At 65.7% G+C, this 47,429-nt stretch carries 50 protein-coding genes and 1 tRNA gene (1 of these 51 only partly in view); 32 read left to right on the top strand and 19 right to left on the bottom strand.

The window, feature by feature from the left end:
- Window positions 1-444: 444 nt before the first annotated feature.
- On the bottom strand, window positions 445-1,092 hold the full coding sequence (locus ABZS43_RS27470; protein ID WP_355038853.1) for a helix-turn-helix transcriptional regulator: 648 nt from the start codon (window positions 1,090-1,092) through the stop codon (window positions 445-447).
- 236 nt (window positions 1,093-1,328) lie between these two features.
- Between ABZS43_RS27470 and ABZS43_RS27465 the strand changes: the two genes are divergently transcribed.
- From ABZS43_RS27465 to ABZS43_RS27440, 6 genes are all read left to right on the top strand, one after another.
- On the top strand, window positions 1,329-1,697 hold the full coding sequence (locus ABZS43_RS27465) for a hypothetical protein (RefSeq protein WP_355038852.1): 369 nt from the start codon (window positions 1,329-1,331) through the stop codon (window positions 1,695-1,697).
- Window positions 1,694-2,143: a hypothetical protein gene (locus ABZS43_RS27460; RefSeq protein WP_355038851.1), complete on the top strand. Its 450-nt coding sequence runs from the start codon at window positions 1,694-1,696 to the stop codon at window positions 2,141-2,143. The genes ABZS43_RS27465 and ABZS43_RS27460 overlap by 4 nt, the downstream gene beginning before the upstream one ends.
- A 183-nt stretch (window positions 2,144-2,326) precedes the next feature.
- Window positions 2,327-3,370, top strand: coding sequence for a helix-turn-helix domain-containing protein (locus tag ABZS43_RS27455; protein WP_355038850.1), 1,044 nt, complete (start codon window positions 2,327-2,329; stop codon window positions 3,368-3,370).
- A complete protein-coding gene (locus tag ABZS43_RS27450) occupies window positions 3,367-4,068 on the top strand; it encodes a hypothetical protein (RefSeq protein WP_355038849.1) in 702 nt (233 codons plus the stop codon). The genes ABZS43_RS27455 and ABZS43_RS27450 overlap by 4 nt, the downstream gene beginning before the upstream one ends.
- Complete coding sequence (locus tag ABZS43_RS27445; protein WP_355038848.1) at window positions 4,065-4,718, top strand: helix-turn-helix domain-containing protein; 654 nt, start codon at window positions 4,065-4,067, stop codon at window positions 4,716-4,718. The genes ABZS43_RS27450 and ABZS43_RS27445 overlap by 4 nt, the downstream gene beginning before the upstream one ends.
- Before the next feature lie 53 nt (window positions 4,719-4,771).
- On the top strand, window positions 4,772-5,932 hold the full coding sequence (locus ABZS43_RS27440) for a tyrosine-type recombinase/integrase (RefSeq protein WP_355038847.1): 1,161 nt from the start codon (window positions 4,772-4,774) through the stop codon (window positions 5,930-5,932).
- A gap of 44 nt (window positions 5,933-5,976) precedes the next feature.
- Here the strand turns inward: ABZS43_RS27440 and ABZS43_RS27435 are convergent.
- A tRNA-Cys gene (locus ABZS43_RS27435) sits at window positions 5,977-6,048 on the bottom strand.
- 126 nt (window positions 6,049-6,174) lie between these two features.
- Here ABZS43_RS27435 and ABZS43_RS27430 point away from each other — a divergent pair.
- Both ABZS43_RS27430 and ABZS43_RS27425 read left to right on the top strand, forming a co-directional pair.
- The gene (locus ABZS43_RS27430) at window positions 6,175-6,723 is read left to right on the top strand and encodes a MarR family transcriptional regulator (RefSeq protein WP_355038846.1); all 549 of its coding nucleotides are present in this window, start codon (window positions 6,175-6,177) and stop codon (window positions 6,721-6,723) included.
- A gap of 121 nt (window positions 6,724-6,844) precedes the next feature.
- Complete coding sequence (locus tag ABZS43_RS27425) at window positions 6,845-7,909, top strand: hypothetical protein (RefSeq protein WP_355038845.1); 1,065 nt, start codon at window positions 6,845-6,847, stop codon at window positions 7,907-7,909.
- A 136-nt stretch (window positions 7,910-8,045) separates the two neighbouring features.
- Here the strand turns inward: ABZS43_RS27425 and ABZS43_RS27420 are convergent, their stop codons facing one another.
- The 5 genes from ABZS43_RS27420 to ABZS43_RS27400 form a co-directional block, all read right to left on the bottom strand.
- Window positions 8,046-8,822 carry an enoyl-CoA hydratase gene (locus tag ABZS43_RS27420; RefSeq protein WP_355038844.1) on the bottom strand — a complete coding sequence of 259 codons (777 nt, stop codon included), beginning with the start codon at window positions 8,820-8,822 and terminating at the stop codon, window positions 8,046-8,048.
- 657 nt (window positions 8,823-9,479) lie between these two features.
- Window positions 9,480-10,244: an SMI1/KNR4 family protein gene (locus tag ABZS43_RS27415; protein ID WP_355038843.1), complete on the bottom strand. Its 765-nt coding sequence runs from the start codon at window positions 10,242-10,244 to the stop codon at window positions 9,480-9,482.
- A gap of 712 nt (window positions 10,245-10,956) precedes the next feature.
- On the bottom strand, window positions 10,957-11,541 hold the full coding sequence (locus tag ABZS43_RS27410) for a hypothetical protein (RefSeq protein WP_355038842.1): 585 nt from the start codon (window positions 11,539-11,541) through the stop codon (window positions 10,957-10,959).
- 532 nt (window positions 11,542-12,073) lie between these two features.
- The gene (gene pyrF, locus ABZS43_RS27405; protein WP_355038841.1) at window positions 12,074-12,769 is read right to left on the bottom strand and encodes an orotidine-5'-phosphate decarboxylase; all 696 of its coding nucleotides are present in this window, start codon (window positions 12,767-12,769) and stop codon (window positions 12,074-12,076) included.
- A gap of 8 nt (window positions 12,770-12,777) precedes the next feature.
- Window positions 12,778-13,539: a GntR family transcriptional regulator gene (locus ABZS43_RS27400; protein ID WP_355038840.1), complete on the bottom strand. Its 762-nt coding sequence runs from the start codon at window positions 13,537-13,539 to the stop codon at window positions 12,778-12,780.
- Between the two features lie 126 nt (window positions 13,540-13,665).
- Here ABZS43_RS27400 and ABZS43_RS27395 point away from each other — a divergent pair, with 126 nt between their 5' ends.
- From ABZS43_RS27395 to ABZS43_RS27325, 15 genes are read left to right on the top strand one after another with little or no spacing between them, the layout of a single operon-like run.
- Entirely contained in the window at window positions 13,666-14,100 is a 435-nt protein-coding gene (locus tag ABZS43_RS27395; RefSeq protein ID WP_355038839.1) for a hypothetical protein, read from the top strand.
- A 2-nt stretch (window positions 14,101-14,102) separates the two neighbouring features.
- Complete coding sequence (locus ABZS43_RS27390) at window positions 14,103-14,363, top strand: hypothetical protein (protein ID WP_355038838.1); 261 nt, start codon at window positions 14,103-14,105, stop codon at window positions 14,361-14,363.
- On the top strand, window positions 14,363-15,232 hold the full coding sequence (locus ABZS43_RS27385; protein WP_355038837.1) for a DUF2637 domain-containing protein: 870 nt from the start codon (window positions 14,363-14,365) through the stop codon (window positions 15,230-15,232). Before ABZS43_RS27390 ends, ABZS43_RS27385 begins: the two co-directional genes overlap by 1 nt.
- Window positions 15,232-15,495, top strand: a complete 264-nt coding sequence (locus tag ABZS43_RS27380) for a hypothetical protein (RefSeq protein WP_355038836.1) — start codon at window positions 15,232-15,234, stop codon at window positions 15,493-15,495. The genes ABZS43_RS27385 and ABZS43_RS27380 overlap by 1 nt, the downstream gene beginning before the upstream one ends.
- Before the next feature lies 1 nt (window position 15,496).
- Window positions 15,497-15,733: a hypothetical protein gene (locus ABZS43_RS27375; protein ID WP_355038835.1), complete on the top strand. Its 237-nt coding sequence runs from the start codon at window positions 15,497-15,499 to the stop codon at window positions 15,731-15,733.
- Window positions 15,733-16,170 (top strand): hypothetical protein, encoded by a 438-nt coding sequence (locus ABZS43_RS27370; RefSeq protein ID WP_355038834.1) that lies wholly within the window; start codon window positions 15,733-15,735, stop codon window positions 16,168-16,170. The genes ABZS43_RS27375 and ABZS43_RS27370 overlap by 1 nt, the downstream gene beginning before the upstream one ends.
- Window positions 16,170-17,558: an FtsK/SpoIIIE domain-containing protein gene (locus ABZS43_RS27365; RefSeq protein WP_355038833.1), complete on the top strand. Its 1,389-nt coding sequence runs from the start codon at window positions 16,170-16,172 to the stop codon at window positions 17,556-17,558. Before ABZS43_RS27370 ends, ABZS43_RS27365 begins: the two co-directional genes overlap by 1 nt.
- Window positions 17,559-17,569: 11 nt before the next feature.
- Complete coding sequence (locus tag ABZS43_RS27360) at window positions 17,570-17,818, top strand: hypothetical protein (protein WP_355038832.1); 249 nt, start codon at window positions 17,570-17,572, stop codon at window positions 17,816-17,818.
- A 3-nt stretch (window positions 17,819-17,821) separates the two neighbouring features.
- On the top strand, window positions 17,822-18,019 hold the full coding sequence (locus ABZS43_RS27355; protein ID WP_355038831.1) for a hypothetical protein: 198 nt from the start codon (window positions 17,822-17,824) through the stop codon (window positions 18,017-18,019).
- Window positions 18,016-18,333 carry a hypothetical protein gene (locus ABZS43_RS27350; RefSeq protein ID WP_355038830.1) on the top strand — a complete coding sequence of 106 codons (318 nt, stop codon included), beginning with the start codon at window positions 18,016-18,018 and terminating at the stop codon, window positions 18,331-18,333. The genes ABZS43_RS27355 and ABZS43_RS27350 overlap by 4 nt, the downstream gene beginning before the upstream one ends.
- Window positions 18,333-18,572 (top strand): hypothetical protein, encoded by a 240-nt coding sequence (locus ABZS43_RS27345; protein ID WP_355038829.1) that lies wholly within the window; start codon window positions 18,333-18,335, stop codon window positions 18,570-18,572. The genes ABZS43_RS27350 and ABZS43_RS27345 overlap by 1 nt, the downstream gene beginning before the upstream one ends.
- Window positions 18,569-19,228, top strand: a complete 660-nt coding sequence (locus ABZS43_RS27340) for a hypothetical protein (RefSeq protein WP_355038828.1) — start codon at window positions 18,569-18,571, stop codon at window positions 19,226-19,228. The genes ABZS43_RS27345 and ABZS43_RS27340 overlap by 4 nt, the downstream gene beginning before the upstream one ends.
- Window positions 19,225-20,955, top strand: coding sequence for a replication initiator (locus tag ABZS43_RS27335; protein WP_355038827.1), 1,731 nt, complete (start codon window positions 19,225-19,227; stop codon window positions 20,953-20,955). Before ABZS43_RS27340 ends, ABZS43_RS27335 begins: the two co-directional genes overlap by 4 nt.
- On the top strand, window positions 20,952-21,167 hold the full coding sequence (locus ABZS43_RS27330) for a helix-turn-helix domain-containing protein (protein ID WP_355038826.1): 216 nt from the start codon (window positions 20,952-20,954) through the stop codon (window positions 21,165-21,167). Before ABZS43_RS27335 ends, ABZS43_RS27330 begins: the two co-directional genes overlap by 4 nt.
- Complete coding sequence (locus ABZS43_RS27325) at window positions 21,168-22,478, top strand: hypothetical protein (RefSeq protein ID WP_355038825.1); 1,311 nt, start codon at window positions 21,168-21,170, stop codon at window positions 22,476-22,478.
- Here the strand turns inward: ABZS43_RS27325 and mmsB are convergent.
- From mmsB to ABZS43_RS27305, 4 genes are read right to left on the bottom strand one after another with little or no spacing between them, the layout of a single operon-like run.
- Entirely contained in the window at window positions 22,455-23,369 is a 915-nt protein-coding gene (gene mmsB, locus ABZS43_RS27320; RefSeq protein ID WP_355038824.1) for a 3-hydroxyisobutyrate dehydrogenase, read from the bottom strand. The genes ABZS43_RS27325 and mmsB overlap by 24 nt on opposite strands.
- Window positions 23,366-24,436, bottom strand: a complete 1,071-nt coding sequence (locus tag ABZS43_RS27315) for an enoyl-CoA hydratase/isomerase family protein (protein ID WP_355038859.1) — start codon at window positions 24,434-24,436, stop codon at window positions 23,366-23,368. The genes mmsB and ABZS43_RS27315 overlap by 4 nt, the downstream gene beginning before the upstream one ends.
- Window positions 24,433-25,572 carry an acyl-CoA dehydrogenase family protein gene (locus ABZS43_RS27310; RefSeq protein ID WP_355038823.1) on the bottom strand — a complete coding sequence of 380 codons (1,140 nt, stop codon included), beginning with the start codon at window positions 25,570-25,572 and terminating at the stop codon, window positions 24,433-24,435. Before ABZS43_RS27310 ends, ABZS43_RS27315 begins: the two co-directional genes overlap by 4 nt.
- Window positions 25,573-25,574: 2 nt before the next feature.
- Window positions 25,575-27,107 (bottom strand): CoA-acylating methylmalonate-semialdehyde dehydrogenase, encoded by a 1,533-nt coding sequence (locus ABZS43_RS27305; RefSeq protein WP_355038858.1) that lies wholly within the window; start codon window positions 27,105-27,107, stop codon window positions 25,575-25,577.
- A gap of 216 nt (window positions 27,108-27,323) precedes the next feature.
- On the opposite strand from ABZS43_RS27305, the gene icmF reads away from it, so the two are divergent.
- Entirely contained in the window at window positions 27,324-30,542 is a 3,219-nt protein-coding gene (icmF, locus tag ABZS43_RS27300; RefSeq protein WP_355038822.1) for a fused isobutyryl-CoA mutase/GTPase IcmF, read from the top strand.
- Between the two features lie 66 nt (window positions 30,543-30,608).
- Entirely contained in the window at window positions 30,609-31,016 is a 408-nt protein-coding gene (locus ABZS43_RS27295; RefSeq protein ID WP_355038821.1) for a DUF3224 domain-containing protein, read from the top strand.
- Here the strand turns inward: ABZS43_RS27295 and ABZS43_RS27290 are convergent.
- Window positions 31,001-31,789: a helical backbone metal receptor gene (locus ABZS43_RS27290; RefSeq protein WP_355038820.1), complete on the bottom strand. Its 789-nt coding sequence runs from the start codon at window positions 31,787-31,789 to the stop codon at window positions 31,001-31,003. The two genes, ABZS43_RS27295 and ABZS43_RS27290, sit on opposite strands and share 16 nt — an antisense overlap.
- 381 nt (window positions 31,790-32,170) lie before the next feature.
- Between ABZS43_RS27290 and ABZS43_RS27285 the strand changes: the two genes are divergently transcribed.
- Window positions 32,171-32,980, top strand: coding sequence for an LLM class flavin-dependent oxidoreductase (locus ABZS43_RS27285; protein ID WP_355038819.1), 810 nt, complete (start codon window positions 32,171-32,173; stop codon window positions 32,978-32,980).
- Between the two features lie 125 nt (window positions 32,981-33,105).
- Here ABZS43_RS27285 and ABZS43_RS27280 read toward each other — a convergent pair whose 3' ends face one another.
- The 3 genes from ABZS43_RS27280 to ABZS43_RS27270 form a co-directional block, all read right to left on the bottom strand.
- Window positions 33,106-35,274 carry an acyl-CoA dehydrogenase gene (locus tag ABZS43_RS27280; protein WP_355038818.1) on the bottom strand — a complete coding sequence of 723 codons (2,169 nt, stop codon included), beginning with the start codon at window positions 35,272-35,274 and terminating at the stop codon, window positions 33,106-33,108.
- A gap of 258 nt (window positions 35,275-35,532) precedes the next feature.
- On the bottom strand, window positions 35,533-36,300 hold the full coding sequence (locus ABZS43_RS27275) for an SWIM zinc finger family protein (RefSeq protein WP_355038817.1): 768 nt from the start codon (window positions 36,298-36,300) through the stop codon (window positions 35,533-35,535).
- The gene (locus ABZS43_RS27270; RefSeq protein ID WP_355038816.1) at window positions 36,297-39,143 is read right to left on the bottom strand and encodes a DEAD/DEAH box helicase; all 2,847 of its coding nucleotides are present in this window, start codon (window positions 39,141-39,143) and stop codon (window positions 36,297-36,299) included. Before ABZS43_RS27270 ends, ABZS43_RS27275 begins: the two co-directional genes overlap by 4 nt.
- On the opposite strand from ABZS43_RS27270, the gene ABZS43_RS27265 reads away from it, so the two are divergent.
- The 3 genes from ABZS43_RS27265 (at window position 39,135) to ABZS43_RS27255 (ending at window position 40,523) form a co-directional block, all read left to right on the top strand.
- The gene (locus tag ABZS43_RS27265; protein WP_355038815.1) at window positions 39,135-39,371 is read left to right on the top strand and encodes a hypothetical protein; all 237 of its coding nucleotides are present in this window, start codon (window positions 39,135-39,137) and stop codon (window positions 39,369-39,371) included. The two genes, ABZS43_RS27270 and ABZS43_RS27265, sit on opposite strands and share 9 nt — an antisense overlap.
- Window positions 39,368-39,730 (top strand): hypothetical protein, encoded by a 363-nt coding sequence (locus ABZS43_RS27260; protein WP_355038814.1) that lies wholly within the window; start codon window positions 39,368-39,370, stop codon window positions 39,728-39,730. Before ABZS43_RS27265 ends, ABZS43_RS27260 begins: the two co-directional genes overlap by 4 nt.
- Window positions 39,731-39,851: 121 nt before the next feature.
- Window positions 39,852-40,523, top strand: coding sequence for an HNH endonuclease family protein (locus ABZS43_RS27255; RefSeq protein WP_355038857.1), 672 nt, complete (start codon window positions 39,852-39,854; stop codon window positions 40,521-40,523).
- A 33-nt stretch (window positions 40,524-40,556) separates the two neighbouring features.
- Here the strand turns inward: ABZS43_RS27255 and ABZS43_RS27250 are convergent, their stop codons facing one another.
- Entirely contained in the window at window positions 40,557-41,390 is an 834-nt protein-coding gene (locus ABZS43_RS27250) for a sulfurtransferase (protein WP_355038813.1), read from the bottom strand.
- Between the two features lie 198 nt (window positions 41,391-41,588).
- On the opposite strand from ABZS43_RS27250, the gene ABZS43_RS27245 reads away from it, so the two are divergent.
- On the top strand, window positions 41,589-42,815 hold the full coding sequence (locus ABZS43_RS27245; protein WP_355038812.1) for a benzoate/H(+) symporter BenE family transporter: 1,227 nt from the start codon (window positions 41,589-41,591) through the stop codon (window positions 42,813-42,815).
- A 43-nt stretch (window positions 42,816-42,858) separates the two neighbouring features.
- Here ABZS43_RS27245 and ABZS43_RS27240 read toward each other — a convergent pair whose 3' ends face one another.
- From ABZS43_RS27240 to pdhA, 3 genes are read right to left on the bottom strand one after another with little or no spacing between them, the layout of a single operon-like run.
- A complete protein-coding gene (locus ABZS43_RS27240; RefSeq protein WP_355038811.1) occupies window positions 42,859-44,199 on the bottom strand; it encodes a dihydrolipoamide acetyltransferase family protein in 1,341 nt (446 codons plus the stop codon).
- A 30-nt stretch (window positions 44,200-44,229) separates the two neighbouring features.
- Window positions 44,230-45,207: an alpha-ketoacid dehydrogenase subunit beta gene (locus ABZS43_RS27235; protein ID WP_355038810.1), complete on the bottom strand. Its 978-nt coding sequence runs from the start codon at window positions 45,205-45,207 to the stop codon at window positions 44,230-44,232.
- The gene (gene pdhA, locus ABZS43_RS27230; protein WP_355038809.1) at window positions 45,204-46,316 is read right to left on the bottom strand and encodes a pyruvate dehydrogenase (acetyl-transferring) E1 component subunit alpha; all 1,113 of its coding nucleotides are present in this window, start codon (window positions 46,314-46,316) and stop codon (window positions 45,204-45,206) included. The genes ABZS43_RS27235 and pdhA overlap by 4 nt, the downstream gene beginning before the upstream one ends.
- Before the next feature lie 163 nt (window positions 46,317-46,479).
- On the opposite strand from pdhA, the gene ABZS43_RS27225 reads away from it, so the two are divergent.
- On the top strand, window positions 46,480-46,974 hold the full coding sequence (locus ABZS43_RS27225) for an Lrp/AsnC family transcriptional regulator (protein ID WP_355038808.1): 495 nt from the start codon (window positions 46,480-46,482) through the stop codon (window positions 46,972-46,974).
- A gap of 72 nt (window positions 46,975-47,046) precedes the next feature.
- Window positions 47,047-47,429, top strand: the 5' portion of a protein-coding gene (locus ABZS43_RS27220) for an SDR family oxidoreductase (RefSeq protein ID WP_355038807.1). It continues 418 nt past the right edge of the window; the window shows 383 of its 801 coding nt (coding positions 1-383); its start codon is at window positions 47,047-47,049; the stop codon falls past the right edge of the window.

The raw sequence follows: 47,429 nt of genomic DNA, 5'->3' as shown, positions 1-47,429 counted from the left end.
CGCTAATTCTCTAGAAACAGCGAAGCGCTAGAGAATTAGCGAGCGGACGGGGGCAGGCGCTGCGCCGAAGGCGCAGGTCAAAGCAAGAAGCGGAAAAGTGTCCCGAAGTTTTTCGGGGAATCTCATTTTCGGGACATCTTCGGGTCAACTTCGGGACATTCGCGGGTCAGATCTTCGCTTCAGCGGTGTGACTGAGTACCCAATCGCGGTAGTCGTCAGGGCATTCGAGGGGATAGGCGGTGACTGAATCGGCACAGATAGCCCGCGCTCGGATGGCCACCAAGTGTTGCGCCCGGGTGTGCAGACGAACTCGAGTTCTAACCCCGCTATCCGCACTACGACCTTGGTAGACCTCGCCAGTTGCGGCGAGCTTCGCGGCGACGAGTCTTCGAGTCAACCGGCCGAGAGCCTCGGGGGGCACACCTGCCGCATCGAGATAGACGGTTACGAGCTGGTGGCAGTAGTTGGCCATGTTTTGAGGTTCTCCTTTTGGTCTTTGACCGCCAACAGCTGCTGCTCTGCTACCGCCTGCGATCGCGCGAGCACTCCCCAACCGCGAACGACGATGCCGTCGTAGTCGAGACCGGCCCAGATGCCTATTGCGTGCTGCCCCTGGGGATGAAGTGCGAAGTAGTACGACCCAGCTGTCCGGACACCTTCGTCATTGGATTCGTACCATCCGAGCAGAGTGCCGGTATCTCGGTGGAGCCTGAGCTCCCCGACCCATGCATAGTCTCCTAGCTCAAGGGCGTTCTCCCCCTGGGCTCGTTCGCCGTCGAGAATGAGAAAGTCACCGTCTTGCGCGATATGGAGGGGATGAGTGTCGATTCGCTCTTCCCCGTCTTTCCAGGTTTGCCAGGAGGCCCACCACTCGCCGCCGAGACTCGGTCCCGTGCTTGCGCGACCCGCCAACTCCGTCAACGAGATGCCTAGTGCATCTGCAAGTTTCACGGCAACCGGCAGGGTCGGGGCCTGACTACCTTCTTCGTAGCGCCCGATCTGACGAGCAGTAACCCCAGCCAGCTCGGCCAATCGGCTCTGCGTCAGCCCCTTGCGGATGCGGTAGTGCTCGATCACGTCGTTGGCGGCCATAGGGCACCTTCCGTTGTGTTGGTAAACGTGGCTCCGACATCCACACTTCCAGCGGTTGACCTATTAGTCAACATAGGACTATAGTCCGATTCAGTCCCTAGTCGGATTCGGACTTATAAGTCTACTGCGGGACGCAAAAAACTCCCCGATGGCGGTAACCATCGGGGAGTCAGTGCTCAGGAACGGGCTGGAACCCGCCCTGGGCGATCACTTCAGGATTGAGAGGTCCCAGAAGCATGTCCAGTGTAGAACCTCCGGAGTTCGTGCCGGAAATGAACGACCACCGGTCGAGTGACCAGATCAGAGCCCGTGAAGCCCGCGTGCAAGCGGTCGCGGTGGCGGCCGAACGAGTGTTCGCGGCGGCCGAACGCCGCTACGTCGCAGGTGGACGCCGTTCGAGGGCGCAGGACGCGATCGATGCCAGCGAGCAAGCCTGGAAAGCAGCCCACCCCGAACACGGTGCCCGTGCCCGTGCCCGTGCCCGGCGTGACGCCGACGCGGTGCACCTCGCGGCGAGTCAGGATCTCGATGAACTCCAGGCGCGTCGTGATCGTGAGAGCGCGCAGGCTCGTCAGGCCCGTCGTGGTGTGGAGCGGTCGCGATGACCGAGACACCCAAGGACCGCACACTGCTGGATTCGCTGTTGCGTCAGCAGCATTCACGCAGTCACACCGAGTTCAAACGTGCCTATGACCGTGCCGCCGCACGGATCGAACCCGAACTCGTCGGCACCGCACCGACCCGCGTACCCGCCGACGTGCGGATCAAGCCCGCGGTGGACTCGCACCGGTCTCCGGAACCACCCGACACCGTCACACCGATCCGGTCGGTGACAGTCGGTCTCGACCGCCCGGCGCCCGCACAGCCCAACACGCACGCCGACATTCCGCCCGCGGCCGGTACAACGATCCACACCAACGCCCGCATGCGCGCGCTCATGAGCTGGGTCGACCAGAACTCACCACTCAAAGAAGCCGACATCCACCCGCAGCGCGAACCCGACCAATACCGCTCCTACAGCCGTGGCCGGGGCATCGAACGCAGCCAGTGAACCGCGCGGCCGTGACCTGGGTTTCGTAACCGGTCACGGCCGCGCAGGACCTCTATAGACATCTCAGATGTCCATGGACGTCCAGACAAGTACTGCCAGGGGCTGATGCCGTCCCCTCCATTCTCGGTGTCATTGCAGTGCAACGTTTTCCACGCTTCCCAACAGAGAGGGGGTTGACTCCTGATGAACCACAAGAAGAGGGTTCCAACTGGCGGCAGTGATGCGGCGGCCGAACGCGACCAGCGCATCCGGCAGCTGCGAGACCTCGGCGCCACCTACCAACAAATCGCGCGACAGCTACGCATCAAAGCGCGCACGGTCGAAACCGTGCTCGGTGAAGCCGCAGCCCTGCACGAATCCGGCCATACGGTGCGGGAAATCGCAGCGCAGATCGGGTTGCCCAAGTCGACGGTGCAACGGCTGTTCGCCGATAAGTCGGGCACCTCGTCGTTGTGGACGGCACGCAGCACCACCGCCATCGCGGGCCTGGTCGACATGTACGCCATGCAGATCGACGTGTTGGCCTGGTACCTCAACATGGATCGATCCCACGTCTACGCGCTGATCAATCAGCTCCACGCCGATCGGATGATCTCCAAACCGGTCAAGGTCGCGGCCGGTGCGAAGTGGGTTGTACCGACCGGAGAAACCGCGGCGTCCTACCTCGGATGGCGACCCCACACCGTATGGCGGCCCCCGGACAAGGACTACGAACACTATCGCGCCGTCGCCCAAGCCCGCATCATGCTCGGCGCCACCGACCCACACCACTGGATCTCCGAACGGCGTATCCGCCATGACGCGGAGATGAAACGCCGACGTTCCCGCAACCGTAACGAAACGCTCGGCCACATCCACGACGGCCGGTTCCTCGGCCGCGTATCCGGCACCTACGGGTGGTGGGCGGTCGAGGTAGAACGCACCCAAAAAACCAAGTCCCACATGGACGAAGCCCTACGCGGCGCGATCTACGCCGCCCGCGATGCCGAACCCGAACCCATGATCGGGCTGCTCTACCTCTACCAGGGCCACAACGTCGAACGAACCGTCATGGCCGCGGTCGACCGACTCCCACCCGCCCTGGCCGACCTCGACATGCACTTCGCGCTGCGCGATTTCGATGCCGAATGGTCGGCGTTCCTCACCAACCGCACCCGCGCCCGTGCGGCGAAAACCATCCCCAACCTCACCGGCCTCACCGCGACAACCCCGAAGGAAATGCCATGACCACCACCGACGACAGAATCCCCGGCAGCGTCGACACCCGACGCCAGGCACGCGCCCTGGGCGGGATCGTCCCCCACCACGGTATGCAAGTCGACACCCTCGCACTGTTCCTGGGCACCAACCGCAGCCACTCCTACGAAGTCGCCGCCGAACTCCTCACCCTCGGCCTGGTGCATCCCCTGCGCGAGATCGGCGCCGGCGCGAAATGGATCCTGCCCACCTCCCTCGGGGTCCGCTGGTACCTCGGCCGCTCCGGCTCGACCTGGCGACCTTCTCTCTTGTGGTCGATCCGTGCCCGCGCCGTCGTACACACCCGCATCGCATTGGGAGCCTGCGACCACGAAGCCTGGCGCACCGACCACGACCTGTGCATCGACAACGCCCACCGAGGCCGCTACCTCTACGACGGCCAATGGAACACCCCCGAGGCCGTGGTCGCGGTCAAAGTCGATACCGCCGCCTACCGCCTCACACCCGGCAAACTCGCCGACACCCTACGACGCGTCACGAACCGCGTTCGTGAAGACGGTTGCACCGGACTGCTCTGGGTGTCCCACGGCGCCACACCCGCCGACATCGTGCGCACCACGCTCACCGAACGCGCGTATCACGGCGAGGCGCTGACCGTCGCGGTCCTCGACTACACCGATCTCACCGACCCGAACACACCGGTGATCACACCGTGGGGTGTCGCATGAGCGAACCGCCACGCACCACCGATGGGACAACCCGGGACACCGTGCGCACCACGCGGGACACCAGCGCACCGACGCGCACCCTCGATGAAGCGCAGCGCGCCGACACCGACCCGACGCTCCACAACGACGCTCAGACCACCAAAAACCACAGGTCACCGCGTCGCTTTGTCGCGCCGTACGAACCAACCAGCCAACACCGACCGACCAGTACAGACACCGAACCACTGTTCAATGTCACGTCAAGCAACGACGCGCGCACCGCGCGGGACACCCAGCGCACCGTCGAGCGCACCGGTCGGGACAGCGGTGCGCACCACGGGACACCGACTGTCCCACCGCGAGACACGGTGCGCACCGAGCGGGACACCTACGCACCGGACGAGACACCCGCTGTCCCGCAGCGCACCACCACACGAACCAACGCACCGCACCGAAACGGAGAGACCATCATGAGCACCGACAACTTCCTCCAGGCCGTCGACCTCGAACAGATCACCGGCATCCCTGCCGCTACCTGGCGCTACTGGGCTCACAAGGGCACCGGTCCGGCCAGCTTCAAAATCGGTCGACGCCGCGTCTACCGCGAAAGCGTCATCCGCGCGTGGATCGCGGACCAGGAAGCCCAGACTTCCCGGGGTGGTGCTGCCTGATGGCGACTCGGCGCAACCCGCGTTCGGGTATCGAGGATCGCTGGTATCCGACAGTGGTCGTGACCGACCCGGTAACCGGCGCGAAGTCCAAGAAGAAGGAGAAGTCAGCGGAACGGTTCGGCAAGGGCAAGCGATGGCGTGCCCGCTACGTCGATCCGAACGGCGTGGAGCGTTCGCAGTCGTTCGACACCAAGGCCGCGGCGCAACGCTGGCTCGACAGCGACGTGACAACCAAGGTCGTGACCGGCACATGGGTCGATCCAGACCGTAGCGCGGTCCTGTTCAAGGTGGTTGCTGAGAAGTGGTTCGCGACAAAGAAGTTCCGCAAGCCGAAGACCGTCGCCGGATACCGCTCTCTTCTGGACACCCTCGTGCTTCCGCAGTGGGGGTCGGTGCCGTTGCGCGACATCGACTTCGAGGACATACAGGATTGGGTGGTGAACCTGTCGGAGTCGGGTAGCGCCCGTTTCAAGGGACAGGGCCTATCCCCGTCTCGGGTCATTCAGTCGTATCAAGTGCTCGGCCAGGTGCTGCGGTTCGCGGTGAAGTCCAAACGGCTCGCGCACAATCCGGCTGTCGACATCGAGCTTCCGTCGACGCTCGCCGGTGAGCGTCGGTACCTCTCCCATCTCGAGGTCATGAGGCTCGGCCTCGCAGCAGGCCGGTTACGTCCGCTGGTGTTCACTCTCGCCTATACCGGCATCCGCATCGGTGAGGCGTCGGCGCTGCGGGTGATGGACGTAGATCTGGTCAATCGACGGCTTCGCATCACTCGTTCGGCAACTCCGGTCACTGGAAAGGGAACCGTGGTGACCGACACGAAGAACCACAATTCGCGGGCGGTGCCTATTCCGGAAACCCTGGCGAAGGATCTCGAAACCCTCATGCAAGACCGCGAATTGACCGCGCAGCTGTTCCCGAGCGAGAAGGACGGTGGACTGCTGGAGTACAACGAGTTTCGTCGGGCATTCAACGAAGCCGCGAACTCGGTCGGACTTCGGGGCCTGGTGCCCCACGGGCTACGCCATACCGCGGCGTCGTTGGCAATCAGCGCCGGGGCCAATATCAAGGTCGTTCAGCGGATGCTCGGCCACAAAACGGCCATGCTCACACTCGACCTGTACGGGCATCTGTTCCCTGACGACCTGGACATCGTTGCCGCAGGGATGGAGGCCGGTGCCAAAGCTGCTGCGGACCAATTGCGGACCGCATGACAGAAATTCCGGCTCCGGCCTCCAAAAAACAGCCCTGACCTTTGAGCGAGCGGCGGGAATTGAACCCGCGTAAACGGCTTTGCAGACCGTTGCCTCAACCACTCAGCCACGCCCGCCTCGCCGATAAGACTGCCGGTAGGGCTCCGATCCGACCAGGCTTGGATTCATGATGATTCCAATACGTGCGACGCCGTTTCGCGGGCTCGGCCTCTCGATCGGTCCGGCATGGAATGATCGAGTCCATGTCTCGGCCACGCCCGCTCCCGCTCGACCCGATCGAGGAGGCCCACCGCCAATGGGTCGGCCACGGCTGGGGCGATGTCGCCGATGGAATGGCCGCGGTCACCTCGCTGGTGCGGGCGCAGCAAATCGTCATGGCGCGGGTGGACGAGGCGCTCAAACCCACCGGGCTGACCTTCTCCCGCTACGAACTGTTGATGCTGCTGAGCTTCAGCAAAACCGGCGCACTGCCGATGGCGAAGGCGAGTGCTCGGCTCCAAGTGCATCCGACCAGCGTCACCAATACCGTCGACCGACTGGAATCCGCCGGATTGGTCGAGCGGGTGCCGCATCCGAGTGATCGCCGCGCGACGCTCATCGAAATAACCGATGCCGGTAGAGAATTGGTCGCCCGCGCCACGGCGGAATTGAACGCCAAAGTGTTCGCGCTGCCCGGTCTGCCACCGGACCGCGTGCAGACACTTCTGCAGCTACTTTCGGAATTCCGGCACGCCGCCGGTGACTTCGACAACGGCGGCGCCGAGCCGGTGTGGTCCGCCCAGGAAAGCTAGGTCTCCGAACCCGACTGGTCTGTTCGTTACGGCGCTGAATCGTCTACCGGGTAACGTCCCGGCATCCGCCGAGCGAATTAGTTGCGGCATTGTCTTGGCAGCGGCGGGGAAAAGGTCCACCATGGAGTCCATGGTGCTGGTTCTCGGAGTGTCGGCGGGCGCCGGCGGCGCTCGCGCGGTGCTGACGCATTCCGACCAACCGCACCTTCCCCCCATCGAACGCTGTCAGGTTCCGCGACGAGCGGGCGGCGGTATCGAGGAGCCCGTCTTCGAGGCGATCCTGCGTATGCGGCGCTCCGCCGACCAGCGCGACGAACTCATCAGCGGCACCGCCGTCACCTGTCGATGCCCGCTGCACGCCGAATCCATTCGAGCGGGCGCGGGAAACGATCCGCTCACGATCGTCGACGAACCGCTGGCCCAACTGCGCTACCTGCGCTTCACCGGACAACTCCCGGACAGCGGCTCGGTGATCCTCTACGACCTCGGCGCCTCCGGTCTCACACTCACCCATGTCGACTGCCGCACCGACGCGGTGTTGTCCAGCAAACGCAGCACCGTCCTCGGCGGCGACGGCTACGACGCGCTGTTGCGCTGGCAGCTGGCCCGCGGCGGCGTCCTCACCGACAAATCCACCAGTCGCAGGCATCGCGAAGCGCTGAGCAGTGCGCGGGTGATCACGGCGATGGACGCCGTCTCCGGCGGACGCGCTGTCATCACCCGCAGCGACCTGGTGGAACTGTGTTCGGCGGGAATCCACCATTCGGCGTCCTTCGTGCACCAGCTCATCGAGGAGTCCGGCGTCCAACCGGATGGCCTGGTGCTGCTCGGCGGCTGCAGCCGCAGCCCCGACGTGCGCGCGGAACTCGCCGGACTGGTGGATCTGCCGATCATCTACGACTCCGAACCGGAATACCTGTCGGCGCGCGGCGCGGTACTGCTGGCCGCGGAGCGCCACCACGGCGATGTCAGGATGGCACGCGTGCGCACCGGGGCCACGGCCGTGCCCGCGCGCCCGGCCGTTGGCCGCCGAAAGGTGATCGCGGCGGTCGCGGTGACCGTGGCCCTCGGCGCGACGATCGCCGGACTACTTGCCGTGGAACGGAATTCGACGCACGACCCCGACGGGGGAACCGCGCCGACCCAGGTGGAAATGGGCACAAGGCCCCACCTGTCCAATAACTGATTCCGGCGTGATCGCCGGATTGTCGCTACCCATGTCGGTCGACGGCCGTGCGGCAGAAGCGTTCTCGCGAGCCGATCCGGCGGGCGCTTTCCACCCGCGATGATCCCGGCCGGGTGATCCGGCCGGGCTCACCCGATCAGCGGTTCTCGAACTTCGCCGGACGTTTCTCGACGAAGGCGGCCATGCCTTCCTTCTGATCCTCGATGGCGAACAGAGAATGGAAGACGCGGCGTTCGAAACGCAGGCCCTCGGCGAGGGTCGTCTCGAAGGAGCGGTTGACCGATTCCTTGGCGATCATGGCGACGGGCAAGGACATCGAGGCGATGGTGGTGGCCACCTCGAGAGCGGTGTCGAGCAGTTCGGCGGCGGGGACGACGCGCGAAACCAGACCGGCCCGCTCGGCCTCGTCGACGTCCATATTGCGGCCGGTGAGCACCAGATCCATGGCTTTGGCCTTGCCTATGGCGCGGGTGAGCCGCTGTGAACCGCCGATACCGGGGATGACGCCGAGTTTGATCTCCGGCTGCCCGAATTTGGCGGTATCGGCCGCGATCAGGATGTCGCAGATCATCGCGAGTTCACAACCGCCCCCGAGCGCGTAACCGGCGACGGCGGCGATGGTCGGCTTGCGGAAATTCGCCAGCCGATCCCAGCGCGCGAAGAAATCGTTCATGAACACGTCCATGTACGACTTGGGCTGCATTTCCTTGATATCGGCGCCGGCGGCGAAGGCCCGCTCCGAACCGGTGATCACGACCGCGCCGATCTCTTCGTCGTGCTCGAGTTCGTCGAGTGCGGCGATGACGTCGTCGAGAACCTGCTCGTTCAGCGCGTTGAGCGCCTTCGGACGGTTCAAGGTGATCCAGCCGACCCGGCCCTTGCGTTCCAGCAGAATCGTCTCGAATTCGGTCACTCGGCATCCTCGTGGTCGGAGCGGCTACGGATATCTGTGACGATACATCAGGGGTGTTTTGCGAACTTCGCTCTAGTACCCTCGCGGGCTCGGGTGATCCTCTAACATGCTGTATCACAACAAAATTGGTGCTAGATCACCCCCGGAAGTTCCCGGGAATTCCCCGCCTTCCCAGCGAAAAAGACGGTCAATCCTCCACTCGACACCCGCTATGTCCCGGACGGAGCCACCGGGTTGGCCCTGCTGTGCGGTGGATTGCGCATGGGGCGGGCTGGCTGCCGCCTGCCCCATACCATAGGGCCTGCCCTTCGCGCGTAGAGGCTCCGGGGTCGAGGGTTGCGAAGCAATCACGCGGTGATGCCGTAGGCATCCTTGAAGCTGGGGGGCGCGGGGACACAATGCGGGCCACCACACAGCAGGGCCACGCGACTGGAAGTCGCGCAGTTGAACCCCTGGTCAGAGGCAATGCCGCGCAGTTAGCCCCCGCGTCGTCAACCGATCTCCAAACACCGCGCCACGGCAATATCGGCCGCAACACCTACCACATCGCGATCCACATCGACATCCTCAACCAGGCTCGACGCCTCACACCAAGACCTCAACTGCTTGGATCGTCATCACGGCCGGTTTCTCTCCGACCATGAAGATCTCCCCTGGTCATTTTTCCCCGGTGATCTCGCCGCGGGTACGTATGTCGGTCAATCGGTCGAATGCGCCATCGACAACCCCGTTGTCCAGGCCGGCGTCTCGCAGGACAGCACGCAACCGGCCCGGGTCGACGGCATAAGCGAGTTGGTGGAATTCTTCGATGGCATCGGACCGGCTGTCGTCGCGGTAATCGGGAATAGATAATTCGATGGGGTAACCGGGGTGGCGTTCGGCGACGAACGCCTCATATGAGGCCCAATCCACCGGCTCCCAGCAGTCCTCTCCACTGTCTCCGAACATGCCTGTTTCGAGTGCGACAACAAACGTTTCGAGCCATGCTTCGAGGGAGGGATAGGCGATGTGTCGGACACCTTCGCTGCTGTAGTAGACGATCTGTCCGGGCTCGCCGCCGAAGGCGGCCTGGAGATCGATACACATGTGGTCACCGCATATACTTCCCAAGAACGGGACCCAGTCGGTGCCCCAGAAGTCGGCGAAATCGTCGTTTTCCACAAGCCACGCCATCTCGTCCATGGTGGAAGCGATGTCTTTGGTCGACATCAGAGACCAGGGAGACTTCAGGACTCCCTCGTAGTCCGCGCTCTGTCCGTTACGCCAGGTGAGCAGCTCCCGAAGCAGCGGGGGAAGTTCGCCACTGACACGACGCGCAACCTCGTCGATATTGGCTTCCGAAGCGCCGGGCATGAGTCCGGAATGGTAGGCAGTTCGGTTCGCCGCGAGCCATTGATCAAGTCGCGCGAGGAGCGGGTGCATGCCGCGAACCTACTCGAAGCCACGCAAGCTCGTGCCTTCAAGGCTGAGAAGCCGCTAACCGTTCTGCATCTCCGACACGCAACACCCCACGCACCCGGTGTGACAACGCCGCCATCTCCGAGCTGATCGGTGGGATGACGGTGGGGAGTCGGAAAGACGGTGGATCTGATCTCGGTTCGATCGACCGGACCTGATGGTTCGGCAGGGAGCATGGCGACTCGGCACTACATCGACAGGAACGGGTACGTCCGCAAGGCCGTCGACAATGCGGACGTACTCGAAATCCTCTTCCCTGGCGAAACTGACGGAAGGGCCGATTCCGGTCACTTCTCCCCCGGCATCAAGCCTCTGAGCTGGGGTTCTCGCTCCGTTCCCTGATATCGGTGACGATACATCAGGGGCGTTTTGCGAACTTCCCGACACTTCCCGGTGCATCCCATCAGCACACACAATCGACTGTTGCACAACCAATTTGGGGCTGATTGGAGCCCGTGAGTTCCTGGGCATTCCTGCGCCCTCCCGCCGAAAATGACGGTCATTCCTCCGGCGATGTTCCCGGCTGAACATCGCCGGTTTGGCATGTCCGGGTGACTTCCCTCCCCCTGCTTCCTCGTCCTGGCCATCCCTGAGCTGAGGGAGGTCGTGTCAAGGGCGCTCTTTCCCTTGACTCGTCCGAGCGAGGTCAGACAATCGGGCCATGAGGAGGCAGGGGCTACGCAACCCCGCGCCTCCCTTTGTGCCGCTCAAGCTCAGCTTTCGCTGCTCGGGTCAACCGATCGCGTGCGGCCTCAACCTCTTGGAACGCGGCGTTGAAGATTTGCCGTGATTCCTCGATGTCGTCCTTTCTCTGCGCTTCAGTTCTCGGCCCGTCATAGTCGTGGCTACTGATGGCGTCGGCGATCATGTAGGCGCTCAGAATCAGATTCGCGTCTGAAAACATGGCTCTGAGGGCGAGGCACTCATCGCCCACCTCGTCGGCTCCCAGCATGTAGAGCGCTGGGGTGATCGCACCGATTTTTCGCGCATGGCCATCGATTTCCTTGAGCGCGTTCTTGATGCTGGCGTCGTCATCGGGTGATGGGACCATGGTGAATTGCGTAAGGTCGCCCTGAGCATTCAGAGCACTCTCGATGGCTTCAGAGCACAGTCGTAGCAGTGTCTCGCGTTGCCATTTGCTGTACTCGCGATCGTCAGCAGCAGCGATTGCAGCGCGGTTGGTGCGGTTGTTGATGCGAATGCCGACTATCGTCACCGAGGCGATGACGAGCGAGCTGATCAGCGGAAGCCACGGAGTCACTGGAGAATCTTTGCATCGTCGGCGGTCGCTCGGTTCGAACTTCCTGCAACCGGAGCACAGCCAGGCCCCACGTACGAGTGCCGGCGGATTCGGCGGGCAGCTGCGGGAGAGCAAGCCGGGGACGGCTCACGTAGTGCCCAGCACTGCTCGGTGAAACGAAAAGCGGCCAGAGTCGGAGAGTCCGCGTTCTGCCACGTCGCCAAAGCGGATGCCAGTACATGCGATCAGGACCAACTATGCGCCTCGGCGGCGCTCCCGCCACCGCCGCGCCGACGTACCCGGTTCCGGTTCCGAGGAGCGTGCGACGAGGGGCCGGGAGCGCGGCACGTCGTGGGCGCGGCGGCGGCGCGGCGCGCCGCCGTGGCGCTCTCTTGTTCCTATATGGCGAAATTCGGCAACAACTCGGCCACGTGCTTTTGCTACGCAGTGATTCAACTGGCACTGACTCTTTCGTTGTGACAGAACAATGCCCCGGTCGATACGGCGTCGATCGTGCCGTGATCGCCGGGGCATTGCCCGAGTCGTGCGGAAGCTAGAGTGCCTGTTCGACCTCTTCCACGATACGTTTGGCTGCCTCTGCTGGGCTATCGGCGTTCGTGACAGCCCGTCCGATGACCAGGATGTCCGCCCCGCTTTGGATTGCAGACTGGGGTGTGGCTACTCGTGCCTGATCGTGTGTCGGCGTATCGGTCGGTCGAATTCCGGGCACCACGGTGAGGATCTTCGGCGCAACAGTGCGAACGACCGTTAGATCACTTGCAGCGCAAACGATTCCGCCACAGTTTGCAGATACCGCGGCTTCCACTCGTCCCCTGAGGACTTCCTCTGTGGCGTTCGGGTCGCTGGTGAGTACGGTCACCGCGAGTACGGTCGGTGCGGCAACACCCGCAATACGGGCTCCTTCGTCGAGCCCGGAGACTGCGGCTTGGAGCATTTCGACTCCGCCGGATGCGTGGACGGTCAAGTATCGAGCACCGAGTGAGCCGAGTACCCGACTGGCTCCGAAGACGGTGTTCGGGATGTCGTGGAGTTTGACGTCCAAGAACACGTCCATTCCGAGTTCGCGAATCTGCTCGACTGCCTTCTGTCCGGCGGCGCTGAACAGTTGGAGGCCCACCTTCGCGATCCCGATGCTGGGCTGAACATCTCGTGCGAGAGACACAGCAGCATCTAGGTCACTGGTGTCGAGTGCGATAGCGAGCCTGCTCCTTGCGGCGATGTTAGACACGGTTTCTCCTATTCCTCGTTCTCGGATATGGGTGCTTCGAATGTGTCGAAGGTGATGACGTTGCCCTGAGCTGGGCGGACGTTGATGACTGCTTCGAGCGGCTCACCATCGGCGCCGAATGTTCCGTGGCTTTGCTCGAAAACGACACTGTGTTCGGCCAGGTCGAAGATCTCGCTCTCGTCCGCGGTGGCGATGCGTGCGCGAATCTGATTTTCCGTTCGCGTCACGACGTGCCCTGCGCTCTCGATCAGAGCAACCACACGAATCTGACTGTCAACCTCCAGTGCGGGAACCTCCCGAACGATCCCCTCCGGGAAGAACATCAGGGTGTTCTCGGTCACCACGTCGTTCAGGTATGTGCGGCTGTGGCGGCGGAAGATGCGTGCTCCAGCGTCGAGTTTCAGGAGAGATGCGACAACGGGCGGGGCGTCAACCCACTCTCGAGCGACGGTTTCCTTGCGGACGTTGCCGTTCACATCGCCCGCAAATAGGAGACCTTGTGCAGCTCTCGCTCTGGCGTAGCGGCCGGTCATAGGCCAGCTGGTCGCGCGAAGCTCTGGAGGTTTGGGGATAGCTCGCATCCCTGGCCGGTAGATCAACACACCTTCGGCGGTCAGGTGCTGCACAGCCCGTCCAGCAGTTTTTTCGTTCACGTCGAACCGCTCAGCGAGTGCGGCATTGCTCGGAAGTGACGACCCGTCGTACTGACCGGCCAAGACCTCCGCTTTCAGCGTCTCGGCGATGGAGACGTACTCGGGCTTCTTTGGCATTCCCACAGAATACAGGCGTCTAGGGGGCTAGCCGATCTCCCCTCCCCACCTCGTAGACAGGTACCTAGTACCTAGGTACCATGTACTAGTGGATAACCACTTACCTGCTGATCAAGGAGTTTAGAGATGGCTTTGAAGGACATGTGGATTCCGACCGACTTCCGTTCGGTGTTCCCGAAGGGTGTGTTGCTGCTCGGTGATGTCGAGGCGCAGACCGAGTTCAGTGAGGATCGCAACGCGCCGAAGCGTCAGGCGACCGACTACGACCGTGAGGGCAACGGCTCGGGTAAGCGGCTGTGGAAGGCCACGATCATGGACCGGGCGGGCGGCAAGGCGAACCAGGCGAGTTTCGATATCACGTTCGTCGCTGATCAGATGCCGGTTCCGGTGGAGCCGGAAGTCGTGGAGGGCTTGCGTCCGATCGAGTTGGAGGGGCTGTTGCTCAAGCCTCGCGTGGTCGGTAACGGCCAGTTCAAATCGATCGGCTTCTACATCCGCGCGACCGGGATCAAGGGCGACAACTCCGGTGCCAAGCAGGCTCCGGCCGGTAAGGCGGCGTGATCATGTCGGAGTATCAGATCCGGTCGAGCGTGTCCGCGGACGTGACGGTCGATGAGGTGACCGCGAAGTACAAGCCCGCCTACGAGTTCCACGGCGGCGAATACTCGGCATCGGTTCAAATCAAGTTCGGGACTCTCAGTGCAGCGTCGGTGACGTTGAGCATCGCTGATGCCCGCAAGCTGACCGAATCCCTGCCCGCGATCCTGGCCGAACACGACGCCGTCTCGGTGTCGGTGCCGGTGTCGCTGGTCAAGGCGGCGTGATGAGCGCGGCGGATCAGCACAAGTCGACGGCTATGAAGTGGGCTCGCTGGTCCGCCGCTGTCATCATTCTCGCGGTCGGTGTTGCTGCGTTCCGGCTCTCGTTCACCACGTTGCAGGATCTCGCGGTCATGGCTCGGGTTCCCGCTTCGGATGCGTGGCTGGTGCCGTTGATCGTGGACGGCACGATCCTGCTCGCTACCTTCGGTGTCCTGGTCGTGCCGAGTGGAACCAGCGAACGCCGGTTCTTCCTCAGAGTGCTCGTCGCTGGTGCGGTGGTGTCTGTGGCGGGCAACAGCATTCACGCGATGGCTTCCGGTCACCAGTTGCCGGGGTGGGCGGCGGCGATAGTGGCGGCGGTGGCACCTATAAGCCTGCTGGCGTGCACACACGGGCTGGCGTTGTTGTTCCGTACGGTCCAGCGTGCTCCGGTTGCTGCTCCGGTGGTCGGTGCGGTTGCGGTCGAACCTGTTTCGGCCGATCCCGTTCCGGTCCCGGTCATCGAACCCGAACCCGTTCCGGTACCCGCGCCGGTTCGACCGAAAAAGTCCACTCGAACTGATCCCGCGTTGGTCGCTCGCGCGGTCGAGCTGCACCGCGACGGCGTGAAGTATGCCGAGATCGCCCGCGAACTGGGTGTGTCGGCTCGGACCGCGGCCAAGTACGCCAAGTCCGCTACCGCGTCGGAATCCGTTGACTACGAGACGGTCCCGGCCGAAGTCCTCGACTCTGCTCCTCCTGCTCTCGAACCCCAACGTGCTCCTGTGCGTGTGGCCGCTCCCGCGGTCCCGGTTCGTGTGGCTCCTGTTCGTCCCGTGCGCCCGGTGCAAACCATGCTCCCGGTCGCTGCTGTTCCTGCTGGGGGTTTCTGATGGTCTCCGTCCTCTCGATCGCTGTCCCTTCCGTCTTCGCCGCTGTCATGGCCCCGGCCGTGCTGCTGGCTTCCTCCTCGCCCGAAACTCCGGCTCCGGTGTCGACCACGGTCCCCACCGATTGCGTGATGTTCTGCGACGAACCCCGCGAACTGTCCCCGGAGACCTGCGTCATGTTCTGCGAAGAACCGGCCGTACCGCCCTCGGGTGAGTGCCGTCTGTTCTGCGAGCTCGACCGCGGCTCTGATGACTGGGGGCTGTGACATGTACGAGTCCTTCGTCAACGTCATGCCCAACGTCGAGTTGGGCGCGGTCACCTACCGACCGAACGCCATCGCCGACGATCCGGCTTCCCCGCCGATGGTGCGTATTCCGTTCGACACCTTCGGTTCCGGGCTGTCGCTGAGCATCGCTGATGCCCGCATTCTGTTCGCCGGTCTGGGTGATGCCCTGGCCGTACACGACCGCTGCGCGGTCACTCTCGTGAAGGCGGTGGCGTGATGCCGCATCCGTTCCAGCAGCCCGAACCGGTCCAGGCTGAGGGCCATTGGGTCTCACCCGACAAAACCCGGCGCATCGACTTCGACGTGTGGGGCGCTCACATGCACGGGTACGGCTCTCCGGCCGTCAGCTACCAGGAATCGACCGGGGAAGTGTGGCTGAGCCTGGGCGGTCATCACACCAAGGGCAATATGCCGACGCTGCGCATGAGCATCCACGCAGCGGGTGAACTCGCCACCCTGCTCAGCCGCGCCAACCTCGACGGACTGATCGGCTTGGGCCTGGTTCCCGCCGAACTGGCCCAACCATTCCGAGACGTGACCTGCGAACCGTGCGACTGCCTCGAATGCGTCGCTACCGCCCTGGCCGAAGACCGTCAGCGCGAGGTCTGCGACTGCCCGCAATGCCTCACCGACCGCCTGAAAGGACAGTGCTGATGTCCGCGCTCGGTTCGATCGTCTTCGCTGGTGGCCTGGTCGCTGCTTCGGGCGGCATGGTGTGGCTGCGTTCCCTCGGTGCGGGTTCGGGTCCTCGCCTGGTGTCGCTGGCTGACATTGTGGCGGCGGCTCCGCCGGAGTTGCGGACCACGGTGTCGATCTTCGCTGATCCGTCGCAGATGAATCTCATGCTCCACGCGTTGGGTCTCGGGTCGGCCGAGGTCGGGTTTCCGAAGCTCGATGACTGGGTCTACACCGCGCACGGGCTTCAGATCGATCTGTTGATGCTGGGCGGTCAGAAGCTCAAGGACTGGACCGGTGAGGGCGTGCGTGACCAGTTCGCGCATTACCTGGCCGTGCCGGAGGTGACAGTGTCGTCACCCGCGAAGGGCTGGGTCCGTCTCCAGGTGAGAGTGTTCGACACTCTCGCTGTCCCGGCAGCGTTGCCGGTGACGGTTGCCGATGATGTCGACCTGGAGGCGGTCCTGGCGGGTGTGTTCGAGGACGGCGACGCCTGGCGGGTGCCGGTGCAGGGCCGTCACGTCCTGATCGGCGGCGGCACGGGCTCGGGCAAGTCCGGTGTCCTGTGGTCGCTGGTCAATGGCATGGGTCCGGCGATCGCGTCGGGGCGGGTCGATCTGCGGGTGATCGACCCCAAGGGCGGGCAAGAACTGTGGGAGCTCAAAGACCTGTGCACGCGGTTCTCCTGTGAGACCGGTGAGGAGATGGTCGAGCAGCTGGAAGAGACCGTGGTCGACATGGAAGCGGCGACGCAGCGTTACCGCGGTGTCCGCAAACCGGTCCCGACACCGGAAAACCCGTTGGTGGTCACGATCATCGATGAGGCCGCCACCTTGTCGGCGTTCTCCGAACCCAAGTTGCAGGCCCGGTTCGAACGTGCTCACGGCAAACTGCTGTCCCAAGGGCGTGCCCCGCTGTTCTCGGTGATCGAAACCGTGATCGATCCCTCGAAAGAGAATGTGCCGCAACGGCAATTGCTGCCGTACCGGATCGGTATGCGCATGGACGAAGCGTCACAGGTCGTCATGATCCACGGTCAAGGTGCACGCGAACGCGGCTCACATTGCGATGAGATCCCGCACACCACTCCGGGTGTCTGCTATGTCCAGGAGGACGGCAAGGCAGGCTTCCGGCGGGCTCGCGCGTTCCTGGTCACCGATGACGACGTCGACCGCATCGTCGTCACCTACAAGCCGGTCTCACCCCCGGTCGACCGGACGCCGCAACCCGCCGATGCCCCGATTCCGGCTCCCGCTGCCGTGGCTGTCCCGAACGATCCCTACCCGCTCGAAGGCGTCGATGCGCGCGAGCTGCTGGGTGACGATGACATTCCCGGCGACGGCGAGACAGGTCCGGTGGCGGCATGAAACGAGGATTCGTGACCGAGATCCATGTCCGTGTCTACTGCGATGCCTGCGGCCGGGTCTACACCGATCCGGGCATCGTTCCCGAACAGTTCGAGCCTGAGGACCTGGGCGCCTGTTTCCGCTCCCGCGCTCTGGCGGTCGACTGGTTCACCGGTTGCCCGCAGGGCTGGGTCTACGACGGCGATCGCGTCTTGTGCGATGCCTGCCGTGCCGTCGAACGCCATGAACTCGACACCACCGATCTCTACACCGAGGACTGAATCATGAAGCACAGCAACAACACCCGCAATACGGACTCCGATGACAACGTGATCGACATGATGTCGCGTCGTCGTGGGCTGATGGAGCGTCGCGGTGCCGATCCGCTGGAGGTCGCGGTGTACATGTGCGTGGAATCCGGCGGATTCGTCGCCTGGGGTGCCGACTACTCCGACTCCGATGACGGCGGGTGGGCGGCATGACCGGGACGTGGAAACCCGCCCCCGGCATGGACTTCAACCGGGTCTCCGTCGTGGTCGACCGCGGTCGTATCCGGGAACGCTGCGAGGTCTTCGCCCAGTACCGGCCTGAATCCCCGGCCGGTGCCGGTGAGGTGGAACTGACCTTCCACCGGGAAGCTGGGTTCGCTGCCGTCGCTCACCTGGTCATGACTCTCGATGATGCCGCGTCTGTGCTCGCGGTCCTGGCCTACGCGATCGGTGACGCCTGCGACCTGACCGGCCGCGAGATCCCCGAAGTGTCCCCGGTCCTGGTCCGCGGGTCAGGGGCGATGTGATGAGCACTCGTAAGTCGGTGCAGTGGGGCGTTCTGATCGGTGAGACCGTGCGCCCGCTCCCGAAGGCCCAGAACGTCACTCAAGCCCTGCTGATGGCTGAGCAGCCCAGCAACCGGGGCAAGCGTGGGAACAAGCCGGTGGTGGTGTTCCGCGACGGCGAACACGACATGTGGAAACGCCACCGCGACAACACCCCGGTACCGACACAGTTCGCTCTGTTCGACCAGGAGGCGTCGTGAGCACGAAACACATCAAGACCGCGAAAACCTATCTCGGACAACCCGAACCGTCTGACGCATTCACAGACGTTGCGATCGGGATCGCCTGGTTCGCGGTCAAGGCCGCTACTCGGTCGCTGTGGTGGGCGCTGCTGTTCCCGATGCTGTCGATCCCGACCGGCGCGGCCGTGGCAACCTGGCTGCTGTTCGGCTGGCCTGCCGCGGTTGCGGTCGTCGGCGTGGGCCTGGCGCTGCTGCTCGGTTGGCGGTTGGCTTCCCCGGCCAGTTTCACCCGCTGGGTCACCGACCGGGTACGGCAACGGTTGTTGGCTTGGTTGCGGTATCGGCGTCGCTGGGTCGCGATGAGCGCGGCATGTGGCCTACAGGTCACCTACGGCCACAACACCGCCACTCCTCGCCTGGTCTCGATTCGAGTCGGTGAGTTCACCGACTGGGTGACGGTGCGGATGCTGCCCGGTCAATGCCCCGACGACTACACCGGACGCACCACTCACCTCGCCCACGCGTTCGGTGTCCTGGAATGCCGCGCTGTTGTCGTCGGCCCGTCCACGGTGGAACTTGCTTTCCGACACCACGATTCACTCGCTACAGCCGTTGCTGTGCCCACTACGCGGGTGGAGTGGCTGTGGGACCGCAAGAACGGAGAACCGGCATGAGCGACCTTGTGAACCTCGACACTGACACCGATACCGACACGGCTCCGGTCCGTCAAACAGCGGCCCAGCGTCGCGCGCTCCCGGACTTCACCGACATCGCCGCGGCTGCGGCCGAAGAGTTCGGGGTGTGCGTGCGCCCGATCACGATGGCCTCGGTCGACCCGATCACCGGCAAGACCGAATACGTCGGCTCCCCCTGCAAGGCCACCATCGCCTCGGTGTGCAAGCCGTGTGCGGACAAGGCGCGGTGGCTGCGTATCACCCAGGGCCGCGAGGGCTGGCATGTCGAAGTCGAACCGGTCGATCTGGTCCGCACACCCACGGCCCGGCAAACCGAGCTGCTGACCGCCCGCGCGGATCTGGTCACCGAATACCGGAGTGCCCGCAACGATGGTGACGACGAAATGGCTGATGCGTTCGCGGCCCTGGTGGGCGAGATGGACACCGAACTCCGTGATTCCGGGATTCGTGGTCGTCTGCCCGCGTTGGACCCGAAACCGTCTAAACGGCGGGCTCGCTCGACTCGTCGTCGTCAAGATGTGCCGAACCTGCCGCGTCGTAAGGTCACGAAAAAGACCATCGGCAAGATCTTCGGTGGCAAGCATCGCCCGTCGATGATGGTCACTTTGACCATGCCTTCCTACGGGTCGATGAACCAGGACGGCGGCATCGACAAGAAGGGCAAGGTGTGTGGTGACGGCTCCCCGGCCGATCCCGACTCCTACGACTACACCAGCGCCGCGCGTGACATCGTGTTTTTCGCCGCGTTGGTCGACCGCTGGATTCAGAACCTGCGTCGCTGCCTGGGCTACGACATCCAGTACTTCGCGACCGTGGAACCCCAACGGCGCGGCGCACCTCACATCCATATCCTGCTGCGTTCGGCGATCTCGCGTGACACGTTGAAGCTGGTGACCGCGGCGACCTATCACCAGGTGTGGTGGCCGCACTTCGACCCGGAAAACGAGATCTACTCCGGCGACATAGTGCCGGTGTGGGACTGGCAGGCGATGACCTTCGTAGATCCCGACAGCGGTCAGCCGCTCACCGGCTGGGATGAGGCGTTGGACATCCTCGATACCGTCGATGACCTGCAACCGGCCTACACCGTGCGTTTCGGTGAACGGATGGACCCGGGCCATATCAAGGGCCATATCCCCGGCAACAAGGCTGATGCCGCGATCGGCTACGTCACCAAGTACCTGACCAAGGCCGTGTCCGAAGTCCTCGAAACCGATTCGGTGCGTACCGCGATCCACTACGACCGGTTGCACGCCGAACTCCAGCACACCCCGTGCTCGCCGAAGTGCCCGGTGTGGCTGCGCTACGGCATCGTTCCCAAGGGTGCCAGCGAGAAGACGATAGCGGGCAAGTGCCGGGGCAAGGCCCATCGTCGTGACACTCTCGGGCTTCCCGGTCGGCGGGTGCTGGTGTCGCGTCGTTGGTCCGGTAAGACGCTCCCGGATCACAAAGCCGATCGGATCGAGTTCGTTCGGCAACTGCTGGCCTCGGTCGGCATCGTCAAACCCGACAACTCGCGCCTGATCGTGCGACCGGTACAACCCGGCGACCAGAACGCGCCACCCCGCGATCACCTGATCCTGTCGACCATCGCCCAACGCAAAGCCTGGCGAGCCGAGTACGACAACGCACTCCTGACAGCGGGACCACAAGCGTGGAAAGAACATTCGGCAATCAAGCAATCAGAAGGCAGGAGAGGACTGTGACCAGCAAGGACATTCGGTTGGTGGATGCCGGGCCGACATGGCTCACGCGTGATGAGGTCGGCGAAAGGCTGCGTTTCGCTCCGAAGACATTGGCGAATTGGGCCTCTGAGAACCCGCCGAGGGGGCCGCGGTTCAGGAAGGTCGGACGACAGGTGCGCTATGACTTGGCCGATGTCGTTGCGTGGCAGCACGCTCAGGCGGAGGCGGCGTAGATGGCTCAGGTTGCTTTGGAGCCTGGTGCGTATCCGCCGAAGCACAAGCTACAGCCGGTGCAGGGTACGGACGGGCTCTGGCGGCTGTCGGAGGTTCGGCACCGGGCCTACAGTGGCGTCTACGTGCGCACTAGTGGGATCGGTGCTACCAAGAGAGAGTGTCAGGCGGACTGGGACGCGAAGTTCGAGAAGAACCGGTACAAGGGTAGCGTGATCGCGTACGCGCTCGATGATGAGCCGCAATTCTCGCTCTCCGACAGGATGAGCGCGGTCTTCGACTGGTTCATGCTCGAACAGGAACAGCGTGTAGCGAAAGGCAAGCTCAAAGCTCAGTCGTTGCGCGACTACCGCAATGCGATCTACCGCACCGACAGCACTCGGGCCAGTGCGAGCGCTATCAAACTCGGGTCTGAGCTGGGCAATCTGTCGATCGGTGAGGTTGGCAAGCCGCGTGTGTTGAACGGGTACCTCAAGGCTGTGGCGCGGCATTCTCCGAGTATGGCGGCGCGACATCACCTGATTCTGTCCGCGGTGTTCGGTGCGCTGACGCTGGAAGGGCTGTTCGATGACTCGCCTATGCGGCTGGTCCCGAACCCATACGACGTCGGCGGTCAACAGCGGGCACTCAACGGCAATGAACGCGCGCAGCTGGTCAGCCTGGTTGTGTCGAGCCCTCTCAAGCCGAAGGACTCGGCATACCTGCTGCCGTTCACGTTGGCGGTGCTCGGTACCGGTGTCCGGCCGAGTGAGGCGCTGGCGTTCCGCTGGTCCGACTGCCCGGATCTGGATGACGTGGCAGTCGACCGGGCCGTGCTCCACGTGTGCGGCACGGTTGTTCGCCTCGACGGGCAGAAGCCGTTCCGGCAGGATCACCGCAAGCGCGGGGCCTCCTACTTCCTGGTCCTGCCGACGTGGCTCACTCGCGAACTCCGGGCCTGGAAACAGCTGTGCGCGCCGACCGACCCGGCTGACCTGATGTTCAAGCACCGCGGCAAGGTGATCGACCCGGACAACCCCGGATACTGCCTGTCCCGTGTGCGGAAGGACACCGGTCTGGCGTGGGTCAATTGGGGCAACCTGCGTGACACCGTGGCGACGGAAGTCACTGGCAAGACCGGTGATTCGAAACGGGCCAGTGCCCAGCTGGGCCACTCCGAGGGGTCGAGCATGGCGACTCGCCACTACATCGACCGGAACGGGTACGTCCGCAAGGCCGTCGACAATGCGGACGTACTCGAAATCCTCTTCCCCGGCCAAACTGACGGGAAAGTTCCGATTCTGGCGGTTCTACTCCGGGCCGATGGGCTCTGAGCTGGCGGTTTCGCTCCGTTCCCGGATATCGGTGACGATAGCGGAGAAGTCCAGACCGGCCTGCTCCTGGTTGAACCGGGTGTAGATCTGCGAGGCGAGCAGTCCGAGCTGCCCCTCGACACCGTTGTCCCGCAGCGCGTTCGCGGCGAGGCCGAGATCCTTGGTCATCAACGCCGTCGCGAAACCGGGCTGGTAGTCGTTGTTGGCCGGACTGGTCGGCACCGGGCCGGGCACCGGGCAGTAGCTGGTCAGCGCCCAGCTCTGGCCCGACGCGGTCGAGACGACGTCGAAGAAGGACTGGTGGCTCAGGCCGAGCTTCTCGCCCAGTACCAGCGCTTCGGACAGGCCGATCATGGAAATGCCGAGCAGCATGTTGTTGCAGATCTTGGCGGCCTGGCCGACGCCGGAACCGCCGCAGTGCACCACTTTGCCGCCCATGACGTTCAGCACATCCGCCGCGTCGGCGAAATCCTGCTCGCCGCCGCCGACCATGAACGTCAGCGTGCCCGCCGACGCGCCCGCGACACCGCCGGAAACGGGGGCGTCCAGAGCCCGATGGCCCGCCTCGACGGCCAGTGCGGCGGCGGCCTTGGCGTCGGCGACATCGATGGTCGAGCAGTCGATGAACAGCGTGCCCGGCGTGGCGGCGACCAGCAGGTCGGCGTAGACGTCGAGCACCAGTTTGCCGTTGGGCAACATGGTGATGACCACGTCGCGATCGGTCGCGGCGGCAGCGGCCGTGGCGACGACGGTCGCGCCGTCCTCGCGCGCCTTGTCCTGCGCGGCGGGCACCGGGTCGAAGGCGAGTACGTCGTAGCCCGCCGCGACGAGGTTGGCGGCCATCGGGCCGCCCATATGCCCGAGGCCGAGGAAGCCGATTCTCTTCGTCACTGCTGTCCTTCCGGAATATTCAAACCCAGTTCCCTATCGCCGAGGTCGGCGAAATAGGCGTCGACCTGCGCCGCGGTGACATCGGCGAGGGTGGCCGGATTCCACTGCGGATTACGGTCCTTGTCGATGACCTGCGCGCGAATCCCCTCGACCAGGTCGTGCGAGCCGAGGGCCGCGATGGAGACCCGATACTCCTCGTTCAGCACCGCCTCCAGAGTCGACAGGCCGCGCGCGTCGCGCAACGACCGTAACGTGACCTTCAGCGCGACAGGCGATTTGCCGAGAATATCCTCGGCCGCCCGTGCCGCGTCGGGGCTGCCGTCGGCCCGCAATCTGGCGACGATCTCCTCGACGGTATCGGCGCTGTAGCAGGCGTCGATCCAGCTCTGCCGCGCGACCAACGCGGATTCCGGTGCGTCGGTGGCGAATTTGGCGATCGCGATATCGGCGGGCTCGGTCCGCAGTGTCTCCAGCAGGGCCGCGATATTATCCGAAGTCACGTAGTAGTCGGCGAATCCGGCGGCGATGGCGTCGCCCGCGCCCATCCGCGCGGTGGTCAGCGCGACATGGGTGCCGATTTCGCCGGGGGTGCGCGAGAGCAGGTAGGTGCCGCCGACATCCGGGACGAAACCGATGCCGACCTCGGGCATTCCGATCTTGGACCGTTCGGTGACGATGCGGTGGCTGCCGTGTCCGGACAGCCCTACACCGCCGCCCATCACGATGCCGTCCATCACCACGACGTACGGCTTCGGGTAACGGCCGATCAGCGCGTTGAGGATGTATTCGTCGCGCCAGAAGAGGCCGGTCGACGAATCGGCGTCGGCGCCACCGCCGGTCGCGTCGCTGTGGATGGCGACGATATCGCCGCCCGCGCACAGACCGCGCTCCCCAGCGCCGGTGAGCACGACGGTGCGCACCTCGTCATCGTCGGCCCACTCCCGCAGTGCCCGCGTGATCGCGAGCGCCATCGCGTGATTGAGCGCGTTGATGGATTTGGGACGGTTCAGCGTGATCAGGCCGAGCCCGTCACGTTTGTCGATCAGAACTTCGGGTTCGGTCACTATGCTGCTCCTACCACCGCGCGGGCGACGACCACCCGCATGATTTCGTTCGTGCCCTCGAGGATCTGGTGCACCCGCAGATCCCTGACGATCTTCTCCAGCCCGTATTCGGACAGGTAGCCGTAGCCGCCGTGTAATTGCAGGGCTTTGTTCGCGACCTCGAATCCGGCGTCGGTCGCGAAACGTTTCGCCATGGCGCACAGTTCGACTTTGTCGGCGGCATCGGCGTCGAGCGCGGCGGCGGCACGCCAGAGCAATGTCCGCGCCGCCTCCAATTCGGTACGCATATCGGCGAGTTCGAATTGCAGCGCCTGATTCTTCAGCAGCGCCTTGCCGAATGCCTGGCGTTCGGCCAGATACGGAACGGTCTTGTCGAGCGCGGCCTGCGCGCCGCCGACCGAGCAGGCGGCGATATTCAGGCGACCGCCGTTGAGACCGTTCATGGCGATCCGGAATCCGTCGCCCTCGGCGCCGAGCCGGTTCGCGGCGGGCACCCTGGCATCCTGCAGGATCACCTGGCGGGTCGGCTGCGCGTTCCAGCCCATCTTCTTCTCGTTCGGCCCGACCGAGAGTCCCGGCGTATCGGCCGCGACGATGAAGGCCGAAATACCGCGCGCGCCATCGTCTCCGGTGCGCACCATCATCACGTACACGTCGTTGGAACCCGCGCCGGAGATGAACTGCTTGGCTCCGTTGAGGATGTAGTCCTCACCGTCGCGCACCGCCTTGGTACTCAACGCCGCCGCGTCCGAGCCGACACCAGGTTCGGTCAGCGCGTAGCTGGCCAGATGTTCCATCGACGTCAGGCGGGGCAGCCAATAATTGCGCTGCGTATCGTCGCCGTAGCTGTCGATCATCCAGGTGGCCATATTGTGGATCGAGATATAGGCCGCGATGGCGGGGCAGCCGGTGGCGAGTTGCTCGAAGATGCGCACCGCGTCGAGCCTGCGCAGCCCCGAACCGCCCACGTCCTCGCGGACGTAGATGCCGCCGAGGCCGAGCGGGCCGGCCTTGCGCAGGACGTCTACCGGGAAATGTTTCTGCTCATCCCATTCCAGCGCGCGCGGCGCGAGGAATTCGTCGGCGAATCCGCGCGCGGTGTCGCGGATCGCCTTCTCGTCTTCGTCTAGATCGAACATCGTCATTCCATGGTCGGGATGACGAAAGCGTTGGACGCGGAGCCTGCGGAATGTCCCGGGGACACCGCTTTCCTTCCGCCCTCCGGCCAGCGCTGCGTGACGGTCTTGGTCTTGGTGTAGAAGCGGATCGAATCCGGGCCGTGCTGGTTGAGATCGCCGAAGCCCGACCGCTTCCAGCCGCCGAAGGTGTAGTAGGCGATCGGGACCGGGATCGGGACGTTGATGCCGACCATGCCGACCTGCACGCGCGCGGCGAAATCACGGGCGGTGTCGCCGTCACGGGTGAAGATCGCGACGCCGTTGCCGTACTCGTGCTCGTTCGCCAGGCGCAGGCCCTCTTCGTAATCCTTGGCTCGCACGACCGTCACCACCGGACCGAAGATCTCTTCCTTGTAGATCCGCATCTCGGGAGTGACGTTGTCGAACAGGGTCGCGCCGACGAAGAATCCCTCCTCGCCGCCCTCGACGCTGAGGCCACGACCGTCGACCACCAGATCGGCCCCCTCATCGATGCCGACCTGGACGTAGTTGTTCACCCGGTCGACGCCGTCGAGGCCGACCATCGGGCCGTAATCGGCGCCGGGATCGTCGGAGCGGCCGACATTGAGCTTGTGCACGCGTTCGGTGAGCTTGGCGACTAAGCGGTCCGCGGTTTCCTTGCCGACCGGCACCGCCACCGAGATGGCCATGCAGCGCTCGCCCGCGGAACCGTATCCCGCGCCGATCAGCTGGTCGGCGACATCGTCGAGGTCGGCGTCGGGCATGACGATGGCGTGATTCTTCGCGCCGCCGAAGCACTGCGCCCGTTTGCCGTTGGCGGTCGCGGTCTCGTAGATGTACTGCGCGATCGGGGTGGAGCCGACGAAGCCGACCGCCTTGATCCGCGGATCGTGCAGCAGCGTGTCGACGGCTTCCTTGTCACCGTTGACAACGTTGAAGACGCCAGGCGGCAGGCCCGCCTCGAGGAACAGTTCGGCCAGGCGCAGCGGTACCGAGGGATCGCGCTCGGACGGCTTGAGGATGAACGCGTTGCCGGTGGCAAGCGCCGGTCCGGCCTTCCACAGCGGGATCATCGCCGGGAAGTTGAACGGGGTGATGCCCGCGACGACACCCAGCGGCTGGCGCATCGAGTAGACGTCGATGCCGGTGCCCGCGCTCTCGGTGTACTCGCCCTTGAGCAGGTGCGGGATGCCGACGGCGAATTCGACGACCTCGAGTCCGCGCTGGATATCGCCCTTGGCGTCGGCGATGGTCTTGCCGTGCTCGGAGGACAGCAGCGCGGCGAGGGAGTCCATCTCGTTCTGCACCAGGGTCAGGAATTTCATCAGTACCCTGGCCCGCTTCTGCGGGTTGAACGCGGCCCACACGGGCTGGGCGGCCTCGGCATCGGCGATGACCGCCTCCACCTCGGATTTGCTCGCCAGCGGCACCCTGGCCTGCACCTGCCCGATATTCGGGTCGAAGACGTCGCCGAATTTGCCGGAGGCACCGGGGACATGCTGTCCACCGATGAAATGCGTGAGTTCGCGAACCATGCCAGTCCTGTCTTCGTTGTCGACGCCGCGCAGCGCGCGATCTGCGGTCATCCTATAGTTGGATGTCCAAGTAAATATACGACGGTCGTTCGATGTGACACTTCCCACCCCTCCTGCGACGGCCCTACCCGGATTGCCTGGCACTGTGACGGCCATCACCGTACACTTTGTTTGACGTCCTAGTATCGGGCGTCGAATGGACTCCGGAGGACTCCCGTGGCCGATGACCGCCCGTTGCACACGCCAACCCATCCCGTTCGATTCGTGACATCGGCCGCCCTGTTCGACGGGCACGACGCCGCGATCAACATCATGCGCAGGATCCTGCAGGCCCAGGGCGCCGAAGTGATCCACCTCGGCCACAATCGCGCGGTCAGCGAGGTCGTCGACGCGGTCCTCACCGAGGATGTGCAGGGTGTCGCGGTCAGCTCCTACCAGGGCGGCCATGTCGAATATTTCGAATATCTGGCGGACGCGCTGAAAAAGGCCGGGGCCGAGCATGTCCGGATCTTCGGCGGGGGCGGCGGGGTGATCGTCGAGGAGGAGATCGCGCGCCTGGCCGAGGCGGGGGTGACCATCTTCTCCCCCGAGGACGGGCAGCGACTCGGACTGCCCGGCATGATCAACCGCTTGATCCGCGACTGCGACTACGACCTCGCCACCGAATACCCTGTCCTCGACGCCGTGCTGGCCGGAGAACGACCCGCCCTCGCGCGGGCGATCACCTGCCTGCAGGAGGGCACCCTCCCCGCCGCCGACCGCCATGCCCTCGCCGAAGTCGCGTCCGCGCGCCCGGTGCCCGTACTCGGCATCACCGGCACCGGCGGATCCGGGAAATCCTCGCTCACCGACGAACTGGTGCGCAGGTTGCGAACAGATCAGCAGGACAAACTGCGCGTGGCGATCCTCGCGGTCGATCCCACCCGCAGGCGCGGCGGCGGTGCGCTGCTCGGCGACCGCATCAGGATGAACGCCCTCGACGGCGATCACATCTTCTTCCGGTCGCTGGCCACCAGGGGCGGACACGAATTGCCCGGCGATATCGACGGCATCGTGACCGCGTGCAAGGCCGCCGGATACGACCTGGTGATCCTGGAGACGCCGGGCATCGGCCAGGGTGACGCCGCCGTCGTCGACCACGTCGATATCGCCATGTATGTGATGACGCCCGAATTCGGGGCCGCCTCCCAGCTGGAGAAGATCGACATGCTGGACTTCGCGGACGTGGTGGCGATCAACAAATTCGAGCGGCGCGGCGGCGCGGACGCGCTGCGGGATGTCTCGCGCCAACTGATCCGCAATCGCGCGGCATTCGGCGCGGAGCCGGAGGATATGCCGGTCTTCGGCACCAGCGCCGCGACGTTCAACGACGACGGTGTCACCGCGCTCTATCAGCATCTGACGGCACGGCTCGCCGAATTCGGCTTGCCGCTGGAACAGGGTGTGCTGCCACGCGTGCAGACCCGCGCCTCCACCCGGTTCGCCCAGATCATTCCGCCCGCACGGGTGCGCTATCTCGCCGAAATCGCCGAAACCGTGCGCGATTACCACGCGCAAACCGCACACCAGATCGCCGCGGCCCAGCGTGTGCAGCGGCTGCAACTCGTCTCGGCGGAATTGCCGGACGATACGGCGCTGACCGAACTGCTCGACAGCGCCCGCGGCGACCTCACCGCCGACAATGCCGCACTGCTCGCGGAATGGCCCGCGCTGGCGGAGTCCTATCGCGGCGACGAACGGGTCGTGCGCGTGCGCGATCGCGAGATTCACACACCGCTGCGCCGGGAGACCCTGTCGGGCAATTCGATTCCCCGGGTGGCACTGCCCCGGTTCACCGATCACGGGGAACTGCTGCGATTCCTGCGCGCGGAACATCTGCCGGGACATTTCCCGTTCACCGCGGGCGTCTTCGCCTTCAAGCGCGATAACGAGGATCCGGCGAGAATGTTCGCCGGGGAAGGCGACCCGTTCCGCACCAACCGGCGCTTCAAGGTGCTCAGCGAACATTCCGACGCGAAAAGGCTTTCCACGGCTTTCGATTCGGTGACGCTCTACGGCCACGATCCCGCCGAGCGCCCCGACATCTACGGCAAGGTCGGCACGTCAGGGGTTTCCATCGCCTCGCTCGACGACATGAAGGCGCTCTACGACGGCTTCGACCTGACCGCGCCGACCACCTCGGTGTCGATGACGATCAACGGCCCGGCTCCGACCATCCTGGCGTATTTCCTCAATACCGCGATCGACCAGGCGCTGGAATCGTTCGCGTCCGACCGGGGCCGCGAACCGACCGCCGAGGAAGCCGCCGATATCCGCGCCGCGACACTGGCGACGGTCCGCGGCACGGTGCAGGCCGACATTCTCAAGGAGGATCAGGGCCAGAACACCTGCATCTTCTCCACCGAATTCAGCCTGCGCATGATGGCCGATATCCAGGAATGGTTCGTGCGCAACGGTGTCCGCAATTTCTACTCGGTGTCGATCTCCGGCTATCACATCGCCGAAGCCGGTGCGAATCCGATCAGCCAGCTCGCGTTCACCCTCGCCAACGGATTCACCTACGTCGAGGCGTATCTGGCGCGCGGAATGCGGATCGACGAGTTCGCGCCCAACCTGTCGTTCTTCTTCTCCAACGGCATGGACCCCGAGTACTCGGTGATCGGGCGGGTGGCCAGGCGGATCTGGGCGGTCGCGATGCGGGATCGCTACGGGGCCGACGAACGCTCGCAGAAACTCAAGTACCACATCCAGACCTCGGGCCGTTCGCTGCACGCCCAAGAAATGAATTTCAACGATATCCGCACCACACTGCAAGCACTGATCGCCATCTACGACAATTGCAACAGCCTGCACACCAACGCCTACGACGAGGCGGTGACCACCCCCACCGAGGAATCGGTGCGCCGGGCGCTGGCGATCCAGCTCATCATCAATCGCGAGTGGGGTATCGCGATGAACGAAAACCCGTTGCAGGGCAGTTTTCTTATCGATGAGCTCACCGATCTGGTCGAGGAGGCGGTACTGCTCGAATTCGAGCGCATCAGCGATCGCGGCGGTGTGCTCGGGGCCATGGAGACCGGCTACCAGCGCGGCAAGATCCAGGACGAGTCCATGCGCTACGAACATCGCAAACACGACGGATCGCTGCCGATCATCGGCGTCAACACCTTCCGCAACCCGCACGGCGAACCGCGTCACACCCTGGAACTGGCACGCGGGACCGAGACCGAGAAGCGGTCACAGCTGGCGCGGGTCGGCGACTTCCAGCAGCGTCACCGCGACGAGGCGCACGCCGCACTTGCCCGCCTGGAGGAGGTGGCCCGCACCGACGACAACATCTTCGATGTGCTCATGGACGCCGCGCGGGTGTGCACGCTGCAGCAGGTCACCGATACCTTCTTCCGCGTCGGCGGCCAGTACCGCCGCAATGTGTGAGGCGGCGGCTCCCTCGCCGCCTGAAGTTCGGTCGATCTGTCGGTGCGTGCCGCTACCATCCGGCGCATGGAAGCAACCGGCACCTTCTCCGTGACCGCCTTCGTCCCGGCCGAGGTGGCCGCCGAACCCGTTGTCATCACCGCACTGCCCGTCGGCGTCGCCACCATGACCAAAGTCTTCGAGGGTGAGATCGCGGGTCATTCGGCGACCGTGTTCACCGCCGCGTTCGACCAGGACAGCGGCATCGGGACGTATGTGGCGTTGGAATCGTTCGAGGGCGCGATCGCGGGGCGCGCGGGCAGTGTCAATTTCGTGCATTCGGCGACCACCTCCGGCGAGGACAGCAGCGAGCCGTTCTTCCTGATCGTTCCGCACAGCGGCACCGGCGAATTGGCCGGTATGACCGGAACCGGCGAGATCACCGTCGACGCCGACGGCACCCACCGCATCCGGTTCGATTACGACTTCGCCTGAACGGCCCGCGCCAGCCGATCGGTGAGGGTGGCGCGTGCGGTGACCAGCGACGGCCCGTACCAGGTGAGATCGCGCCCGGAGACGAGTGCGACCGGGATGCCGGGGAATGCGTCGGGGCCGTCGGTCTCGGTGAAAACGTAGGGTTCGTCGGGCAGTACGGCCAGCGACACGTCCTCGGTGAGTTCCTCAGCGGAGATTCGCGGGTAGCGGTCGGGGCGGTCGGCGTGCACCAGGCGCAGGCCGAGCCTGGCCGCGAGATCGCCGGTGAAGGTATCGCGGCCGACCACCATCCACGGATCGCGCCAGACGGGGATCACGGCATCGCACGACGGTTCGGGAGGCGGTGCCGCCCACGCGGATTCGGCCTCGGCCAGCCAGTGCGGGCGCTCGACACCGAGGGCGAGGGTGAACAGCCGCGTCAGTGACCCGATGGCCTGGTCGACGGTTTCGATCTCGGTGACCCACACCGCGATCCCCGCGTCCCGCAGACGCTCGACATCGATGCGGCGGTTCTCCTCCCTGTTGCACAGCACCAGATCCGGCGCGAGTTCGACAATGCGACGAATATTCGGATTCTTCGTGCCGCGCACCCGCTCCACGTCGAGATCGCGTGGATGCGTGCACCATTCTGTCGCCGCGACGAGCAGGTCCGGGCTGGTGTGCGCGACCGATTCGGTGAGCGATGGCACCAGGGAGACCACGCGCCGCATCGGTGCGGGCAGCGTCATCGCGAAGCCGAGATCGTCGGATTCGACGCGCACGTCGGAACTCATCCCTCCATGGTCCGCACGGATCGGGCAGGACCGCAACGCGGGGTAGGACCGGCGCGGATGCGACGGCGCCATACAGCCCGTGCGGTACCGAATATGCGCGAAGGACGGTGTAGTGGCAGTGGCCGGGCAGTACCCGCGCGGCCCCGGCACCGCCACACTGGAGGAAGCACCCGGCGCCGGGAGACCGGAGCCACCGGACAGGTCCCGTCCCGAGCTGGTCCGGCATACCGTCGCCCTCGATGCCGGGTGCTCACTATCGGCAATCCCCGCTCGGGCGATGAGCGACACGGATATGGATGAGAGTTTTTCGGACATTGGCCTGCCGAGCGTGAACTCCTAGCGTTGTCTCGAGATCAATCGCGACAACGCTGCGGAGGAACCATGGCCGTTGAACTCGGCGTCATTCTGCCCACGTCCACACCCGATCCGGAGCATCCGATCCTCGGCGATGTGCGGGCGAGCGCGCGGCTGGCCGAACAAGCCGGACTCGAATCCGTCTGGTCCACAGACCATCTCATCGCCAGCGCGCCGATGCTGGACAGTACGGTCACCCTCGCCACCGCCGCGGCGGTCACGGAGCGGATCCGTATCGGATTCAATGTCATGCTGCTCGCGTTGCGACCGGTGGCATGGGCCGCGAAGCAGATCAGCACGCTGCAATACGTGTCGGGGAATCGGCTGATGCTCGGTGTCGGAACCGGGAACCCCGCACACGGCGATATCGGGTGGCGAGCCGCCGGCGTGTCGTTCGAGCAGCGTGGCAGGCTCACCGACGAGGCGCTGGCCGTGCTGCCCGGTCTGGTCTCGGGCAAGCCGACGACGGTGTCCGAAGGACTGGACGTGACACTGTCACCGGCCGCGCATATGCCTCCGGTGCTGGTGGCGGGCAACGGGAATCGCGCACGTCGCCGCGCCGCCGCCTACGGCGACGGGTGGATCGTCCTGCGCCCGGATTCGACGCGACTCCCCTCCGATATCGCGCATCTCCGCGATCTCGCCGAACAGCACGGGAGGCCGACACCGGGAGTCACCGTCGTCGCCCCCGTCTTACCGACCGGTCCGCACGCCGCCGCCGAAGCGCTGCACGACTACGCCTCGGCGGGGGTCGAGCGCGTGATCCTCGCTCCCACCGGGCCGGACTGGCAGCGCGACTACGCCTTCGCCGCCGAGATCCGCGCCGCACTGCGCTGATCCGGACCCGTCATCCCGACGAATACGGCTCCGCTGTCGCCGCGCCGGAACCATCGACGCCAGCCCATCCCGCCCCTGGAACCACGTGATGTGGTCGATGCGGGGGCCATCCATTGGGGGGCCGTCTAATCGATGAGCGGATCGCGAGGCATTCCCAGAATCCGCTCCGCGATCTGGTTGCGAGTCACCTCCGACGTGCCGCCCGCGATGGCCATGCCGCGTGATCCGAGCACCATCAGTCCGGCCATCGCCGCGGGGCCTTCGGCCAGCGCGAGATCGGGGCCGAGCAGCGCGGCCATGATCGCGGCCCGCTCACCGATATGCTCGGCCAGCTTCAGTTTCGTGATATTGCCTTCGGGACCCGGGCCCGCTCCTTCGATACTGCGGGCGGCCCTGCGTAGATTGAGCAGGCGCAGCGCGTGGTCATCGGCCAGGAACCGGCCCACCCGAATCGCGGCGTCGGCGAGCCGATCGGGATATTGCGTGACCATCGGCACCAGCGTGGCCGCGGGTACTACGCCTGCACCCGAACCGCCACCGATGCTGACCCGCTCGTTGCCGAGGGTCGCCCGTGCGACGGTCCACCCGCCGTCGGGTGCGCCGACGACGTCGTCATCGGGCACGAAGACATCGCTGAAGAACACCTCGTTGAATTCAGACCCGCCGATGAGCATGCGCAGCGGCCGCACCTCGACGCCGGGCGCCGTCATATCGATGATCACCGTGGTGATACCCGCGTGTTTCGGCACATCCGGGTTGGTGCGCACGGTCGCCAATCCACGACGGCTGTAGTGCGCGCCGCTGGTCCACACCTTCTGACCGTTGATGATCCAGCCGCCCTCGACCCGGGTGGCCCTGGTCTTGACCGCCGCGGCGTCCGACCCGGCATCGGGTTCGGAGAAGAGCTGGCACCAGACCTCTTCCTGACGCAGCGCCTTCTCGACGAATCGTTCGATCTGCCCAGGTGTTCCGTGCTGGATCAGGGTGAGGACAACCCACCCGGTGATCGAATAGTCGGGCCGCCGAACGCCCGCCCTGGTGAATTCCTCCTCGATGACGAGCTGCTCGACCGCATTCGCGGCACGTCCCCACGGCCGGGGCCAGTGCGGCATGACGTAGCCGGTCTCGATCAGCTCGTCCCGTTGCGCCGTCTGCTCGAGCGCCGCGAGTCGCTCGGCGTCGACACGGATCGCGGCGCGCAATTCGTCGGTTCCCTCGGGCAGGTCGAGGCTGTTCTCCCTGGTGATGCCCGCTGATGTCATCGTGAAGACGTCGTGGGCCGTGACGTCCCCGCCGAACAGCGCCCGTAGGGCCAGTGCCCGGCGCAGATGCAGGTGCGCGTCGTGCTCCCAGGTGAATCCGATTCCGCCGTGCACCTGGATATCGAGTTCGGCGTTGTGCACGTACGCGGGCAGCGCCAGCGTCGCGGCGGCAGCGGCGATCAATTCGAATTGCCGCTCGTCCTCGGATGCCGCACGCGCGGCATCCCAGACGGTGGCGACGGCCGATTCGGCGGCCATCAGCATATTGGCGCAGTGATGTTTGACGGCTTGGAACGTCGCGATGGTACGACCGAATTGCTTGCGCACCTTGGCATAGTCGACCGCGGTCTCGACACAGTCCAACGCACCGCCGACCGCCTCGGCGGCCAGGATCGTCCTGGCCCGCGCGAGTGCGGCGGCGCGCGCTCCCGGCAGGATGCCGGACGGCCCGACCGCGACATCGCGCAGCGTCACCCGGCCCGACCGGCGAGTGGGATCCAGATTCGCGGGGACGGCGACCGAGACACCCTCGCTCTCGCGTTCCACCACCAGCACATCGTCGCCCGACAGAAGTAACAGCAGGTCGGCGGTGCCCGCGCCGAGGACAACCCCCGCCGCGCCGCTCGCACGGCCCGCGCCGTCCACGGTGATCTCACCGCCGAAACCGATACCGGCCGTGACCGATCCATCGATCAATCCGGGAAGCAGGCGCGCCTGCTGTTCCTCGCTGCCGCGCGCGGCGAGCACCGCCGAGGCGATCACGGTCGGAACGAACGGGCCGGGGGCCACCGCGCGCCCCAATTCCTCGACGACGACGACCAGTTCGGGTAATCCGTATCCGGATCCGCCGTATTCTGTGCCGATATGCAGACCGAGCCAGCCGAGCCCGGCCAGCTCCGCCCAGAACGACGGGCGGGTCTCCTCGGCGGCGTCGAGTAGTTCCCGCGCAGCCCAGCGCGCTTTGTGGCTGATCAGGAACGCGCGCGCCACCGCACCGAGCTCGCGGTGGTCGTCGGTCAGTGCGATACCCATCAATGCCCTCCTCGACATACCGTCAGCCATACCGTACAGGAATCAGGAGGGGTGATTCCGGCGTTTCCGAGGAGGGGTCACACAACGCCCGGAGGCAGTGCAGGGACAGCATTAGGGCATTCTCCGCACGGTGCGAACAGGGCAGACTCGATTGTGGCACCCGGCGCGAGGAAGCTACCGATCCACGGCACACCGGGCGAACTCCGCCCGAACGAGTCCGGGAGGCGTGGTCGGTTGCGCTGCCGGGTGCCCGCAAACTCAGCGCCCGAGTACCTCGTACAGCGCGCGCAGTTCCCGCAGCCCGGCGGCCGCGGTCGGCTCGTCCTCGGCGATCATCCGCAAGGCGCGGCGCAGGATCACCGGGTCCAGATCCTCCAGTGCGGGATGGAATTCCGGTGTCGGCAGATCCGGTAGCGTCGCCCGATCGCCGTATGGATCGTCGGAGACGGTGGGCTGTGGATCGCGTTCGATCCCGCCGATGAGCGTGTCCAGATCGAGTCCGCGCAGGGTGAGGATTTCGCGCGGACGCTCGTCGAGTCGTTCGGCCAGCAGATAACAGACGGCGGCCACATGTTTGCACGGCCAGCCCGGGTCCGGGCAGGTGCACGCGAAATCCAGATCCGCGGCCGTGGTCGGCAGCAGATGCGGTCCGAGACCGCTGGGCAATGCGCCGGAGGCGATCTCGGCGAGCATTCCCGGCGCGGTGCGAATCGTCTCGATCAGCAGCGCCAATTCCTCCTCGCGCAGCGCTCGCACGGTGAACACGGCGGTGAACGGGCGGGGTTGGCTCCCCTGCACTTCCGCCGTCACCACACCGGGTTCGATGCGATAACTGATCACCTGACCGGATCGCGCGTAGGTACGGCCGCGCGCCAGCCTGCCCGGCTCGGCCATCGCCTCCACCGCGTCGATCAGCGCCTTACCCCACCAGGTCCGGCCGAATCCGCCGCGCCTGCTCCGCGCCGCCATACCGCCCTCGACCGCGCGGCGTTTACCGTATTTGCGGTAATCCTCGAAGGGGCTCATTCGCCGACCGCTTCCGCGCCGAGCGCGAACAATTCGCGCAATTCGTCGGTGCCGAGTTCGGTGATCCAGTTCTCGCCCGCGCCGACCGCCAATTCGGCGAGATGACGCTTGCCGTTGATCATTTCGTCGATCTTCTCCTCGATGGTGTCGACGCAGACCAGCTTGCGCACCTGCACGTCACGACGCTGCCCGATGCGGAAGGCACGGTCGGTGGCCTGGTTCTCCACCGCTGGATTCCACCAACGATCCAGGTGCACAACGTGATTGGCGGCGGTGAGATTCAGCCCGGTACCGCCCGCCTTGAGCGACAACAGCATCAGCGGCGGTCCGCCCTCGGACTGGAATCGTTCGACCATGGCGTCGCGCCGCTTCTTCGCCACCCCACCGTGCAGGAACGGGATCTCGGCGCCGAAACGCTCCACCAGATAGGGCGCGACGAGATCGCCGAATTCCCGGAACTGGGTGAACAGCAGGGCTTTCTCGCCATCGGCGAGCACCGACTCCAGAATATCCTCCACCAGGGCCAATTTTCCGGAGCGATGGCCGCCGCGCAGCAGCACTGGCGAGCCGTCGCCGAGGAAATGCGCCGGATGGTTGCACACCTGTTTGAGCCGGGTCAGCGCGCCGAGTACCGCGCCCTTGCGCGCCATACCCTTGGCATCCTTGATCTTTGCCAGCATGTCGTCGACCACCGCCTGGTATAGCGCGGCCTGCTCCACGGTGAGGTTGGCGCGCACCGTCATCTCGAATTTCTCCGGAAGATCGGAGATGACCGCCGGATCGGTTTTCACCCGGCGCAGCACGAACGGCTGGGTGAGATATCGCAGGCGCGTCAGCGCGTTCTGATCCTGTTCCCGCTCGATCGGGACGGCGAAGCGAGCGCGGAAGGTCTGGGCACTGCCGAGTAGCGATGGCATCGCGAAATCGAGGATCGAGCGCAATTCCTCCAGGCGGTTCTCCACCGGGGTTCCGGTGAGCGCCAGGCGATGTCGCGCGGGCACCGACCGCGCCGCGCGGGCCTGCCTGGTTCCCGCGTTCTTGATGTGCTGCGCCTCGTCCAGCACGATCCGCTCCCACGGGCCGCGCCGCATATCGTCGATATCGCGGGCAAGCAGCGCGTAGGTGGTGATCACCAGATCCGCATCGGCCACCGCCGCGTCGAATTCGGGGCCAGCGCGACGCCCGACGCCGTGGTGCACGAGCACCCGCAGATCGGGCGCGAACCGCTGGGCCTCGCGTTGCCAGTTGCCGACCACCGACATCGGGCTCACCAGCAGCGTCGGCCCCGGCATCGCCGCCGCGTCCGCCGTGATGTCGTCGGTTCGCGAAAGCCCCCGCGCGACTTCGCGTTCGTGCAGGAGCAGCGCGAGCACCTGGATGGTCTTACCCAGCCCCATATCGTCGGCGAGGATCGCACCGCATCCCATGCGGCTCATGGTGGCAAGCCATGTCACGCCGCGCAGCTGATAGGGACGCAACTGCGCCTTCAATCCGACCGGGGGCTCGACGGGTTCCACCTCGTGCTGGCGGTCGAACAGCTCGGCCGCCCAACCGGTGGCGGTGACCTCGGTGATCGGCACCCGGTCGACCCGCCCGCCCGCGAGTTCGCCGAGCATATCGGCCAGGGTTATCGGCGAGGGATCGAGATGGGCGGCGACGTAGCGGGCCGCCGCGGCGAGCACCTTGTGATCGGCCTGCACCCATTCCCCGCGCAACTGCACCAGATCGGATTTCGCGTGGATCAGCCTGCCCATCTCCGCAGCGGTGAGCACGGTATCGCCGAGTGCCAATTCCCAACGGTAGGAAACCAATCCGCGCATGCCGACGGTGCTCTCGGCGGCGGGAACGGCGCTGTCCACCCGCAAGCGCATGGACGGCGCGGTGATATTCCAGGCACGGGGCAGCAGGAGGCCGACCCCCGCCTCCCGCAGTGCGTGCGCACCGTGTTCGACCAGGTCGGCCACGACCGGCGTCGGCAGCAGCAGATCCATGCTCCGGGGATCGGAGGGGAGATCACGCAACCGCGGATAGGCCCGCTGCGCCTCGCCCAACTTCTCGATCGTGGTGCGCACCAGACTCGGATCACCGTGCAGCGGAATCGGATTCGGCGCTTCCCCGGGCAGCCGCAGACAGACCTCCAGACGCCACAGCGCGACCGATTCGTCCTCGGTGCCGAACGTGCCGTCGGGCTCGAGCAGACGCAGTACCAGTTCCGGCTGGTCGACGGTGAGACTGGCCCGCCAGCGTTCCAATGTCTCGGCCAAGTGGTGACTGCCGCCCTCCAGCGGCACATCCCCGACCAGCGCGCTCAGCAGCGGATGCGTGACGGGCCGCCCATCCAGCAACTCCCGCGCGATCGGATCGGTGAGTTTCCCGACCAGATCCTCCAGTAGCGCCGCCGGTCTGCCCGCGACCTGGAGCGCGGCGGGCATGGCCACCGCCGCCTCGGCGAGCCAGGCACGTTGCCGCTCGCCGCCCGCCAACCGCCAGCGCACCCACCACTGACCGTCGTCACGACGGAGTTCGGGGACGACGCGCCCGGCGCGCACCCACCGCTCGATGCCGTGCGCGAGGTGAGCCAGATAGCGCAGGTCGCCGGAGACGGATTCGCCGGGCAGCCGCTGGCGGAGCGCGGCAGCGGCGGCGGCGGGCGCCATCGCGTGCGCGCGCACGCGTTCGATGTCGGCGCGCTCGATTCCCTCGGCGCGCATGACGTCGGCGTGGTGGCGGAACTTCGATGAACGCAGGATCGCGCCCAACGGGTCGGGCAGACCGGGAGGAACCTCGCCGTCGTCTGTCCACAGCAGCAGGCCGGAACCCGACGACCACAGACCGTGCAGCATCCGACCATCCAATCAGGTGGCTCCGACACCGACCGCGCCGAATTCCCGAACCCACTGCCCTGGATTTCCGCACCCGAGCGGATAAACTGGTATATCCGCTGGTCACCGCGTCGCAAGCATCATCACAACGGTTATCGGATCGGTTATCGGATCGGTTATCGCCTCGACCACCGCTGGGTAGCACCCCCGACCCAGGCGTCCAAGGAAAGTGCAGGGCAGCAGCAATGACAATTCTGCTCCAGGTACTCGAGCAGAGCTTCACGCCGACCACACCGTGGGAACGGCGCAAATTCACCTTCGTCAACACCGACAAGATCGTCGATATGCGACTGGACGGTCAATCCGGGGTCTGGCTGGATCTCTCACGTCCCGGCGAATCCCAGCGCCTCGCCCGCACCATCGACCCGGCGGACGCGGTGACCTTTCTCCTCACGACCTTCGCCAAGATCGCCGAATGCGAGGAGCGCGGCGGTTCCTGGTTGATCGGGCACGACGGCGCGCATACCGAATCGATTTCGGCTACCCGATTTCCCCCGCGTACCAGTGCGGTCGCCGAGGACGAACTGCTGGCGCGCGCCTGGCTCTGAACACGCTCCCGCACCGATGGCCGCCGCCGGATGTGTCGGTGCGGCCGGGTACAAGTGGCACGTGCGCGCGGATACTCGAGAATTCTCGCCGGGCCGATCGCCCGGATGGTTACCTGTCGTCCTGGCGGGCGCGCTTGCCCTCGCCGGCTGCGCCGCGCTCGACGGCGGCGCGGTCGAGCCCGCGCCGGGAAGTCCCACGCGAATCCAGCTCGACGAATTGCTGTCCACGGTGCGGGTCGTCGCCGCTCGTCCGCATCCCGGCGGTTACGAGCGCGGGTGCACGGGTGGTCAGGCGTGCGTCTTCGGGCAGGCGTGGACCGACGATTACGACGGACCCGCAGGTCACGATGGCTGCGATACCCGCAACAATGTGCTCGCCACGCAGCTCACGGAGGTGGCCTTCCGCGCGGGCACGCGCGCATGCGTCGTCGTGTCGGGAACGTTGAACGACCCCTACACCGGGCGACGTCTGCCCTTCGGCAAGGCCGAGGCCGGCGCGGTGCAGATCGACCACGTCTACCCGCTGGCCGCCGCCTGGGATATGGGCGCCTCGCGCTGGCAGGCAGAGCGACGGGTGTTGTTCGCCAACGATATCGAGACCAATCTGCTCGCCACCGACGCGGAGACCAACCGGGCCAAGCGCGACAGCACCCCGGCCGAATGGCTGCCGCCCGCACGCGCCAACCACTGCTTCTACGCGGCGAAATATCTCACCGTGGCGGTGCGCTACGACCTGCCGGTGACGGCCATGGACAACGCGGCGCTACACGAGGTCGCGCGTACGTGTCCGTGAGCACCGGTGTCGATGGACGGCGACGTCCTCGGATCACACGCCGGTGGCTACCGGACGCTTCGGATCGTTGGACCACTGCGACCACGAACCCGGATACAGCGCGGCTTCCACCCCTGCCACCGCCAGGGCGGCGACCTGGTGGGCCGCCGTTACGCCCGACCCGCAGTAGACCGCGATCGGTCCCGAGCCGAATTCGGCGAACCGTTCGCGCAGATCGTCCACGGCGCGGAACCGTCCGTCGGCGTCGAGATTCTCGGCGGTCGGCGCGCTCACCGCACCGGGGATATGCCCGGCGCGAGGGTCGATCGGCTCGATCTCGCCCCGGTATCGCTCACCGGCTCTCGCGTCGAGCAGTACGCCCCGCCACCTGGCGACCGCGTCGGCCTCGACCACCGGCAACCGGCCGGAGGACAGCGTGACATCACCCGGTTCCGGATCGGGTTCGGGGCCCGTCGCGATGGCTCCCCCCGTCGCCGTCCACGCGGGCAGTCCGCCGTCGAGGATTCTGACGTCATCGATACCCGCCCAGCGCAGCAGCCACCAGGCGCGGGCCGCGGCCATACCGCAGGTGGCGTCGTAGACCACCACGGTGTCGCCTGCCCCGAGTCCCCAACTGCGTGCGCATTTCTCCAACTGCACGACATCGGGCAGCGGATGCCTGCCCCGGGCGGGTGAGGGAACCGCGGCCAGCTCCGTCTCGAGATCGACGAAGACCGCACCGGGGATATGGCCGTCCAGATAGTGCTGGGGACCGTCGGGATCACCGAGCGCCCATCGAATATCGAGCAGACGAATACCGCTGCCCGCCAACGCTTCTCGAAGTTCCGCTGCCGAAATCAGTACCGCGCTCACACCCGAACTCCTCATCCAGAATCGCATCTCGCGCACCGACGTCCCCACCCTACGCACCACCTGCGCGCATGTCTTTTCGCCCCGCGGGGTGAAGGAGGGTAGTTCGCGACGCTACCCGGAGGTCGTCGACATCACCCGCGACTGCGGAAATTCAGGCCAGTTTCCGCCGACTGGCCGGTGACATGCCGACTTACCAGCGGCAAGATCCGGACGATGTCGACGGTTTCCGCAGCGCAAGACGAGCCGGGCACCGTGCCTGAACCGCCCGCGACCGGTCCCGATACCGGAATCGCCCAGCCGATCGGCGCGGGTGTGGTTACCGCACTGGTCGGGTTCACCAGCTCGTTCGCGGTCGTGCTGAGCGGGTTGAGCGCGGTGGGCGCGACGCACGCGCAGGCCGCCTCGGGGCTGCTGGCGCTGTGCGTCACCCAGGCCGTCGGGATGATCCTGCTCAGCTACCGATACCGGATGCCCATCACCCTGGCCTGGTCGACGCCCGGCGCCGCGCTGCTGGTGAGCACCGGCGCGGTCGCGGGCGGCTGGGCCGCCGCTGTCGGCGCCTTCGCGCTGACCGGCGTTCTCGTCGTGATCACCGGATTGTGGCGGCGGCTTGCGGATCTGGTCGCGGCGATTCCGGTGGAGATCGCCCAGGCGATGCTGGCCGGGGTACTCGTTCCACTGTGCCTGGCTCCGGTGCGGGCAGTGCACACGAGTCCTGCGGTGGTGGCGCCGGTGATCGTGGTCTGGTTGGTATTGCAGCGGTTCGCGAAGCGGTGGGCGGTGATCGCCGCCTTCGTGACCGGCGCGATCGGGGCAGGCGTCAGCATCGGGGTACAGCATCGGCGAGTGGATCTGTCCGCGATGGTTCCCGCGGTGGAACTGACACTGCCGCAGTGGAATTGGCAGGCGGTAATCGGTGTCGCGATTCCGCTCTACATCGTGACCATGGCATCGCAGAACATTCCGGGCACCGCCGTGATGGGCTCCTTCGGCTATCGGGTGCCGTGGCGGGCGGCCATGACCGTCACCGGAATCGGCACCATCGCGGGTGCGACCGCCGGTGGGCACGCCATCAATCTCGCGGCGATCAGCGCGGCGCTGTCCGCCGCGCCCTCGGCACATCCCGACCCGAAACGCCGCTGGATCGCGGCCGCTACCACGGGCGTCGCGTACCTGCTGCTCGCGCTCGGTTCGGCCGCACTGGTCACGCTCATCGCGACCGCACCCGAGGGCACGCTGGAAACGGTCGCGGGTCTCGCCCTGCTCGCCACCCTCGCGGCGGCCCTGGCGGGGGCGCTGACATCGGAGCGGCATCGGGAGGCGGGCGTCGTAACCTTCCTGATCGCCGCTTCGGGCGTCGGCTTCCTCGGTATCGGCGCGGCATTCTGGGCGCTGGTCGCGGGATTGGTGGTACGACGGGTGCTCAGCCGCCGCGACTGAGCACAGACGACAGCGCCGCGGTGAAGATATCCAGGCCGTGGCCCTACGCGCGACTGAGCAGGGTGAGCGGATCCTCCAGCAGGCCCGCCACCGTCGCGAGGAAGCGCGCGCCGAGTTCGCCATCGATCATGCGGTGGTCGAAACTGACGCCGAGGGTGGTGACCCACCGGACGGCGACTTCGTCACGAACCACCCAGGGCCGCTTCCTGATCGACCCGACGCACAGAATCGCCCCCTCGCCCGGATTGACCAGCGGAACCCCGGTATCCACCCCGAAGACACCGACATTGGTGATGGTGAAGGTGCCACCGCGCAGGTCGACCGGGGTCGCGCTGCCCCCGCGCGCGGTTTCGGCCAGCCAGCCGATCTCCCGGCACAGATCGCGCAGGCTCAATGTCTGCGCCTCCTTGAGATTGGGCACGAGCAGTCCGCGTTCGGTCGCGACCGCGATGCCGAGATTCACATAGTGCTTGGTGACGATCTGCTGATTCGCGTCGTCCCAGGTCGCGTTGATACCGGGGAATTCGGCGATCGCGGCGACCACGGCCTTGGCGATCAAGGCCAGGGGCGTCGGCGTGAGTTCGGCGAACGCCTTGGTGGTGCGCAGGTGGTCGAGCAACTCCATCGAGGCGGTGAAATCCAAGGTGAGGAAGGTGCTGGCCTGCGGGATGGTGCGGGCGCTGACCGTCATGGATCCGGCGATGCGTTTGCGGATGCCCGCGATCGGGGTCCGCGATTCCCTGACCGCGGGCCTGATGAGACCCTCCTGCCGGTCCGCGGCAGGGGCGACGGTGGTCGCGCCCGCGCGCGCGGCGGGGGTGCGCGGACGCGAGACGGGGACCGCACCGCGCACATCCTCGACGGTCACCGCGCCCCGCGGACCGGAACCGGCGATGTACCACAGATCGATGCCGAGTTCCTTGGCTAGTCTGCGCGCCCCCGGCGTTGCGGCGGCGCGCCTATCCATCGAGGTCGAACGGTCCTGATTCGGTTGCGGCGCGGGCGTTTCCGTCTGCCGTGCGGCGGCACGCCGCCGGGATGCGGGCTCGTCTTCCGGTCCGTAACCCACGAGAACCGATGTGCGCCCGCCGCTGCTGTCGCCGCTGTCGCCGCTGTCGGCGGCGACCGCCAGATCGTTGCGCACCCGGATCAACGGCGCGCCCACCGGAACCGTATCGCCCGGCTGCGCCAGCAATTCCACGACGGTTCCGGAGAACGGCGAAGGTAGGGCAACCACCGCCTTGGCCGTCTCCACCTCCGCGATCGTCTGGTTCAACTCCACCGTGTCCCCGACACCGACCGACCACGACAGCAATTCGGCGTCCGCGAGCCCCTCCCCGAGATCCGGGAGCCGGAATTCCAGGACGTGGCCGTCATCGTGCACAGGGCACCTCTCACTTCGGTGGGCGGGGCGTCAGGCGGCGGGCAACGATCGGTCCACCGCGGCCAGAATGCGATCGGGATCTGGCAGGTGGTGCTTTTCGAGCTTGGCCGGGGGGTACGGAATATCGTGGCCGCCGACGCGCAGCACCGGAGCCTCCAGATGATAGAAGCAGCGTTCGGTGATCCGCGCCGCGATTTCGGCTCCCAGACCCCCGAAAACCGATGCTTCGTGCACGACGATCAGCCTGCCGGTTTTCGTGACGGATTCCTCGATGGTGTCGAAATCGATCGGCGCGAGACTGCGCAGATCGATCACCTCCAGCGAATGCCCTTCCTCGGCAGCGATTTTCGCCGCGGTCAGCGCGGTGGCGACGGTACCGCCGTATGCCGCGATCGTCGCGTCGGTTCCGGGGCGGCAGACCCGCGCCCGATCCAACGGCAGTGTGGGCTCCGCGTCGAAATCGACCTCGGCGCGGTCCCAGTAGCGGCGTTTCGGTTCGAAGAAGATGACCGGATCATCGAGCGCGATCGCCTGACGCACCATCTGATACGCGTCGACCGGCGTACTCGGTATCACCACGCGCAGTCCGGGGGTATGCGCGAAATACGCCTCGGGCGACTCCGAATGATGCTCGACGGAGCCGATCCCGCCGCCGCAGGGGATGCGAATCGTGAGGGGAACGGTCACCTTTCCCCCGGTGCGGTAATGGATTTTTGCCACCTGCGAGACGATCTGATCGAAGGCCGGATAGACGAACCCGTCGAACTGTATCTCACACACCGGCCGATATCCGCGTAGTGCCATACCGAAAGCCGTTCCCACGATGCCTGATTCGGCCAGCGGCGTATCGATCACCCGGTCGTCACCGAAATCCTTCTGCAGGGTGTCGGTGACACGGAAGACTCCGCCGAGCCTGCCGATGTCCTCGCCCATCAGCAGAACCTTCGGATCATCCTCCAGCGCCCTGCGCAGACCGGTGTTGAGCGCGGCGGCGAAGGTGGTGATCATGCGCGGACTCCTTCCGGTGGCGCGGAGGATGTCCCGGGATCGCCGGCGAGGTACTCCGCGTAGGCACGCCGCTGTTCGGTGAGCAGCGGATGCGGGGTGGCGTAGACGTGGTCGAACAGTCGCATCGGGTCGGGATCGGCCATCTCGATGGTCGCGGTGCGCAGCCGGTGGGCCACCTCGTCGGCCCGCGCGGTGACCTGCTTGTCGATATCGCTGTCCCACAGATCCTCGCGTTCGAGGAGTCTGCGCATCCGATCGATCGGATCCCGGCGCTTCCACAGCTCGGTTTCCGCGGCGAAGCGGTAGCGGGAGGGGTCGTCGGCGGTGGTGTGCGGGCCCATCCGGTAGGTCAGCGCCTCGATGAAGGACGGACCGCCGCCGCTGCGGGCGCGGGCGAGGGCCTGTCGCGTCACCGCGAGCACCGCGAGCACGTCGTTTCCGTCGACCTGGACGCCGGGGATGCCGTATCCGAAGGCCCTGCGCACGATCGGCGTCGCGCTCTGCACCCGGACCGGCGCGCTGATCGCCCAGTGGTTGTTCTGGCAGAAGAACACCACCGCCGCGCCCCAGCTCGCGGCGAAACCCATGGCTTCGGCGATATCGCCCTGGCTGCTCGCGCCGTCGCCGAAATAGGCGATGGTGCCGATCTCCGCACCGTCCAGATGGGCGGCGTAGGCGTAGCCGGTGGCGTGCAGCCCCTGCGAGCCGACGACGATATTCGGATTGGTCATATTGATCGCGGCGGGATCCCAGCAGTGGTGGGCCGCGCCGCGCCACAGCCGCGTCAGATCGCCGGGATCGACACCGCGGCAGTAGGCGACGGCGGCCTCCCGGTAGCTGCAGAACACGTAGTCGTCGGGACGAAGGGCCCGCGCCGAACCGACCTGCGCCGCTTCCTGGCCGAGCAGCGGCGGCCACAGGCCGAGCTGACCCTGCCGTTGCAGCGCCGTCGCCTCGGTGTCGATGCGGCGGCTGACGACGAGATCCTCGTACAAAGCGCGCAACCGCTCGGGGCCGATATCGGCCACGAGAGCCGCGTGTTCACGGTCGAACACCCTGCGTCCATCGGGCTGGACCAACTGGACCGGGTACGCGGGCTTATCCGTCATCGCCGATCGCCTCCTGACCGTGGGGTGTCACATCCGGGCGCCGCGCCCGAACACTATGCTCTACCTCACAGCATCCACCTCGAGGCGTTATGCGCAAGTGGACACGCACCGAATGAGCAGATTGCACAATTTCGGGGCGTAGTCGAATGTCATACTGCGTCTTATGACCAGCAAGGAATCCGCCGAGGTGACCCTGGACGCCACCGACGCGCGCCTCTTACTCGAACTGGTCGCCAATCCGCGCGCGACCGGCGTGGAACTCGCGACCCGTCTCGGCCTGTCCCGCAACACCGTGCAGGCACGATTGTCGCGATGGGAGGCCGGTGGGGTGCTCAGCAGTGTCGAGTTGCGGGTGCGACCGCGGGCGCTCGGCTATCCGCTGTCGGCCTTCGTCGCGGTCGTGCTGGATCAGCATCGACTGGATTCGGTCGTCGCCGAACTCGCCGAGGTACCCGAGGTGACCGAGGTCTGCGGGCTCACCGGGCAGACCGATCTGACCGTGCGCGTCGTCGCCCGCGATGCCGACGATCTGTACCGGATCACCGGGCAGATCCTGAAGATTCCCGGGGTCGAGCGGACGAATATGGCACTGGTGATGCGTTCGCTCGTCGGACCTCGCACCGCGCCGCTGCTGGAACGGCTGGCCGGGCGCGACTAGTTTCCGCCGAAAGCGCCGCCGGGGTTCCGGTTGGGCGCATCCCGGGCGGGAGCGCCCGCTAGGGTGCCGAATATGGAGATTTCGGGCAAGATCGCGATCGTCACGGGAGCCGGGGCGGGAATCGGGGCCGCAGTGGCGCGGCGACTGGCCGCCGGAGGCGCGCGGGTGGTGATCGCCGATCTCGACGCGGATTCGGCGGCGAAGGTCGCCGAATCCATCGGTTCCGCCGCGATCGCGGTCGGCGGCGATGTCGCCGACGAGAAGGTGATCCAGAATCTGATCGACCGCGCCGAGGACGCGTTCGGGCCGGTCGACCTCTATGTCGCCAACGCGGGTATCGGCGGCGGTCCCGGCCTGGAAAGCACCGACGAACAGTGGTCGGCGTCGATCGAGATCAATGTCTTGGCCCACGTGCGCGCCGCTCGCCTCCTCGTGCCGCGCTGGGTCGAGCGCGG

Source organism: Nocardia sp. NPDC005366 (assembly GCF_040606855.1).
Lineage (GTDB): Bacteria > Actinomycetota > Actinomycetes > Mycobacteriales > Mycobacteriaceae > Nocardia.
This window is presented reverse-complemented; position numbering and strand designations above follow the sequence as displayed.

What these genes read in the sequence shown, in the direction of transcription:
- ABZS43_RS27370 (WP_355038834.1), top strand. Translation starts at nt 15,733, where the DNA reads ATGCCGCATCCGTTCCAGCAGCCCGAACCGGTCCAGGCTGAGGGCCAT.
- ABZS43_RS27275 (WP_355038817.1), bottom strand. Translation starts at nt 36,300, where the DNA reads ATGAGCCCCTTCGAGGATTACCGCAAATACGGTAAACGCCGCGCGGTC.
- ABZS43_RS27305 (WP_355038858.1), bottom strand. Translation starts at nt 27,107, where the DNA reads ATGGTTCGCGAACTCACGCATTTCATCGGTGGACAGCATGTCCCCGGT.
- ABZS43_RS27430 (WP_355038846.1), top strand. Translation starts at nt 6,175, where the DNA reads ATGTCTCGGCCACGCCCGCTCCCGCTCGACCCGATCGAGGAGGCCCAC.
- ABZS43_RS27415 (WP_355038843.1), bottom strand. Translation starts at nt 10,244, where the DNA reads ATGCACCCGCTCCTCGCGCGACTTGATCAATGGCTCGCGGCGAACCGA.
- ABZS43_RS27465 (WP_355038852.1), top strand. Translation starts at nt 1,329, where the DNA reads ATGTCCAGTGTAGAACCTCCGGAGTTCGTGCCGGAAATGAACGACCAC.
- ABZS43_RS27445 (WP_355038848.1), top strand. Translation starts at nt 4,065, where the DNA reads ATGAGCGAACCGCCACGCACCACCGATGGGACAACCCGGGACACCGTG.
- ABZS43_RS27290 (WP_355038820.1), bottom strand. Translation starts at nt 31,789, where the DNA reads ATGAGTTCCGACGTGCGCGTCGAATCCGACGATCTCGGCTTCGCGATG.
- ABZS43_RS27295 (WP_355038821.1), top strand. Translation starts at nt 30,609, where the DNA reads ATGGAAGCAACCGGCACCTTCTCCGTGACCGCCTTCGTCCCGGCCGAG.
- ABZS43_RS27250 (WP_355038813.1), bottom strand. Translation starts at nt 41,390, where the DNA reads ATGAGGAGTTCGGGTGTGAGCGCGGTACTGATTTCGGCAGCGGAACTT.
- ABZS43_RS27355 (WP_355038831.1), top strand. Translation starts at nt 17,822, where the DNA reads ATGAAGCACAGCAACAACACCCGCAATACGGACTCCGATGACAACGTG.
- ABZS43_RS27380 (WP_355038836.1), top strand. Translation starts at nt 15,232, where the DNA reads ATGGTCTCCGTCCTCTCGATCGCTGTCCCTTCCGTCTTCGCCGCTGTC.
- ABZS43_RS27460 (WP_355038851.1), top strand. Translation starts at nt 1,694, where the DNA reads ATGACCGAGACACCCAAGGACCGCACACTGCTGGATTCGCTGTTGCGT.
- ABZS43_RS27375 (WP_355038835.1), top strand. Translation starts at nt 15,497, where the DNA reads ATGTACGAGTCCTTCGTCAACGTCATGCCCAACGTCGAGTTGGGCGCG.
- ABZS43_RS27345 (WP_355038829.1), top strand. Translation starts at nt 18,333, where the DNA reads ATGAGCACTCGTAAGTCGGTGCAGTGGGGCGTTCTGATCGGTGAGACC.
- ABZS43_RS27450 (WP_355038849.1), top strand. Translation starts at nt 3,367, where the DNA reads ATGACCACCACCGACGACAGAATCCCCGGCAGCGTCGACACCCGACGC.
- ABZS43_RS27400 (WP_355038840.1), bottom strand. Translation starts at nt 13,539, where the DNA reads ATGCCAAAGAAGCCCGAGTACGTCTCCATCGCCGAGACGCTGAAAGCG.
- ABZS43_RS27455 (WP_355038850.1), top strand. Translation starts at nt 2,327, where the DNA reads ATGAACCACAAGAAGAGGGTTCCAACTGGCGGCAGTGATGCGGCGGCC.
- ABZS43_RS27325 (WP_355038825.1), top strand. Translation starts at nt 21,168, where the DNA reads ATGGCTCAGGTTGCTTTGGAGCCTGGTGCGTATCCGCCGAAGCACAAG.
- ABZS43_RS27395 (WP_355038839.1), top strand. Translation starts at nt 13,666, where the DNA reads ATGGCTTTGAAGGACATGTGGATTCCGACCGACTTCCGTTCGGTGTTC.
- ABZS43_RS27285 (WP_355038819.1), top strand. Translation starts at nt 32,171, where the DNA reads ATGGCCGTTGAACTCGGCGTCATTCTGCCCACGTCCACACCCGATCCG.
- ABZS43_RS27260 (WP_355038814.1), top strand. Translation starts at nt 39,368, where the DNA reads ATGACAATTCTGCTCCAGGTACTCGAGCAGAGCTTCACGCCGACCACA.
- ABZS43_RS27425 (WP_355038845.1), top strand. Translation starts at nt 6,845, where the DNA reads ATGGAGTCCATGGTGCTGGTTCTCGGAGTGTCGGCGGGCGCCGGCGGC.
- ABZS43_RS27310 (WP_355038823.1), bottom strand. Translation starts at nt 25,572, where the DNA reads ATGTTCGATCTAGACGAAGACGAGAAGGCGATCCGCGACACCGCGCGC.
- pdhA (WP_355038809.1), bottom strand. Translation starts at nt 46,316, where the DNA reads ATGACGGATAAGCCCGCGTACCCGGTCCAGTTGGTCCAGCCCGATGGA.
- ABZS43_RS27470 (WP_355038853.1), bottom strand. Translation starts at nt 1,092, where the DNA reads ATGGCCGCCAACGACGTGATCGAGCACTACCGCATCCGCAAGGGGCTG.
- ABZS43_RS27365 (WP_355038833.1), top strand. Translation starts at nt 16,170, where the DNA reads ATGTCCGCGCTCGGTTCGATCGTCTTCGCTGGTGGCCTGGTCGCTGCT.
- ABZS43_RS27245 (WP_355038812.1), top strand. Translation starts at nt 41,589, where the DNA reads ATGTCGACGGTTTCCGCAGCGCAAGACGAGCCGGGCACCGTGCCTGAA.
- ABZS43_RS27235 (WP_355038810.1), bottom strand. Translation starts at nt 45,207, where the DNA reads ATGATCACCACCTTCGCCGCCGCGCTCAACACCGGTCTGCGCAGGGCG.
- ABZS43_RS27335 (WP_355038827.1), top strand. Translation starts at nt 19,225, where the DNA reads ATGAGCGACCTTGTGAACCTCGACACTGACACCGATACCGACACGGCT.
- ABZS43_RS27225 (WP_355038808.1), top strand. Translation starts at nt 46,480, where the DNA reads ATGACCAGCAAGGAATCCGCCGAGGTGACCCTGGACGCCACCGACGCG.
- ABZS43_RS27270 (WP_355038816.1), bottom strand. Translation starts at nt 39,143, where the DNA reads ATGCTGCACGGTCTGTGGTCGTCGGGTTCCGGCCTGCTGCTGTGGACA.
- ABZS43_RS27280 (WP_355038818.1), bottom strand. Translation starts at nt 35,274, where the DNA reads ATGGGTATCGCACTGACCGACGACCACCGCGAGCTCGGTGCGGTGGCG.
- ABZS43_RS27350 (WP_355038830.1), top strand. Translation starts at nt 18,016, where the DNA reads ATGACCGGGACGTGGAAACCCGCCCCCGGCATGGACTTCAACCGGGTC.
- ABZS43_RS27385 (WP_355038837.1), top strand. Translation starts at nt 14,363, where the DNA reads ATGAGCGCGGCGGATCAGCACAAGTCGACGGCTATGAAGTGGGCTCGC.
- ABZS43_RS27390 (WP_355038838.1), top strand. Translation starts at nt 14,103, where the DNA reads ATGTCGGAGTATCAGATCCGGTCGAGCGTGTCCGCGGACGTGACGGTC.